The 57,671-nt window shown below is 64.5% G+C and carries 46 protein-coding genes and 1 pseudogene (1 of these 47 running past the window's edge); 21 read left to right on the top strand and 26 right to left on the bottom strand.

Features of this window, described 5'->3' with window-relative positions:
* The 3 genes from PH586_RS07270 to PH586_RS07260 form a co-directional block, all read right to left on the bottom strand.
* Positions 1-1,655 carry the start of a translocation/assembly module TamB domain-containing protein gene (locus tag PH586_RS07270; RefSeq protein WP_271347106.1) on the bottom strand. 2,014 nt of this gene lie to the left of the window's left edge, so the window shows 1,655 of its 3,669 coding nt (coding positions 1-1,655); it begins with the start codon at positions 1,653-1,655; the stop codon falls past the left edge of the window.
* A complete protein-coding gene (locus PH586_RS07265; RefSeq protein ID WP_271347105.1) occupies positions 1,652-3,379 on the bottom strand; it encodes an autotransporter assembly complex protein TamA in 1,728 nt (575 codons plus the stop codon). Before PH586_RS07265 ends, PH586_RS07270 begins: the two co-directional genes overlap by 4 nt.
* A 158-nt stretch (positions 3,380-3,537) precedes the next feature.
* Entirely contained in the window at positions 3,538-4,179 is a 642-nt protein-coding gene (locus tag PH586_RS07260; protein WP_271347104.1) for a GNAT family N-acetyltransferase, read from the bottom strand.
* 144 nt (positions 4,180-4,323) lie between these two features.
* Here PH586_RS07260 and xthA point away from each other — a divergent pair, with 144 nt between their 5' ends.
* The 4 genes from xthA to PH586_RS07240 all read left to right on the top strand — a co-directional run bounded on the left by xthA (position 4,324) and on the right by PH586_RS07240 (position 8,155).
* Positions 4,324-5,136 carry an exodeoxyribonuclease III gene (xthA, locus tag PH586_RS07255; RefSeq protein WP_271347103.1) on the top strand — a complete coding sequence of 271 codons (813 nt, stop codon included), beginning with the start codon at positions 4,324-4,326 and terminating at the stop codon, positions 5,134-5,136.
* Positions 5,137-5,424: 288 nt separating this feature from the next.
* On the top strand, positions 5,425-6,807 hold the full coding sequence (locus tag PH586_RS07250; RefSeq protein ID WP_271347102.1) for a phosphate ABC transporter substrate-binding/OmpA family protein: 1,383 nt from the start codon (positions 5,425-5,427) through the stop codon (positions 6,805-6,807).
* Between the two features lie 171 nt (positions 6,808-6,978).
* Positions 6,979-7,959 (top strand): TerC family protein, encoded by a 981-nt coding sequence (locus tag PH586_RS07245; protein ID WP_271347101.1) that lies wholly within the window; start codon positions 6,979-6,981, stop codon positions 7,957-7,959.
* A 10-nt stretch (positions 7,960-7,969) separates the two neighbouring features.
* Positions 7,970-8,155, top strand: a complete 186-nt coding sequence (locus PH586_RS07240; protein ID WP_271347100.1) for a hypothetical protein — start codon at positions 7,970-7,972, stop codon at positions 8,153-8,155.
* 49 nt (positions 8,156-8,204) lie between these two features.
* On the opposite strand, the gene PH586_RS07235 is transcribed toward PH586_RS07240, so the two are convergent.
* Both PH586_RS07235 and PH586_RS07230 read right to left on the bottom strand, forming a co-directional pair.
* Positions 8,205-11,438: a DUF1631 family protein gene (locus PH586_RS07235; protein ID WP_271347099.1), complete on the bottom strand. Its 3,234-nt coding sequence runs from the start codon at positions 11,436-11,438 to the stop codon at positions 8,205-8,207.
* A 245-nt stretch (positions 11,439-11,683) separates the two neighbouring features.
* On the bottom strand, positions 11,684-12,892 hold the full coding sequence (locus PH586_RS07230) for an acyl-CoA dehydrogenase (RefSeq protein WP_271347098.1): 1,209 nt from the start codon (positions 12,890-12,892) through the stop codon (positions 11,684-11,686).
* A 160-nt stretch (positions 12,893-13,052) separates the two neighbouring features.
* Here PH586_RS07230 and PH586_RS07225 point away from each other — a divergent pair, with 160 nt between their 5' ends.
* Positions 13,053-13,985 (top strand): LysR family transcriptional regulator, encoded by a 933-nt coding sequence (locus PH586_RS07225; protein ID WP_271347097.1) that lies wholly within the window; start codon positions 13,053-13,055, stop codon positions 13,983-13,985.
* Between the two features lie 61 nt (positions 13,986-14,046).
* Here the strand turns inward: PH586_RS07225 and gntR are convergent, their stop codons facing one another.
* The 4 genes from gntR to PH586_RS07205 form a co-directional block, all read right to left on the bottom strand.
* A complete protein-coding gene (gene gntR, locus PH586_RS07220; protein ID WP_271347096.1) occupies positions 14,047-15,066 on the bottom strand; it encodes an HTH-type transcriptional regulator GntR in 1,020 nt (339 codons plus the stop codon).
* 101 nt (positions 15,067-15,167) lie between these two features.
* Entirely contained in the window at positions 15,168-16,181 is a 1,014-nt protein-coding gene (locus PH586_RS07215; protein WP_271347095.1) for a TRAP transporter substrate-binding protein, read from the bottom strand.
* A 102-nt stretch (positions 16,182-16,283) separates the two neighbouring features.
* Positions 16,284-17,561, bottom strand: coding sequence for a TRAP transporter large permease (locus PH586_RS07210; RefSeq protein ID WP_271347094.1), 1,278 nt, complete (start codon positions 17,559-17,561; stop codon positions 16,284-16,286).
* A gap of 63 nt (positions 17,562-17,624) precedes the next feature.
* On the bottom strand, positions 17,625-18,704 hold the full coding sequence (locus tag PH586_RS07205; RefSeq protein ID WP_271347523.1) for a gluconokinase, GntK/IdnK-type: 1,080 nt from the start codon (positions 18,702-18,704) through the stop codon (positions 17,625-17,627).
* Between the two features lie 331 nt (positions 18,705-19,035).
* On the opposite strand from PH586_RS07205, the gene PH586_RS07200 reads away from it, so the two are divergent.
* From PH586_RS07200 to PH586_RS07190, 3 genes are all read left to right on the top strand, one after another.
* Positions 19,036-19,440, top strand: a complete 405-nt coding sequence (locus PH586_RS07200) for an MbcA/ParS/Xre antitoxin family protein (protein ID WP_271347093.1) — start codon at positions 19,036-19,038, stop codon at positions 19,438-19,440.
* Entirely contained in the window at positions 19,437-20,111 is a 675-nt protein-coding gene (locus PH586_RS07195; protein ID WP_271347092.1) for an RES family NAD+ phosphorylase, read from the top strand. The genes PH586_RS07200 and PH586_RS07195 overlap by 4 nt, the downstream gene beginning before the upstream one ends.
* A 67-nt stretch (positions 20,112-20,178) precedes the next feature.
* Entirely contained in the window at positions 20,179-20,826 is a 648-nt protein-coding gene (locus PH586_RS07190; RefSeq protein WP_271347091.1) for a DUF502 domain-containing protein, read from the top strand.
* Positions 20,827-20,872: 46 nt separating this feature from the next.
* Here the strand turns inward: PH586_RS07190 and PH586_RS07185 are convergent, their stop codons facing one another.
* From PH586_RS07185 to PH586_RS07155, 7 genes are all read right to left on the bottom strand, one after another.
* Entirely contained in the window at positions 20,873-22,000 is a 1,128-nt protein-coding gene (locus tag PH586_RS07185) for an acyl-CoA dehydrogenase family protein (protein WP_271347090.1), read from the bottom strand.
* A gap of 14 nt (positions 22,001-22,014) precedes the next feature.
* Positions 22,015-23,202: an acetyl-CoA C-acyltransferase gene (locus tag PH586_RS07180; RefSeq protein ID WP_271347522.1), complete on the bottom strand. Its 1,188-nt coding sequence runs from the start codon at positions 23,200-23,202 to the stop codon at positions 22,015-22,017.
* Between the two features lie 172 nt (positions 23,203-23,374).
* On the bottom strand, positions 23,375-24,142 hold the full coding sequence (locus PH586_RS07175; protein WP_271347089.1) for a 3-hydroxyacyl-CoA dehydrogenase: 768 nt from the start codon (positions 24,140-24,142) through the stop codon (positions 23,375-23,377).
* Between the two features lie 16 nt (positions 24,143-24,158).
* Positions 24,159-25,808: an acyl-CoA synthetase gene (locus PH586_RS07170; protein WP_271347088.1), complete on the bottom strand. Its 1,650-nt coding sequence runs from the start codon at positions 25,806-25,808 to the stop codon at positions 24,159-24,161.
* Positions 25,809-26,093: 285 nt separating this feature from the next.
* Positions 26,094-27,131, bottom strand: coding sequence for an AraC family transcriptional regulator (locus PH586_RS07165; protein ID WP_271347087.1), 1,038 nt, complete (start codon positions 27,129-27,131; stop codon positions 26,094-26,096).
* A gap of 22 nt (positions 27,132-27,153) precedes the next feature.
* Positions 27,154-28,833, bottom strand: coding sequence for an AMP-binding protein (locus tag PH586_RS07160; RefSeq protein ID WP_271347086.1), 1,680 nt, complete (start codon positions 28,831-28,833; stop codon positions 27,154-27,156).
* 236 nt (positions 28,834-29,069) lie between these two features.
* A complete protein-coding gene (locus tag PH586_RS07155; protein WP_271347521.1) occupies positions 29,070-30,020 on the bottom strand; it encodes a LysR family transcriptional regulator in 951 nt (316 codons plus the stop codon).
* A 249-nt stretch (positions 30,021-30,269) separates the two neighbouring features.
* Between PH586_RS07155 and PH586_RS07150 the strand changes: the two genes are divergently transcribed.
* From PH586_RS07150 to PH586_RS07115, 8 genes are all read left to right on the top strand, one after another.
* The gene (locus PH586_RS07150; protein ID WP_271347085.1) at positions 30,270-31,973 is read left to right on the top strand and encodes an AMP-binding protein; all 1,704 of its coding nucleotides are present in this window, start codon (positions 30,270-30,272) and stop codon (positions 31,971-31,973) included.
* Positions 31,974-32,074: 101 nt separating this feature from the next.
* Entirely contained in the window at positions 32,075-33,583 is a 1,509-nt protein-coding gene (locus tag PH586_RS07145) for a CoA-acylating methylmalonate-semialdehyde dehydrogenase (protein WP_271347084.1), read from the top strand.
* Between the two features lie 44 nt (positions 33,584-33,627).
* The gene (locus tag PH586_RS07140; protein ID WP_238043139.1) at positions 33,628-34,401 is read left to right on the top strand and encodes an enoyl-CoA hydratase; all 774 of its coding nucleotides are present in this window, start codon (positions 33,628-33,630) and stop codon (positions 34,399-34,401) included.
* Between the two features lie 9 nt (positions 34,402-34,410).
* Positions 34,411-35,325 (top strand): 3-hydroxyisobutyrate dehydrogenase, encoded by a 915-nt coding sequence (gene mmsB, locus PH586_RS07135; protein WP_271347520.1) that lies wholly within the window; start codon positions 34,411-34,413, stop codon positions 35,323-35,325.
* Entirely contained in the window at positions 35,322-36,410 is a 1,089-nt protein-coding gene (locus PH586_RS07130; RefSeq protein ID WP_271347083.1) for an enoyl-CoA hydratase/isomerase family protein, read from the top strand. Before mmsB ends, PH586_RS07130 begins: the two co-directional genes overlap by 4 nt.
* Positions 36,411-36,442: 32 nt before the next feature.
* Positions 36,443-37,594, top strand: a complete 1,152-nt coding sequence (locus PH586_RS07125) for an acyl-CoA dehydrogenase family protein (protein WP_271347082.1) — start codon at positions 36,443-36,445, stop codon at positions 37,592-37,594.
* Between the two features lie 64 nt (positions 37,595-37,658).
* A complete protein-coding gene (locus PH586_RS07120; protein WP_271347081.1) occupies positions 37,659-39,287 on the top strand; it encodes a methyl-accepting chemotaxis protein in 1,629 nt (542 codons plus the stop codon).
* Positions 39,288-39,513: 226 nt separating this feature from the next.
* Positions 39,514-40,212 (top strand): TetR/AcrR family transcriptional regulator, encoded by a 699-nt coding sequence (locus PH586_RS07115; protein ID WP_271347080.1) that lies wholly within the window; start codon positions 39,514-39,516, stop codon positions 40,210-40,212.
* Here PH586_RS07115 and PH586_RS07110 read toward each other — a convergent pair.
* From PH586_RS07110 to PH586_RS07070, 9 genes are all read right to left on the bottom strand, one after another.
* Complete coding sequence (locus tag PH586_RS07110) at positions 40,186-40,575, bottom strand: MerR family transcriptional regulator (protein WP_271347079.1); 390 nt, start codon at positions 40,573-40,575, stop codon at positions 40,186-40,188. The two genes, PH586_RS07115 and PH586_RS07110, sit on opposite strands and share 27 nt — an antisense overlap.
* A 414-nt stretch (positions 40,576-40,989) precedes the next feature.
* On the bottom strand, positions 40,990-42,330 hold the full coding sequence (locus tag PH586_RS07105) for a DcaP family trimeric outer membrane transporter (protein WP_271347078.1): 1,341 nt from the start codon (positions 42,328-42,330) through the stop codon (positions 40,990-40,992).
* A gap of 213 nt (positions 42,331-42,543) precedes the next feature.
* Positions 42,544-43,548 (bottom strand): branched-chain amino acid ABC transporter permease, encoded by a 1,005-nt coding sequence (locus tag PH586_RS07100; RefSeq protein ID WP_271347077.1) that lies wholly within the window; start codon positions 43,546-43,548, stop codon positions 42,544-42,546.
* 2 nt (positions 43,549-43,550) lie between these two features.
* Positions 43,551-44,438: a branched-chain amino acid ABC transporter permease gene (locus tag PH586_RS07095; protein ID WP_271347076.1), complete on the bottom strand. Its 888-nt coding sequence runs from the start codon at positions 44,436-44,438 to the stop codon at positions 43,551-43,553.
* A gap of 73 nt (positions 44,439-44,511) precedes the next feature.
* The gene (locus PH586_RS07090) at positions 44,512-45,726 is read right to left on the bottom strand and encodes an ABC transporter substrate-binding protein (RefSeq protein ID WP_271347075.1); all 1,215 of its coding nucleotides are present in this window, start codon (positions 45,724-45,726) and stop codon (positions 44,512-44,514) included.
* 103 nt (positions 45,727-45,829) lie between these two features.
* Complete coding sequence (locus PH586_RS07085; protein ID WP_271347074.1) at positions 45,830-46,552, bottom strand: ABC transporter ATP-binding protein; 723 nt, start codon at positions 46,550-46,552, stop codon at positions 45,830-45,832.
* Complete coding sequence (locus PH586_RS07080; RefSeq protein WP_271347073.1) at positions 46,549-47,325, bottom strand: ABC transporter ATP-binding protein; 777 nt, start codon at positions 47,323-47,325, stop codon at positions 46,549-46,551. The genes PH586_RS07085 and PH586_RS07080 overlap by 4 nt, the downstream gene beginning before the upstream one ends.
* A 388-nt stretch (positions 47,326-47,713) precedes the next feature.
* Positions 47,714-48,304, bottom strand: a complete 591-nt coding sequence (locus PH586_RS07075) for a peroxidase-related enzyme (protein WP_271347072.1) — start codon at positions 48,302-48,304, stop codon at positions 47,714-47,716.
* A gap of 58 nt (positions 48,305-48,362) precedes the next feature.
* Positions 48,363-50,045 (bottom strand): AMP-binding protein, encoded by a 1,683-nt coding sequence (locus PH586_RS07070; protein ID WP_271347071.1) that lies wholly within the window; start codon positions 50,043-50,045, stop codon positions 48,363-48,365.
* Positions 50,046-50,197: 152 nt separating this feature from the next.
* Here PH586_RS07070 and PH586_RS07065 point away from each other — a divergent pair, with 152 nt between their 5' ends.
* From PH586_RS07065 to PH586_RS07045, 5 genes are all read left to right on the top strand, one after another.
* Positions 50,198-51,361, top strand: coding sequence for an isovaleryl-CoA dehydrogenase (locus tag PH586_RS07065; protein ID WP_271347070.1), 1,164 nt, complete (start codon positions 50,198-50,200; stop codon positions 51,359-51,361).
* Positions 51,362-51,476: 115 nt separating this feature from the next.
* On the top strand, positions 51,477-53,084 hold the full coding sequence (locus tag PH586_RS07060) for a carboxyl transferase domain-containing protein (protein ID WP_271347069.1): 1,608 nt from the start codon (positions 51,477-51,479) through the stop codon (positions 53,082-53,084).
* Positions 53,085-53,165: 81 nt separating this feature from the next.
* Positions 53,166-53,963 carry a gamma-carboxygeranoyl-CoA hydratase gene (locus PH586_RS07055; RefSeq protein ID WP_271347068.1) on the top strand — a complete coding sequence of 266 codons (798 nt, stop codon included), beginning with the start codon at positions 53,166-53,168 and terminating at the stop codon, positions 53,961-53,963.
* Between the two features lie 85 nt (positions 53,964-54,048).
* Complete coding sequence (locus PH586_RS07050) at positions 54,049-56,013, top strand: acetyl/propionyl/methylcrotonyl-CoA carboxylase subunit alpha (RefSeq protein WP_271347067.1); 1,965 nt, start codon at positions 54,049-54,051, stop codon at positions 56,011-56,013.
* A gap of 136 nt (positions 56,014-56,149) precedes the next feature.
* Entirely contained in the window at positions 56,150-57,052 is a 903-nt protein-coding gene (locus PH586_RS07045; protein ID WP_271347066.1) for a hydroxymethylglutaryl-CoA lyase, read from the top strand.
* A 222-nt stretch (positions 57,053-57,274) separates the two neighbouring features.
* On the opposite strand, the pseudogene PH586_RS07040 reads toward PH586_RS07045, so the two are convergent.
* Positions 57,275-57,671, bottom strand: a pseudogene (locus tag PH586_RS07040) (acetyl-CoA C-acetyltransferase); the annotation flags it as partial.

Genomic DNA, 57,671 nt, shown 5'->3' with positions numbered 1-57,671 from the left:
CTGCCGGCCAGGTCGAGTTGACCCTCGATCTGCCCCTGCAACTGCGGCCATAGCTGGCCCAGGCGCGGTAGCTTCAGGCGCAATTGCCCGCTCAAGCGCTGATCCAGCTCAGCACTGCCGTCGATGCGGTTGTCGCCCAGGCGCAGCGCCAATCGCTGCAGCCCCCAGCGCTGGCCGGCCCCGGTGACCTGAGCCTGCAACTGCGCCGGCTGGCCACGCAAGCGACCGTTGAGGTCGACCTGCGCATTCAGGCTCAGATGTTGATCCTTCAGCTCACCCTGGCTATGCAGCGGCCCGCCCAGAGTGCCAGGCAGTTCCGCCAACCAGTAGGCCGGATCCAACTCATGTAGCTGCAAGCGCGCATCCCAGCGCAGGCCATCGGCAAAACCCAGGGTCAGCTGGCCATCGGCCCGGCCCTGACCCGCGCGCAGCTGCAGATCTGGCAGGTGCAGCTGCTGCAAATCGCCACTGAGCGGACTCGCCAGGGTGAATGCCCCGGCCGGGCCATCCAACTCGGCAGCGAAGTGACCCAGGTAGCTGCCGTCGCGATAGCTCAGCTCACCGCTGAGTCGGTGCAAAGCCGCCGGGGGTTGTTCAATATCGGAATACAGCCGCCGCCAGGGGAAGTCCTGCCAATCGAAACGACTGTCCAGGGCGAGCCCCTCGCGCCAGTCCAACTGACCACTGAGGCGCACTTGCTGCTCGGCGCTGGCGCCTAGCGTCAAGCTGGCAATCTCGGCACCATCGGCCTTGAGCAGGCCCTGCAGGGTCAGCGCCAGTGGCCCGCCCTCGCCCGGCAACTCGGCGTTGCCGCTGATGTGGTAGCCGGCGGCCAGATCGCCGCCGGCCTTCAGCACTATCTTGTTCAGGCGCAGGGTATCCGCCAGTTCGCTGCTGGCCTTGAAACCGTCGGCGTGCAGCTGCAGGCTGGCCGGGAGGTTATCGGCCAGCGGCTGCACCTCGCCGCGCAAACGCCCATTCAGGTAGCCCGTGCTATCGGCGCTGACCTGCAGGCTTTGTTGCAGATCACCGACAATCTGTACGGCAAGCTGCCAGTCTTGTTGCTCGGGCGCCGGTAGTTTCACCTCGCCACCGAGAGTCAATGGCCAGTCACCGCTGGGCTGCAGTTGACCGCTCAGGTCCAGGACAAAGTCGCCGCGCTGTAGGCGCAGGCTGTCGAGTTGTACACCTGCGCTGGTCCAGCGTGCCACCAGGTCCAGGCCTTGCAGCTGTTCATCGCCATTGAGTTGCACGCTGCCGATGTGCACCTCGCCCAATTCCAGCGCCAGTGGCAGCTGCACCTGCGGCAAACGCACTGGCGTATCGCCCTGCTCCTCGCCAGGCGGCAAGAGCAGCTCGATGCGCTCGATCTGCAGCCGCTCGATGCACAGGCTCAGGTGCAGCAGGCAGCGCGGCGACCACGCCACCTCGGCCAGGCGGATGTCCACCAGACGCTCACCTTGCTGCCAGCGTAACTGTTCGGCGCGCCATTGCCCGCCCAACTGGCCACTGAAATTGCTCACCTGCAGACCCGCGACCCTGGCCAGCGCCCAGCGGCTGCCGGCATTGCTGGCGAGGATCCAGCTCAGCAACAACACCAGCATCAACAAGACGCCGAGCAGAGCATAGAGGCTGTATTTCAGCCCGCGCCTCACAGCTCCGGCCCCATGGAGAAATGCACCCGCACCCCGCCCGGATCATCCAGCGGATGCGCCAGGTCGAGACGCAAGGGGCCGACCGGCGAGACCCAACGCAGGCCAATGCCGACGGCGCTTTTCAAGGAAGGAAAATTCAGCGAGTTGAAGCTGTTGCCCTGGTCGACAAAGGTCGCCACGCGCCAACGCTCGGCCAGGCTGTATTGGTACTCCGCGCTAGCGGCGAACAGGTAGCGGCCACCAATTTTATCGCCCTGGGCGTTTTCCGGTGACAGGCTCTGGTAGTCGTAACCGCGCACGCTCTGATCGCCGCCAGCGAAGAACCGCAGCGACGGCGGCACTGCGGAGAACCCGCCGGATTCGGTTCCACCGAACTGCACCCGTCCGAGCAAACGATGCTTTTGCGCCAGGGTGGTCAAGCCTTTGAGCAGAACATTGCCGTGCAGCACGTCGGCATCAGAGAGTAGGCCGCGTTTGGCCGCCGACAGATCGAATTGCAGGCGATAGCCATGATGCGGATCGACCTGATTGTCGCTGTGCTGGTACGCATAGCTGATGCCGGGCATCAGCAAGGTGCTCAGCCCGGCATCATCGCCGAGCTGGTATTGCTCATGCTGCCACTTCAGCGAGATGACCCGCTGCCAGCCACTGTCCAGCGTGCTGTGCCACTCCGGCCCCAGGGTCAGCAGGCGGCTGAGACTGTCGTTGTCGGCCAGTTCCTGAGACTGATAGCCACCGGCGTAACGCAGCTTGTCAGTCAGCGGCGGGTCGCCGGGTACGTCGTACCACAGCCCGACGTTCTGCCGCGGCGCCGACAACTCCATCTCGGCGCCGTAGCTGTGGCCCTGCGGGTTGACCCAATGGCGGGTCCAGGTGGCCCGACCACGCGGGCCGACATCGGTCGAAAACCCCAGCCCCAACCCCATGCTGCGGGGCTTGCGTGTTTGCAACTGAACAATCACCGGAATCCGCTGTTGCTCGGCGGCACTCGGATTGGCATCGACGCTCACCGACTCGAAATAACCACTGGAACGCAGCGCCTGATAGAGCTCGGCGATCAGCTCGGAGTCATAGGGCGCGCCGACGGCAAACGGCACCATGCGTTTGAGTAGTTGCTCTTCGAACGGCGCGTCACCCTCGAAACTCACGGGTCCCAACTGGTAGCGCGGGCCACTGTCGTAGACCAGTTCGATGTCGGCAACCCCGGCACGCGGGTCGATAGCCAGGCGATGACGGCTGAAGTGCCCCGCGAAAAAACCATAGCGCGAGGCCTGGTTCTGGATCTGCCGCTTGGCGGCGTCGTAACGGCCATGATTGAGGACTGCGCCGGCTTTGAGGCCTTGGCCACTGGGCTGGCGAAATTCGCGCAGCTGCTTGGCCGGCCCGTCGATACGCAGGGTCACCTCACGCAACCTTACCGGTTCGCCGGGGGTGATGCGGATGGTCAGGCGCAACGGCTCGCCTTCACTGACCTCGCTGCTGATCTGCGCCTGATAGTACCCCAGGGCCTGCGCCGCCTTCTGCGCCTGCGCCTCGGCCACCCGGCGAAAACGCTGCAAGGCGTCGAGATCACGCTCGCCCAGGCTGCCGATATAGCCTTCCACGTTCGCCTTGAGTGCGGCATTGGCCGGTTGCACCCTGACCAGCAGACGCGCCTCGGCCAGCACCGACGAACTCAGCAGAAGTAGCGCCAATCCGGCAAAAAATCTAGGAACCGTTCTCATGTATGCGATGCTAGCACGTGCCAAGCGGCATGCCAGAGCGCACGGCGGTATTCGCGCCGAGTAGGCCGTTACTGGTTATTTCTGCCATTGAACAGCGCAGAGAGGCGCGGATTGCGATCCGTTTCCGGCAACGCGAGCCTCTGCTGAACTGCGCGCCGTCAAGCGCTGGCTTTGACGGCCTGCTGCGGGTTGGGATGGAAGAATACGTGCTCGATGATGGGGCCTACCGCCACTTCACCGATTTGTTCGTAACCATTGCGCTTGTAGAAGTCCAGGTAGTGCGGGTTGCCAGTATCGATCACCACCCCGAGCGAACCTGCATCCTCGGCACACCAGCTGTGCAGCGCTTCGAGCAACTGCTCGCCGAGGTGCTTGCCCTGGAACTCGGGGTGCACGCCGAGCAATGGCAACACATGGTATGGCCCTGGCGGCAGGCAGGCCAGAATGGCATCGTGGTAGGCCAGATAGCGTTTGGTACAGCGAAAACCGGTGGTCAGCAGCATGCGCATGCGCCAGTTCCAGCTCTCGGTGATATCCAGGCGGCGCTGCGGGGGTGCGATCAACGCCATGCCAATAAGGCGGTCGTCGATCAGCAAGCCAATTGCCGGCAGGTCCTCGCTGAAATGCTGCTGCACCAACTCGCGGACAGTGGCGCGCACGCGCTGGTCATATCCGGGGCGTTCGGCTTCGAACAGGTAGGAAAAGGTCGGCTCATGGCGATAGGCGTGGTACAGCAGCGAGCGCGCTTCACGGGCATAACCGCTATCGAGCATACGGACTTCGGCAGGGCTGTTCGGCATAGGATGCGACCTCTGACTTTTCTTGATCTACTTGGCCTGTAGCCACCCTAGCACTGCAACCCAGCGACAGCCAGAACTGGCCGCACGGTTGCCGGATCGGCTAGCATCGCAACTTTGCTACACCGACCCCAGGATTTGCCGCCCATGAAGATCGTCTCCTTCAATATCAATGGCCTGCGTGCGCGCCCACATCAATTGGCAGCCTTGATCGAGAAACACCAGCCGGACGTGATCGGCTTGCAGGAAACCAAAGTCTCTGATGAGCAATTCCCCGAGGCGGACATTCGCCAACTCGGCTATCACGTGCACTACCACGGCCAGAAAGGCCATTACGGGGTCGCCCTCCTTTCGCGCCAGGAGCCCCTGGCGCTACACAAGGGCTTCCCCGACGATGGCGAGGACAGCCAGCGGCGCTTTATCTATGGCACCTTCGCCGACGCCCAGGGCAACCCGATCACCGTAATGAACGGCTATTTCCCGCAAGGCGAAAACCGCGCCCACCCGACCAAGTTTCCCGCCAAACAACGCTTTTACGCCGACCTGCAGCAGCTCCTGCTCAGCCAGTTCCAGCCAGAGCAAGCCCTGGTGGTAATGGGCGATATCAATATCTCGCCTGAAGATTGCGACATCGGCATTGGCGAAGAAAACCGCAAGCGCTGGCTCAGAACCGGTAAATGCAGCTTTCTGCCGGAAGAACGCGAGTGGCTGGCCGGCCTGAAGAACTGGGGACTGGTCGACAGTTTCCGCCACCTCAACCCTACGGTGAACGATCGATTCAGCTGGTTCGACTATCGCAGTCGCGGTTTCGAAGATGAGCCCAAACGCGGCCTGCGCATTGATGTCATCCTGGCCTCGCAGTCCTTGCAAGCGCGTATCAAGGACGCCGGAATCGATTACGAACTGCGCGGCATGGAGAAACCCTCGGACCATGCCCCGATCTGGCTGGAGCTGAGCTGAGCTGAGCTGCTCGCCAGCTGCGCCGCCTCCATGGCCATGGCGTCCTGAGCTCTGCCCCATTGCCTGAGCAATCCGCGATCCACACACTCGTCGCAGGCAGGGCGCCGGCGATCAGCGCGGCCCCACACACTACGACTGGCGGCCCCTTCGTTGCGAACGAATCGCCGCCCGGATCGCCATACGCACCCGCGCTAGAGCGGCCAGGCCAACACCCCGCTGTCATCTTACGGTCATCTTTTTGTCTTATCGTCGCGACACCTTCAATTGCCTTTATAAGGTGTCTACCGCATGCCGCGCGCCCTGCCTGCTTGTGAACAGCCAACCTGGAGCAGTACCTGCGCCTTCCTGCTGCTCGGTTTTATCTGCTATGCCCTGCCCTTGGCTGCATTCGCCGCCCTGCCGAGTCCTGCTGACAACAGCAGCGTCCTGCATATCCAGGGTTCCAACACCATCGGCGCGAACCTTGGCCCGGCGCTGGCCAGGGGCCTGCTCGAAGCACAAGGGCTGAAAGCGATACACATCGAAGCCGGCACCGTCGACAACGAACAGACGATCATCGGCACCCGCAGCGACGGTCGCCGCGTGACCATCGAAGTCGCCGCCCATGGCTCCAGCACCGGTTTCGCCGCCTTGCAAGACGCAAGCGCCGACCTGGCCGCCTCCTCCCGCCCGATCAAGGACAGCGAGGTCAGCGCCCTGGCGGCGTTGGGCGACCTGCAAAGCCGCGATGCCGAACAGATCATCGCCATCGACGGTCTGGCAATCATTCTCCATCCGAGCAACCCGCTCGGGGCATTGCGCATCGAACAGCTGGCGCAGATATTCTCTGGCGAGTTGCAAGACTGGGCACAGCTTGGCAGTCACAGTGGGCCGATCAAGCTGTATGCGCGCGATGACAACTCGGGCACCTATGACACCTTCAAGGAACTGGTACTCAGTGCCAATGGCACGATCCTGGCGCCCAGCGCGCTGCGCTTCGAGTCCAGCGATGCACTCTCCGACGCGGTCAGCCAAGACCCCGACGGCATCGGTTTTATCGGCCTGCCTTATATTCGCCAGGCCAAGGCCGTGGCCATCGCCGCCGGCGAGTCGCAAGCCATGCTGCCCAGCGCGACCCTGATCGCCACCGAGGACTATCCATTATCGCGGCGGCTGTTTCTCTACAACCTGCCGGACGTAGCCAATCCCTGGGCCAAGGCGCTGATCGGTTTTGCCCAGAGCCCGCGCGGTCAGGCCATCGTCGCGCAAAACGGGTTTATCGCGCAGACCGTGCAAGCGATTCAGGTCGCCCCTGACAGCGCCATGCCCGAGGCCTATCAGACCCTGGCCCGTGAGGCGCAACGCCTGTCGGTGAACTTCCGCTTCCAGCAAGGCAGCGCCACGCTGGACAACAAGGCCCTGCGCGACCTGGAACGACTAATCGCCTACCTGAGCACCGAGGACAAACTGAAGCACAAGGTGGTGCTGGTAGGCTTTGGCGACCCCAAGGCCGACCCGGCCAGGGCCGAGTTGCTGTCAAAACTACGGGCCATGGCGGTGCGCCGCGAACTGGCCAGGCGCGGGGTGATATTCCGCGAGATTGTCGGGCTGGGCGCCGAGCTGCCGGTGGCCGCCAACAACGCCGATGAGGGACGGATCAAGAACCGCCGCGTCGAAGTCTGGGTGTACTGAAGCCTGGGTAGCGAGCGGTAGCGTCGCCCTGCCCAACAGCCACACCCTGGAGTTGCCCCGCAGACATTTCGGCCCTAGCCTTACTAGCGGGTCCTTCTGACGCTGAGTCTCTCAGCGTGATGTCGAGGTCACTGAGTGAGTTTGAACTCGGGCGGATAGCAGGGTCGACTGATGAACGCTCTGCAGGCTTTGTTTACCGACCCCTTTCTTGGCACCCCCACCTGGTTCTGGCTGGCTTTTATTGCCTGCGTGCTGGCGCTGCTGGTCTTCGACCTCGGTGTACTCCACCGCGATCAGCACGAGATTGAAATGCGCGAGAGTCTTCTGCTGTACAGCGGCTATTTCAGCGCGGGCCTGCTGTTCGGCGGCTGGATCTGGGGAGAACTCGGGGCGAGCAAGGCACTGGAGTTCTACACCGGCTTTCTGGTCGAGCAATCGCTGTCGATGGACAACGTGTTCGTCATGGCGATGATTCTCGGGTTCTTCGGCATTCCGCGGCGCTACCAGCACCGGGTGTTGTTCTGGGGCATCCTCGGCGTCATCGCGCTGCGCGCGATCATGATTGGCCTGGGTACGGTTCTGGTGCAGCGGTTCGACTGGGTTCTCTATGTATTCGCCGCCTTTCTGCTGCTGACCGGGATAAAGATGCTGTTCGGCCGTAAAGTGGAGCGCCCGGACCTGGCGCAAAACCCAGGGCTCACATTCTTGCGCCGGCACATCCGGGTCACCGATGAACTGCATGGTGGGCGCTTTTTCGTGCGCCTGCGTGACCCGGCCAGCGGCCAACTGCAGCGCTATGCCACCCCACTGCTGCTGGCACTGGTGCTGATCGAACTGGCTGACCTGGTCTTCGCAGTGGACAGCGTGCCTGCGGTATTCGCCATCACCCAGGATCCGTTTATCGTCTACACCTCAAACATCTTTGCGATCCTCGGCTTGCGCGCCCTGTACTTCGCCCTGGCCGCACTGATGCACCGCTTTATCTACCTGAAATATGCGTTGGCATTGGTGCTGATCTTCATCGGCGGGAAGATTTTCCTGCACGGGTTCATGGGTAAGATTCCCGCTGCGGTCTCACTTGGCGTAACCTTCTGCCTACTGGCAAGCGGGGTGTTGCTTTCCCTATTGAAGACTCGCAACAAGTTGCTATGAGGCACGCTGGATGGATGTACGAATCGAGAACCTGCAACGCCAGGGCCGCACGCTCTGGCAAGTACGCGTGGGTCCGCGCGGTGTAACCTTTCATGAAGAACTGGCGGCGCGCACCTTCGCCGCCCAACTGCATCAGCGCCTGCTCTGGTTGCGTGAACTCGCCGAGTGCGAATCCGGCGATCGTCAGCCGCATTGAACGCGGTAATGGCATCTGCGCATGAACGGCCCACTCATGCACCAAGGGCTCACTGCCTACCCTTGAGGCACTCGCTCAAGGGGCGCGGGTACTCGACGCCGTAGCCTTGAACGTAATCAACGCCCAACTCAGCCAGACACTCTCGGATACTGACGGTTTCGACGTACTCGGCAATCGTTTTACGGCCCAGTAAATGAGCAATTTCATTGATCGACTTGACCATCGCCAGATCACTTGGCGAGCGCTCGATCTCCCTGACGAAACTGCCATCGATCTTGACGAAATCCACGGGCAGCCGCTTGAGATATTCGTAAGAGGAAAAACCGGTGCCAAAATCGTCGATGGCAAATGTGCAGCCCAGGCGTTGCAGGTAACGCACCAGGTCGGCCGTCTTGGTCAGGTTGGCCACGGCGGCGGTCTCGGTGATTTCGAAGCGGATGCGCTCCGGCGGCACATCGTAATCCTCGAATAGGGTTTCAATGAAGTGCAGCAGCTTGTCATCATTCAGGCTGCTGCCGGATAAATTGATCGATACCCCGCTGGAACTTGTCCAGAAGTTCGGATGTTGTGCCAGCTCAGTGAACACCCGCTTGAGTACCCAGCGGTCGACCTTGGTCATGCGGTTATAGCGCTCGGAAGCCGTAATGAAATCGAGCAGAGTGACTTCATTCTCCATGACCAGCAGCACTTCATAATGTGGCAACTGGTCGTGCAAACCTCCCGCAGGGGCAATTTGCTGCACGCGCAGGCTGAGTTCGCCGCGCTCGATAATGTCGTCCACCCGCCCGGCGATGGCCATCAGCCCGGTGTGCACGCCATCGATCTCCTCGGTATAGGTGTGCACGCAGTTGCGCCCCAAGTCCTTCGCGGTAGCGCATGCCGTTTGCAGATCACGAAACAGATTGATCACATCGTGACGCTCGCTCATCAGCACGATCCCGACACTCATGGTGGCCGTGTGCGAACGCCCTTCCCATTCGAATACATTGGCCTCGGTAGCTGCGCGCAGGCGTTCGGCCAACTGACCGGCCAGGGAATCATCTGGCTGAGTCAGGGCCACGGCGAAGTCCGCCCCGCCGATACGCGCCAATTTCGCCGTCTCGGGCAACTGGGTAACCAGCAATTCGGCAATCTGCTTGAGGTAGGCGTCGCCCGCCACATGGCCTAAGCGGGAGTTCAGCAGGCCGAACTGGTCGATGTGCCCATAGATAAAGGCATTCGTCTCCCGGGATGCCAGGGCCTGGGCGATCGCGGTCTCGAAACTGCGGCGATTGAGCAAGCCGGTGAGCTCGTCGTGGCTGCGGGCATGGGCGATGTCGCGGTACAAATTGCCAACGATATCCTCTAGGTGTTTCTGAATCACGCCAACGCCATGCGGTTCGGGCTCCGATGTCCCGAGCCAGCCGGAGGCGAACCTGGCAATCAGTTCGTCGCTGCTGAGGCTGCCGGCTTCGCGCCCCTGGCGGTCGACCAGGATGTAGTGATCGGTAATCGAGTTGGCCCAGACCAACTGCAGGCACTTGCCACTTTGCGTCACCAGCCAGTCGCCGGCCGTGAGCTGCTGCACGCGCTCGCGCCAGCGTTGCTGGGCAGGCGAGTAACGCGGCGCGGGCGGCGCTGTCACGGGGGACGGCAAGTTGACCAGAGCGATCGGTTGATCGCCAACCAACTGCTCCTGCAATTGCTTGAGCACAGGGGTGTGACGGAACTGTCCGGGCAGGAAGCTCTCCATGCGCTTGCGCAGCAATTCCAACACCGGCCCGGTCTCGAACGCCCGCTCGACTCGGCTGGCGCTGTAACCCCAGGCATTGGCGTCGGCCTGCAACCAACCGTTGAGTTGACGCAACACGGCCAGGTCATCGAGCCATTCAAAGCTCTCCTGGCCCTGACGAATCAGCTCGTGCACCAGCAATTCGCGCCAGCCGATGTCCAGCCAGTCGAGCAGTACCTGTGGTGCCCGCAGGCCAAACAGTTTCGACAGTTCACGACCGACATGCTGCCTGGCTTGATCAAGCACATCCCGCCCACGGATGTACTGGCGCACGCGATCGGCGTTATTGCTGTAGGCGCGCTGTTGCACCGCCAACAATTGCTCGAGCTCCTGGTCACAACGCATGAACACACTGCTGTCGCCGCTGTAGTCGGCGACGATGCTGTCGATCAACTGCTGCACGCGGTCTTCGAGAATCTTGTTGGGTGGCTCGGAAAAATCACAGAGCCGCATTACCTTGTCCAGTGTGGCGCGCACGGGATGGGTCGAGTCGGCAAAGGCGGCGGGATCGAGCATGGAGGCTTGCACGACCGGTACCATGAGCCGGCGCAGGGCTGGTTTGATATTGCTGGCAATCGTCGTTTCCAGCTCGATGTGCTGGAACAGCTCGGCCACCACCCCGGCATCAGCGCTCTGACGCGGCGACAGCACGGCGCCGGCCGCACTCAACTCCTGCAGCAAGGTATCCGGCGACCAGCCGTGTTCAGGCGGAGTAAGCCGCTGCATCTGGGCTAAGGCCGCCTGCAGCAGGGACGCATCGGCTACCGCTTCGACAGCGGCATTCTCGTCCTCGGCCGCCTCCGCGCCTACCGCGCGTAAATGCTCGATGGCCCGATAAGGCGCATCCGGCGGCGCGCTGGGCGGCGCGCGCCGTCGTTCCTGAACGGGCAGCACCACCGGATCGATCAGCGGCTCTATCTTGAGGCGGTCGAAAACCTTGTCCACCTGCTCAAGGTAGACTTTCAGGTCAATGGCGAGTACCTGCGCCGCCGCCGCGTAGAAAAGTTCGCGGACCAGGGGCAATTGCTCGCGCAGCTGCAATTGAACCTGCAGCGTGCGCACCATGAACTCGAGTGACAGCGGGCTTTCCCGGTCTTTCGCTTGCGCACCGGTGGCTGTATTCAACTTGGCACAAATGCGCCATTCCAAGACGCCCAAGGGCTCGCGCAACTGGCGCACCAGGCGGCGCGCCTCAAGCATCTCTTCCACTTCGCCATCATCGACCAGTTGCCACTGGCTGGCATCTGTCGGCGCCTGCGCCTGGGCGATGATGCCGGCTGGCAGCAAGGCACGGATGGTCTTGACCGTTTCGACGATGGTCCGCTGGCGCAGCGAGACGCACAGACGCAAGAAATCCTCGCAGCCCTGGGCCTCCTTGTTGCTGCGCGCCAGCAGGCGCTGTTCATTCAGGGAATGAATGGTGGCGTCGATCAGCCCCTCCAGGCAGTGGGGCAGATAAGTGCCCACAGCCTGCCCCAGGGCATCCATCACTGGCGACTGCTGCGTCTGCATCCCTCCTCCCTCGCGCCCGATCTTGTCCGAAGTGCGACCAGCTCGCGCTGCCGCAGATCAACTATAGACCCCTGGATCGAGTTCGGCCGGCGGCGCACGGCATTTCAGGCATTTTTCAGGCGTTCCTCGTGTGGGGAAGACGTGCAGGCTGCAGAGCCGATACTGCCGCAGCAACGACAAGGCCCGCCTAAGAGGCGGGCCTTGTCGTGATGTTACGGGCAACCGGCGGACTGGCTGCGGCGGGGTTATTTCGCCATGTACTTGCCGATCTCGAACTTGCCAATCGCCGCGCGGTGCACTTCATCCGGGCCGTCGGCCAGGCGCAGGGTGCGCTGCATGGCGTACCAGTAGGCCAGCGGGAAGTCGTTGGAGACCCCGGCACCACCATGGATCTGGATGGCACGGTCGATCACCTTGAGCGCGACGTTCGGCGCCACCACCTTGATCTGGGCGATTTCGCTGGCGGCGATCTTGTTGCCGACGGTGTCCATCATGTAGGCCGCATTCAGGGTCAACAGGCGCGCCATGTTGATTTCCATGCGCGAGTCGGCGATGTGGTCGATGTTGCCGCCCAGGCGAGCCAGCGGCCGGCCAAACGCGGTGCGGTTGATCGAACGTTCGCACATCAGTTTCAGCGCGCGCTCGGCCATGCCGATCGAACGCATGCAGTGGTGGATACGGCCTGGGCCGAGGCGACCCTGGGCGATCTCGAAGCCGCGGCCTTCACCGAGCAGCACGTTCTCGTAGGGCACCCGTACGTTCTCGAACAACACTTCAGCGTGACCATGGGGCGCATCGTCATAGCCGAATACCGGCAGCGGACGCACGACTTTGACCCCAGGGGCGTCCATTGGCACCAGGATCATCGAATGCTGCTGGTGACGCGGCGCATCCGGGTTGCTCAGGCCCATGAAAATCATGATCTTGCAGCGTGGATCGCAGGCGCCGGAAGTCCACCACTTGCGACCGTTGATTACCCACTCGTCACCCACGCGTACCGCGCTGGCTTCCATATTGGTGGCATCCGATGAAGCGACGCCCGGCTCGGTCATGGCGAAGGCGGAGCGGATGTCGCCACTGAGCAGCGGCTTCAGCCATTGCTCTTTCTGTGCCTCGTTGGCATAGCGCACCAGCACTTCCATGTTGCCGGTGTCCGGCGCGGCGCAGTTGAACGGCTCGGCACCGATCAGTGAGCTGCCCATGATTTCGGCCAACGGCGCGTATTCGGTGTTGGTCAGGCCGGCACCCAGTGCCGACTCCGGCAGGAACAGGTTCCACAAGCCTTCGGCTTTGGCCTTGGTTTTCAGCTCTTCCATGATGGCGGTCGGCTGCCAGCGGTCGCCCTGATTGACCTGCTGTTCGAAAACGGCCTCGGCCGGATAGACGTGGGTCTCCATGAACGCGGTGACGCGCTCACGCAGGTCCTGAACCTTGGGGGAGTAGGCGAAATCCATGGGGGCTACCTTCTGCGGGGTTGTTTGGTGAGGTGTCTTGCACTGTGGAAATGATGCTAGAACAGGGACTAAAATTTATCTAACCTATTCTCACCGTGTATAAACATTCATCACCGATATATGATCCACGAATACCGACAACTCTCGGAGCGAGCGCGGAATGAATCTGAACAAGGTAGACCTCAACCTTTTTATCGTCTTCGATGCCATCTACACGGAGGCCAATCTGACCCGTGCCGGGCAGATCGTTGGCATCACCCAGCCGGCCGTGTCCAATGCCCTCGCCCGTCTGCGCGAGACCTTCAACGATCCCCTGTTCGTGCGTACCGCCCAAGGCATGGTGCCCACGCCGATGGCGCAGAACATCATTGGTCCGGTGCGCAGCGCCTTGCAGCAGCTGCGCATCTCGGTGCAGGAAAGCCGCATCTTCAATCCGGCCGAGGCCAACAAGACCTACCGCATCAGCATGACCGACCTCACCGAGGCTGTGGTGCTGCCCTCCTTGTTCCAGCGCCTGCGCCGCCTGGCGCCGAATGTCAGCCTCGAGTGCATGCTCGCCCGTCGCCGTGACACCACCAAGGAACTGGCCGCGGGCCGCCTCGACTTTGCCGTCGATGCGCCGCTCAACACCGATCCCCAGGTACGTCACGTCAAGATGATGGAAGACCGCTACGTCTGCGCCATGCGCAGGGGCCACCCCCTGGCCAAGGACAAGATCAGCCTGGACGAATACCTGTCGCTGACCCACATCCAGATTTCCAGCCGCCGCAGCGGCCTCGGCTATATCGACCTGTCGCTGGGCAAGATCGGCCTGAAACGGCGGGTCGCCCTGCGCTCGCAGCATTACCTGATGGCCTCCACCGTGCTGCAGAACACCGACATGGTCATCACCGTACCGGAACGCTTCGCCCGGCGTAACGACCTGCATTACATGGAGCTGCCGGTCAATGATGTGCCGGCCCTGGAAACCCACCTGTACTGGCACGAGAGCACCGACCAGGATCCGGCCAACCGCTGGATGCGCGAGCAGATCATCGAAATCTGCCAGCATGTCATCGCCCAGGAAAAGAAACTCGAGAAAGCTTCAAGTTAACGCTGCAAATCATTGATAAAAAAGCCCCAACCAGGGGGCTTTTTTATCAGCAGCACTACTCTCAGGCGCTGTCGCGCAGCACCAGTTCGAAACCCACATCGATGCAGTGCGCAGCCGGCTGCTCGCCGCGCATCAGGGTCAGCAACATCTCCCCGGCCAACTGGCCGATACGGCCACGGATGGTACGCACGGTGGTCAGCGCCGGATGCACCCAGGCCGCGGCCGGCAAGTCGTTGAAGCCGGCGATGGCCAGGCGCTGCGGCACCGCCAGGTCGAGTTGGCGCGCGCGAAACAATGCACCCAGGGCCAGGTCATCGTTGTTGAAGAACACCGCGTCTATCTCCGGGTGTTGAGCCAGCAGACGGTCCAACAGATTGGCGCCCAGGCCGATCGAGGACAGTTCCGGGGTGAGCAATTCCAGGCTCGGGTTATACCGCCCGTGCGCCTGCATGCACTGTCGATAGCCCTCGGCTCGCTGCAGGGTACGCGGGTCGAGTTGGGCGGCGGCGAAGGCGATATGCCGGTAGCCACGCTCGACCAATGCGTTGGTCATGGCCGCGCCGGCATCCAGTTGCGAGAAACCGACGCAGTATTCGTCCTCGGCATCGCTCAACTCCATCATGGTGACGATGGGGCCGCGGCATCCGCCTAGAATCTCCCGCGCCGTGTCGCTGCGCTCGAAACCGGTGAGCAGCAGACCTGCCGGTTGATGCGCCAGATAGGAACGCAGCAACCGCTCGTCTTCCTCGGGCCGATAGTGGCTGACCCCGATCATCATCTCGAAGCCGGCCGGCATCAGCACCCGCTGGATCGCCTCGACGGTGTCGACGAATACCGAGTTGGACAGTGACGGAATCAGCACCGCCACCAGATTCGATTTGGAACTGGCCAACGCCCGCGCGGCTGGATTCGCCACATAGCCGAGTTCCTTGGCCGCCTGCATGACCTGTGCGCGCAGCGCATCGGACACCCGCTCCGGTTGCGACAAGGCGCGCGAGGCGGACATCAGCGAGCAGTCAGCGGCCTTGGCCACATCGGACAGGGTGACGCGTTCGGCGGAGCGACGACGACGTGGGCTCATGGATACTTCCCTGGAAAAGGCAGGCGAGTCTAGCAGCGACTGGCAACTGCCGGGAACGCAGTGCGCACCCGGCAGAACATGCCGGGTGCGCGCCACAGGGTTTAGTTCGAGGTCTTGGCCAACTCGGCCTGCACCTGGTCGAACAGCGGCTGGCCAACCGTATCGACCACCTGCTGGATCGCCGGCTGGGCCCGTTCGCGCATGCGCTGCACCTCCTCGTCGCTGATCTGGTTAACCTGCATGCCGTTGTCCTTGAGTTGCGCCAGGGCCTTGGCCGCTTCGGCGCGGGTGTCCAGACGCTCGAAGTCGCGGGCCTTGAGCGCCGCGTCCATGATGATGCCCTGCTCGGTCTGCGACAGACCATCCCACCAGCGCTTGGAGGCGGTGACGATCCACGGGCTGTAGACGTGGTTGGTCACGGTCAGGTACTTCTGCACCTCGAAGAACTTCGACGAGAGGATGGTGTTGAAGGGGTTTTCCTGACCATCCACCGCCTTGGTCTCCAGCGCGGTGAACAGTTCGGAGAACGGCAACGGCACGGCGTTGGCGCCCATCAGGTTGAAGGTCTCGAGGAACACCGGATTAGGCATCACACGCAGCTTGATCCCGGAGAAATCCTCCAGCCGGGTGATCGGCCGGATGTTGTTGGTCATGTTGCGAAAGCCGTTTTCCCAGTAGACCAGGCCGACCAGGCCCTTCTCTTCCAGCTTGTCCATCACCTGACGCCCGACCGGACCGTCCAGCACCGCATCGGCCTGCTGCTCGTGGGTGAACAGGAACGGCGTGTCCCACACCGCCATTTCCTTGGTGATGCCGACCAGGGTGGCGGTGGAGCCGACCATCATTTCCTGGGCGCCGCCAATCAGCGCGCTCTGCATCTGGTCGTCCGAACCCAGGCTGGCCGCGGCGTAGGTGCGCAACTTCAATTTGCCGTCGGAGGCCTTGGCGATTTCCTCGGCGAACAGCTTGGCTGCCCGCCCCTGGTTGCTTTGTTCGTTGAGGCCGTAGCCAAAGCGAATCATCCGCGAGCGGACTTCATCGGCCTGTGCGGTCAGTGTGGCCAGCGGGCTCAACAGCATGGCCGCAGCCAGAACGGTGATCAGTGGACGTTTCATCAGCAAGTGCCTCTTATTGTTGTGAGAAGTAAAACGGCTATTTCTGTGCAACCTACAACGGGATACCCGGCAGCGTGCCACCGGGCGTGGAAAATTACGGCCTCAGCGCAACCATGCCAGCGGCACCGTGACGATGGTCGGGAAGGCAATCAGCAGCGCGACTATGCCTAGGTAAATCAGGAAGAATGGCATCACCCCGCGCACCAGGATTTCCATGCGCAGCCTGCCGATGCCTCCGACCACATTGAGCACGGTGCCCACTGGCGGGGTGATCAGGCCGATGGAGCCGATCAGCACGAACATCACGCCGAAGTACACCGGATCGATGCCGGCCTTGACCGCGATGGGGGCCAGCACCGGTGCCAGGATCAGGATGGTCGGGGTCAGGTCGAGGACCATGCCGACCGCGACCATCAGCAGCATGATCGCCAGCATCAGCAGATGCGGATGGTTGAGCAACGGCCCGAGCATGGCGCCGATCTCCTCGGGCAACTGGGCGAGGGTGACCATATAGGCCGACACCGTGGCTGCCGCGCAGAGGAACATCACTGAGGCGGTGGTGCGACTGGCACGGGTCATGGTTTCGCTCAGCGCCGCCCAGTTCAGCTCGCGATAGAGCAGGGTCGATACCGCCAGGGCGTAGACCGCCGCCACCACCGCCGCTTCAGTCGGGGTGAAGATGCCGAAGCGCAAGCCGCCGACAATGATCACCGGTAGCATCAGCGCGGCAGCGCCGTCCACCAGCGCGTGGCGACGTTCGGCCTTGCTCGCCTTGGCCGGAGTCGGTTCGCTGAAGCCACGGGCGATCAGGGTCCAGGCGAAGATCAGACCACCGCCCATGATCAGGCCCGGCACCAGGCCGGCCATGAATAGCTGACTGATCGAGGTATTGGTCACCACGCCGTAGATCACGAAGGGCATCGACGGCGGGATGATCGGCGCGATGATGCCGCCGGCGGCGACCAACCCGGCCGAGGAATGAAGCGGATAACCACGCTGGCGCATCATCGGCAGCAGCAAGGTGGCCAGCGCCGCGGTATCGGCCAGGGCCGAGCCGGACATGCTGGCCAGCAGTACGGAGGCGGCAATCGCCACATAACCCAGGCCGCCGCGCAGGTGGCCGAAGTAGGCCTGGGCCATGGCGATGATGCGCCGAGAAATACCGCCGGCATTCATCAGCTCGCCGGCCAGAATGAAGAAGGGCACGGCCAGCAGCGGGAAACTGTCGGCCCCGGCAAGCAGGTTCTGCGCCAGCAATTGCACGTCCCAGAACTGCAAGTACCACATCAGTACCGCGCCGGTAAGAATCAAGGCGAAGGCAATGGGCATGCCGAAGGACATGAAGCCCAGCAGTGAAGCAAGGAAGACAGCGACGGTCATCAGCGGGTCCTCGGTGGGCAGTGCCCGATCTTGTTATCTAATGAATGCAACACGAAAAACCGCTCAATCAGCCGTGACATTGGCCAGCGCCGCCGCCTGCTCGCGCGGGCGGCGCCAGACGTTGATCAATTGCACCAGCGCCAACAGTGCCAGCACCGCCATGCTGGCCAGAACCGGCACCATCGCCAGCACCACCGGGTAGCCGACCACCGTGCTGTGATTGCCCCAGCCGTACTGCACCTGACTCCAGGCGCCCATGGCCGAGAGCAGGCTGGCGCCGATCACCAGCAGCCAGCTGAGCGAGTCGACCAGGCGGCGAATGGCGTTGGGGAAGCGGTCGCGGATCATGCGAAAGGTCATCAGTTCGCCGCGGCGCATGCTCGAGGCCACACCGACGAACACCAGCCAGACGAAAGCCAAACGCGACAGTTCCTCGACACCGGCCCAGCCAGTACCGAAGGCATAGCGCAGCACTACGTTGATGAATACGGCGGCCACCATGAAGGCCATCAGGGCAGCCATCAGGCCGTCGGTGAGGCGGTCGAACAGCTGCGCCACTCCACCGCTGTAGATGGGTTCGGCCGTCAGTTGCGCCGCATGGTTAGCGCTATCAAGCGGCTGCGAAGAAAGATCCACTTGTGCCTCGATCTCCTCACCCGTGGCGTCGCGGCGTACCCAGGCACAGATCTGCGCGACCACTGCCTCGCGACTCTGGGCGGCGCTGACGCTGAGCACATGGGGTTCGTCGCGGGGCGATTCGAGGGTGGTGAACTGGCTGTCGACCAGCGAGATCGGCATGAAGTGTCCGGGGCGAGCCCCCACCCGTTGCAAGGCGGTGGCCCGATCGATCTCCAGATGGGCGAACTGCAAACCCGGCACGGCGGCGCGCAGACGTTCGCGGTAGCCACGCTTGAGCGCCGAACAGGCGAGCACAAAACCCTCACCTTCAGCCTGGGCGGCCTGCATCTCGCCACTCAACGCATCCAGCCAGTGGATCCGGTCGTCATCGGTGAGGGCAGTGCCGGCGCGCATCAGCTCGACGTTTGCCGCGGGATGGAACTGATCGGCTTCGATATGCCGCCAGTTCAGTTCGCTGGCCACGGCCTGGCTGATCTCGCTCTTGCCGGAGCCACTCACCCCCATGACTACCAGGGTGCGGCGCGCCGGCTTGAGCCAGGTCGCAGGATTGACTGTCTGCATGGGTTCTCCAGGGCGCCATCGGTGTGGGGCCGCTCATTGTTTGAATCGATGTTAGCGCTAACCAAGTTGTTCGACAAGCCTTGCACAAGACAATTATCGAAATGCTGCCGAGCGGCACCTGGCCACCTTTCAGGCTGATCGAACCCCGGTGCGGGTTAGCGCTCAGGACCCGGCCTGAGTGGACCCGGCTGTGCGGCGAGCATTTCACCAGGCGTTGCCATGCATCCATATGAAGACTAGTATTGCAATTAAGTCTACAAGTGGAGAAGCCGGCATGACTGCTACCGCACAACGCAACGCACCAGCCCTCGACATCGAGTCGCCCAAGGCCGGTCAGGTCGCGCTGAAGTTCTTCTTCAACCTGATGGACAAGTGGCAGTGCTCGGTCGAGGAACAGATGGTGCTGCTCGGTTCGATTGGCCGCAGCACCCTGTACAAATACCGACAGTTGCCGGAAGTGCGCCTGCCCCGCGACACCATGGAGCGCGTCTCCTACCTGATGGGTATTCACAAGTCGCTGCGCATCCTGTTCGGCGACAAACCCTCCACCTATGAGTGGGTGAAAAAGGCCAACAGCGAGGCACCGTTCAACGGCAGCAGTGCACTCGAGCTGATGCTCGCCGGTGGCGTGGTCGACCTCGCCGACGTGCGCCGTTATCTCGACGGAGTCCGGGGTTGAGGCAGACCCTGCCCGCCTGGCCGCGGGCCTACCGCCTGGTGTCCAGTGCCTTTCCACCGATCTCGCTGTTCGAGGATGTGCTGGATGCCGCCGACCTCGAGCAGGCGTACCTGATCGAGGGCCTGACCAACGACCGCCTGCGCGAAGAAGCCGGCCTGCTCGCTCACGTGGCGCCAGCAGACCGGGTCAGCGGCCCCGGCTCGTCGCCGCTGATGGCCGCCTTCACCCATGTCGGCGCGATCAGCCGCTTCACCGCCGGCCAGTATGGCGTCTACTACTGTGGCGACAGCCTGCACACCGCGGTGGCGGAAACCCGCTACCACCGCGAGCGTTTCCTGCGCGCGACCCATGAGCCGAGCCTGGAACTGACCCTGCGGGCCTACGTCTGCCGGGTGGTCAAGGCGCTGGACGACATTCGCCAGGATCACCAGCACCTGCACGCCCCGGATCCGGCCGCCTACCCGATCGCCCAGCGTTTCGCCGCCGAACGGCGCCAGCAGGGTTCCTGGGGCCTGCTCTACCGCAGCGTGCGCCACCCCACAGGCGAATGCGCCGCCCTGTTCCGCCCGCCGGCGGCGAGCATCCCGCACCAGGGCGTGCACTTGCGCTACGTCTGGGATGGCAAGTCGCAGCGGATCACCGACGTCTTCACCCTTAAAACCATCGCCTGAAGCAGCCGTCCACCCACAGAACCCGGGCAGCTGTCTGCCGGCCACCACCACCTACCGGATCTCATCCATGTTCAAGAAAAGCGTCAACGCCCTCCTCGCCACCTGGCTAACCGGCTTGATCGTCTTGCTGCCGTTGGCCTTGAGCCTGACGCTGCTGTCCTGGGTGGTCGGTCTGTTGAACCGGGTAATTGGGCCGTCCAGCTATATCGGCCAGGTGTTTTCCAGCATGGGCCAGCCATACGCCAGCAATGCCTACCTGGCGTACACCCTGGGTACTGCGGCGCTGCTGCTGGGCATCTATGTCCTGGGCCTGGGTGTGCAGCTCGGGCTGCGCCGCCCGCTGCAATGGCTGACCGACCTGACCCTGCGGCGCATTCCGCTGTTCGGCAAGCTGTACAACCTGGCGGATCGCTTTGTCGCCCTGCTGGAGAAAAAGGAAGGGGCCGACATCAACGCCATGAGCCCCGTGTGGTGCCTGTTCGGCGGCGATGGTGTGGCCGTGCTGGCGCTGATGCCCAACCCCATAGCAATTGATATCGATGGCCGCAGCTATTACGCGGTACTGGTACCCACCGCGCCCATCCCCATCGGCGGCGGGCTGCTGTATGTACCGGTGGAATGGGTCAAGCCAGCCAATATCGGCGTCGACGCCTTTACCAGCATTTATCTGTCCATGGGCATCAACCCGCCGCCGCAGAGCCCGCGCACAGTCTAGCCAGTCGCCCCGTACGGCGCCTTTGCGCGCACGAGGCGACCGGGATCTAGAAACTGCGCGCAATCACCAAGCGCTGCACGTCGCTGGTGCCTTCGTAGATCTGGCACACGCGCACGTCGCGGTAGATGCGCTCCAGCGGGAAGTCCTTGAGGTAGCCATAGCCGCCAAGGGTCTGCAACGCCGCCGAGCAGACCCGCTCGGCCATCTCCGAGGCGAACAGCTTGGCCATCGAGGCCTCGGTCAGGCACGGCAACCCGGCCTCGCGCAAGCTAGCAGCGTGATGGACCATCTGCCGCGCCACGGCGATCTGCGTTGCCATGTCGGCCAGGCGGAAGGCCACCGCCTGGTGTTCGATGATCGGCTTGCCGAAGGTCTGCCGTTCATGGGCGTAGTCGCGCGCCGCCTCGAAGGCCGCGCGGGCCATGCCCACCGCCTGGGCGGCGATGCCGATGCGCCCGCCTTCCAGATTGCCCAGGGCGATACGGTAGCCCTGGCCCTCCTCGCCCAGGCGCAGGCTGGCCGGCAGGCGCAGGTCGTCGAACTGGATCTGGCAGGTGTCCGAGGCGTGCTGGCCGAGCTTGTCCTCGATGCGCACCACCGAATAGCCGGGGCTGTCGGTGGGCACGATAAAGGCGCTGATGCCCTTCTTGCCGGCCGCCGGATCGGTCACGGCGAACACGATGACCATGCCGGCGTGGCTGCCGGATGTGATGAACTGCTTGCTGCCATTGAGCACATAGTGCTCGCCGTCGCGCCGCGCGCGGCTGCGCAGGTCACTGGCATCGGAACCGGCCTGGGGCTCGGTGAGGGCGAAGGCGCCGAGCATCTTGCCTTCGGCCAACGGCTGGAGGAAGCGCTGCTTCTGTTCCTCGCTGCCGTATTTGAGGATTGGCATGCAGCCCACCGAGTTGTGCACGCTCATGATGGTCGAGCAGGCGCCATCGCCGGCGGCGATCTCCTCCAGGGCCATGGCGTAGGCCAGGTGGCCGGTGTCCGCGCCGCCCCAGTCTTCCGGTACCAGCATGCCCATGAAGCCCAGTTCGCCCATCTCGGCGATGGCCTCGGCGGGGAAACGGTGCTCGCGGTCCCAGTCGGCAGCAAAGGGCTTGAGCCGCTCCTGGGCGAACTGGCGGGCCATGTCACGGATCTGCAGGTCTTGTTCGGATGGAATCATGGGGCTCTCCCGGTTCAGTTGAGCAACTCGATGGCCATGGCCGTGGCCTCGCCGCCGCCGATGCACAGCGAGGCGACGCCGCGCTTGAGGTCGTACTGGCGCAGGGCACTGAGCAGGGTCACCAGCACCCGCGCGCCGGACGCACCAATCGGGTGGCCGAGGGCGCAGGCGCCGCCATGCACATTGAGCTTGTCGTGGGGGATGTCGAGGTCGCGCATGGCCGCCATCGGCACCACGGCGAAGGCCTCGTTGACCTCGAACAGGTCGACCTCGCCGATTGTCCAGCCGGTGCGCGTCATCAGCCGCTGCAGGGCGCCGACCGGCGCGGTGGCGAACAGGTTCGGCGCCTGGGCGAAGGTGGCGTGGCCGCGGATCGCCGCCAGCGGGGTCAGGCCGCGTTTCTCGGCTTCGGACAGGCGCATCAGCAGCAGCGCGGCGGCGCCGTCGGAGATCGAACTGGCATTGGCCGCGGTCACCGTGCCGCCCTCGCGGAACGCCGGCTTGAGGGTGGGAATCTTGTCCGGGCGGGCCTTGGGCGGCTGCTCGTCGCTGTCGATCAGGCGCAGTTCGCGGCCGGCCTTGGCCTCCACCGCGACTATCTCGCTGGCAAAGCGGCCCTCGTTCATGGCCTGCTGGGCGCGGCTCAGCGAGGCGATGGCGAAGGCATCCTGCTGCTCGCGGCTGAAGCCGTAAGCCTCGGCGCAGTCCTCGGCGAAGGTGCCCATCAGCCGGCCCTTGTCGTAGGCGTCCTCGAGGCCGTCGAGGAACATGTGGTCGAGCACCCGGCCATGGCCCATGCGGTAGCCGCTGCGTGCGCGCTCCAGCAGATAGGGCGCGTTGGACATGCTCTCCATGCCGCCGGCGATCACCACCTCGGCGCTGCCGGCGAGCAGCAGGTCATGGCCGAACATCGCCGCCTTCATCCCCGAGCCGCACATCTTGTTGATCGTCGAACACACCGTGCCCTGGCTCAGGCCCGCGCCCAGCGCCGCCTGGCGCGCCGGCGCCTGGCCCTGGCCAGCCTGCAGCACGCAGCCCATGATTGCCTCGTCCACCGCGTCGCTGGCCAGACCCGCACGCTCGAGGGTGGCGCGGATCGCCGCGGCGCCCAGTTGCGCGGCCGTGACCGCCTTGAAGTCGCCGAGGAAGCCGCCCATGGGCGTGCGGGCGGCGCTGACGATGACGACCGGATCTGTATTCATGCTCATGTCACTCTCTCCTCGCCCGGATGCACTCCGGGGAAAACTGGCCGGGTGTAAAGAGGCCGGTGGCTAGCCGCAGGAACGGATTTGTCCGCGATACTCGCAGCTGAAGCCGCTCCCACAAAAGCATGCCTGGCCCATCTTTCGCCCGCTCTTTAAAGGTTTGACAACGTTATTTCGCCGCCATGCGCAGGGCGCCATCCAGACGGATGACTTCGCCATTGAGCATGGGGTTCTCGATGATGTGGCGCACCAGCGCGGCGTATTCGTCCGGGCGCCCCAGGCGCGGCGGGAATGGCACGTTGGCCGCCAGCGAATCGCGCACCTCCTGCGGCATGCCGGCCATCATCGGCGTCTCGAAGATGCCCGGGGCGATGCACATTACGCGGATCCCCGAACGCGCCAGGTCGCGCGCCGCCGGCAGGGTCAGGGCGGCCACGCCGCCCTTGGAGGCGGCATAGGCGGCCTGGCCCATCTGCCCGTCGAAGGCGGCAACCGAGGCGGTGTTGACGATCACCCCGCGCTCGCCCTGGTCGTTCGGCTCGCCCCGGGCCATGGCCTCGGCGGCCAGGCGCAGCATGTTGAAGCTGCCGACCAGGTTGATCTGGATCACCCGGCTGAAGCTGTCCAGGCCATGGGCGCCGTTGCGCCCCAGGATCTTCTCGGCTGGCGCCACGCCGGCGCAGTTGATCAGCCCGTGCAGGCCGCCGAAGGCCTCCAGCGCCGCAGCCACCGCGCGGCAGCCGTCCTCCTCGCGAGTGATGTCGGTCTGCACGAAACGGGCCTGGGTGCCCAGCTCTTCGGCCCGCGCCGCGCCGGCCTCGACGTTGATGTCGGCCAGCAGCACCTTGGCGCCCTGCTCGATCAGCGTCCGGGCGGTGGCCAGGCCCAGGCCGGAACTACCACCCGTGATCAGAAATACCCGGTCTTGGATACGCATGCTTGTGGTTCCTTGTTCAGTTAACGGCCGCCTGGGCCTTGGCGATTTCCTGATTGCGCAGGAGAAAGCGCTGGATCTTGCCGCTGGGGGTCTTCGGCAACTCGTCGACGAACTCCACCTCGCGCGGGTAGGCATGCGCCGACAGGCGTTTGCGCACATGCTGCTTGAGTTCTTCGGCCAGTGCGGCGTCGGCGCGGAACTGCGGTTGCAGGACGACGAAGGCCTTGACCAGCTCGGTGCGCTCCGGATCGGGCTTGCCGATCACCGCCGCCTCGATCACCGCCGGGTGCTCGATCAACGCGCTCTCCACGTCGAACGGACCGACCCGGTAGCCGGAGGTGGTGATCACGTCGTCGCTGCGGCCGACGAAGCTGATGCTGCCGTCCTCGTTCAGCTCGACGGTGTCGCCGCTGAGGTAGTAGTCGCCGACGAAGGCCTTGGTCGGCATGGCCTGATAACCGGGAAACCAGAACAGCGGCGAGTTCGGCCGATCCAGCGCGAGGATGCCCGGTTGGCCGGGCGGCAGTTCGCGGTTTTGTTCGTCCAGCACCACCACGCGGTGCCCGGGAACGGCGAAACCGGCGGCGCCGAGGCGTACCGGATGGGCCAGTGCATGATGGTTGCACAGCACCATGCCCAGTTCGGTCTGGCCATAGTGGTCGTGGATAGTGGTGGCCAGGCCGCCTTCGAACCAGCGAATCACCTCCGGGCTCAGCGGCTCGCCGGCGCTGCTGACCGCGCGCAGGCGCCCGCGCAGCAGCGGCTCGGCCTGCGCCTTGGCGGCCAGCAGCAGGCGGTAGGCAGTGGGCGAACCGGCCAGGTTGCTGATGGCGTACTTGCGGATGATCCGGCAGGTACTCTCCACCGTGAACGGCCCTTCGTAGAAGGTGGTCGGATGGCCCATGGCCAAAGGACCGGTCACCGCATAGTAGAGGCCATAGGCCCAGCCGGGATCGGCCAGGTTCCAGAAGGCGTCCTCGGGACGCAGGTCGACTGCCTCGCGCATATAGCCGACAAAGGCCAGGATCGCCTTGAGCGGCACCGACAGCGGCTTGGCCAGCCCGGTGGTGCCCGAGGTGAACATCATCAGGAAGGGGTCGTCGGCCGAGCGCATCACCGGCTCGAACTCGGCCGAGTGGCGCTCCAGCTCGGCCCAGAAGCTGAAATCGCCACGCTGGATGCCCTGGCCCTTGGCGCCGGCGACGTTGACCAGCAGCGGCGCGTCCTCGACCTCATCGAATTTGCCGCGGTTGACCGCGTCGGTCACCACCAGCTTGGCGCCGGAGGTCTGCAACCGGTGCTCGATGGCCTTGGGGCCGAACGCGGTGAACAGCGGCTGGTACACCGCGCCCAGGCGCCAGGTGCCGAGGATGGTGATCAGCAGCTCGACGTTGCGCGGCAGCATGCCCGCCACACAGTCACCTGGACCCACGCCCTGGGCCTGGAGGAAGTTGGCGAAACGCGCCGCCTGCTCCTGCAGCTCGCAGAAGGTGTAGCTGGCACTGCTGCCGTCGCGACCTTCCCAGAACAGCGCGATGCGCCCGGGCAAGGCATGCCGGTCGCAGCATTCGACACAGGCGTTGAGGGCGTCGAGGGAGCCCGCCAGGGTGGTGGCGGCCGTGCTGGGCAGATCGAAGTCGCGGGCAGCGCTGAGGTAATCCTGCATGTAGGAGACTCTCGGTTTGTTGTTGTCCCTGAATAGTCGCGGCGGCGGCCTGCGGCGGCAATGTCGACAGGCGTCTATCGGCCTGAGCGATTTGGACAACTGGACTCAGAGGTTGTAAAAATATCGAGCGCCGTAGCGAGAGCGTCTCCAGGCGTTCGCGGCAAGGCGCGCGGGGTGAAAAGCAAGGGAGTTTAGTGAGCTAAATGACCCTGCTTTTCGCCTAGAGCAACGCCGCAACGGGCGTTTGGAGGCGGTCGCAGTAGGCGGGAGTTTTTTCACAACCTCTCAGAGTGGGGGCTGCTGCTCGGGATGCATCAGCGCGCGGTACTGCCCCGGCGTGGTACCGGTCCACTTCTTGAACGCCTTGTAGAAGGCGCTGCTGTCGGCGAAGCCCAGATCGAAGGCCAGCTCGGTGAAGTTGCCCGCGCCGCTGTCCAGCCGGGCGATGGCCTGGTCGCGCCGCACCTGGTCCTTGAGCCCCTGGTAGGACTGGCCCTCCAGGGCCAGCTTGCGCCGCAGGGTCGAGGGCGCCATGAAGAAGTGGCTGGCGAGCGCCTCGTAATCCGGCCAGCGCTCGGCCTTGAGGCTGCGCAGGTAGACCTTGATCCGCGCTGCATGGCTGCGCGGATCGCGGTAACGCACCAGGATGTTGGCCGGCGCGCCGGCGAGGAAGCGCTTGAGCTCGCGCTCGCTGCGCCGTAGCGGCTGCTCCAGGCATTCGGCATTGAACAGCAGGCGACTGCGCGGCCGGGCGAAGCGCAGGTTGCTGCTGAACATCACCCGGTAATCCTCGAGATAGTCCGGCGCCTGGCAGTGCAGCTCGACCGCCAGGATCGGGATACGTCTTCCGGCCAGCCAGCAGGCCAGGCCATGCACGATCATCCACAGGGTGAAACAGCCGAAGGCGCGGCAGGCTTGCCCCGCGGGCTCGTCGATGACGATCGCCGCCATGCCGCCCTGGCGCTCCAGACGCGGCGTCAGGCCATCGAACACCAGGCCGAGAAACGCCAGCGCAGTATCCAGGGCCGCACCCAGGGTCGGCTCGCGCGACGCGGCGCGGGCCATGAAGGCGTAGCTGCCGGACTTCATCCGCCGCGGGTTCATGCCGAAGAACTCGTCGTCCATCGCCTTGGCCAGGGCCAGCCACAGGCGTGCATAGGCCTGCGCGGAGACCCGCGCATAAGGCTTGTTGAGCAATTGCGGAGCGATCCCGGCCTGGGTCAGCAGCGCGGTGCAGTCCTGACCCTGGGCGCGCCATTGCTGCAGGGCTTCGCCGACCAGGCGCACCGAGATAGTGCCCTTCTCGACCGCCGTCGCCGTCATGCCCACGCCAGGTCCGCCGCCATCAGCTGGCGCCCTGCTCCAGCTCCGCCAGCATCAGTTCGCGCATGCGGAACTTCTGCACCTTGCCGGTCACGGTCATGGGGAACCCATCGACGAACCTGAAGTAGCGCGGCACCTTGTAGTGGGCGATGCGGGCCTTGCAGTAGCCGCGCAGGGTCTCGGCATCGCAGGCGTGGCCTGGGTGCAATTGCACCCAGGCGGCGATCTCCTCGCCGTACTTGGTATCGGGCACGCCGATTACCTGCACATCGGCCACCGCCGGGTGGCCGAACAGGAACTCCTCGATCTCCCGTGGATAGACGTTCTCGCCGCCGCGGATGATCATGTCCTTGTTGCGCCCGACGATACTCAGGTAACCCTGCTCGTCCATCACCGCCAGGTCGCCGGTGTGCATCCAGCGCGCCGGGTCGAGGGCCTCGGCGGTGGCCTGGGGGTTGTTCCAGTAACCGAGCATGACGCTGTAGCCACGGGTGCACAGCTCGCCGACCTGGCCGCGCGGGACGATGCGTCCCTGCTCGTCGATCACCTTGCTTTCCAGGTGCGGCTGGGTGCGGCCGACGCTGCTGACCCGACACTGCAGGTCGTCATCGGCGGCCGTCTGGGTCGACACCGGGCTGGTCTCGGTCATGCCGTAGGCGATCTGTACCTCGGCCATGTGCATTTCGCCGATCACCCGCTTCATCACCTCGATCGGGCAGGTGGAACCGGCCATGATCCCGCTACGCAGGCTGGACAGGTCCAGGCCGGCACGTTCCGGCAGATCCAGCTCGGCGATGAACATGGTCGGCACGCCGTAGAGCACCGTGGCCCGTTCCTCGGCCACCGCCTGCAGGGTGGCCAGCGGTTCGAAGGCGGCCCCCGGATAGATCATGGTGCTGCCATGGGTCAGGCAGCCGAGGTTGCCCATGACCATGCCGAAGCAGTGGTACAGCGGCACCGGGATCACCAGGCGATCATGTTCGGTCAGGCCCAGGCTCTCGCCGACCATATAGCCGTTGTTGAGGATGTTGTAGTGACTGAGGGTCGCGCCCTTGGGCGAGCCGGTGGTGCCGGAGGTGTACTGGATATTGATCGGGTCGTCGAATTGCAGCAACGCCTGGCGCGCGATCAGCTGCTCGGCGCTGACCGACCTGGCCAGGCCCGCCAGCTCATGCCAGCAGAGGAAACCGGCTGGCGCCTGCGTGGCCAGGCTGATCACCCCGCGCAGCTCCGGCAGCAGCCTGCTGTGCAACTGGCCCGGCTGACTGGCGGCCAGCTCCGGCAACAGTTCGGCGAGCATGGCGTGGTAGTCGGAGCTCTTGAAGGCATCGGCGCTGACCAGCCAGCGGCAGCCGGAGTGCTTCAGCGCGTATTCCAGCTCGCTACCGCGGTAGGCCGGATTGATATTGACCAGAATCGCGCCAATCTTGGCGCTGGCGAACTGGGTGATGCACCACTCGGCGCAGTTAGGCGCCCAGATGCCGACCCGTTCGCCCACCTCGACGCCCAGCGCCAGCAGCGCACGGGCGCAACTGTCGACCTGCTCGGCCAGCTCGGCCCATGAGTAGCGCAGGCCCTGGTGGCGCACCACCAGGGCCTCGCGCCCGGCGAAGCGCGCCACCGTCCGATCGAACGCCTGGCCGATGGTCATGGCCAGCAGCGCCTTGTCCTGCGGGCCGCGGGTATAGCTGGGGTGATTCATGGCTTGCCCTCTTGTGCTTGTAATGGGGTGGCCTACAGCGCGTGGAAGCCCAGGCGAGCATCCAGCCTTATCCTTACGTTAACGGCAAGCTATATCAAGAGCGAGCCGACCGTCCAGTCACCCATTGGTCGCATGGATCCCCCCCCGCAGCGACGCCGGACACTGGCAGCGGCGGCCTTGGCGCAGGGCATAGCGCCGCCTGAATCGTAGTGCTTGCGCGGCCGCAACCCGCCGGTTCAGTCCATCGCCAGGTAGTGCATGTCGGTCGACTCGCCCATCAGCAGCGGGCGATTGAGGTCGGCACAGGCGCGCAGGTATTCGGCGGCCAGGGTCACGCGCTTGAGCTTGCGCAGGTCCTCACTGTAGGACAGCCAGAACTGGCGAATGATGTCGACCTGATCCGGCAACACTTCGCACAGGCGCGGATCCGGCCCGGCCAGGAAACTCGGCAGAATGGCCATGGCCCGTCCCTGCAGGGTGGCGTGGTACTGGGCAATCACACTGGTGCTGCGCAGGTGGCTGATAGCGCCGGGTAGCAGGTCGTTGAGGTAGAGCAACTTGGAGCTGAAGGCCAGGTCATCGACGTAGGTGACGAAGGGATGACCGATCAGGTCCTCACGATCAAGGATCGGCGCATGGCTGGCCAGGTAGCCGGGCGTGGCGTAAATGCGCAGGCGATAGTCGCACAGCTTGGAGCAGACGTAGGGTCCGCGCTCCGGGCGCTCCAGGGTGATGGCGATATCCGCCTCGCGCCGCGACAGGCTGACGAAGTGTGGCACCGGCAGGATGTCCAGGGAGATGTGCGGGTAGCGCTCGAGGAAGCCACTCATCTGCGCGCTGACAAACCAGCAGCCGAACGCTTCGGTGCTGGCGATGCGCAGGTGTCCGGAAAGCCCCAGGCGGGAGCCCGACACCTGCTCGCAAGCAGCCAGCAAGGTGCTTTCCAGGGTTTCCGCGTAGCCCAGCAGGCGCTGGCCCTCCACGGTCAGGACAAAGCCGGTGGAACGCGATTTCTCGAACAACAGGGCCCCGAGGCTCTGCTCCAGGGTGCGGATACGGCGCGATACCGTGGTGTAGTCCACTCCCAGGCGCCGGGCCGCCGCACTGGCAGTGCGGGTCCGCGCCACTTCGAGAAAGAAACGCAGGTCGTCCCAATTGAGCTTGTCGCTTACCGCGTTTTTTTGCATATGCACCCAGCCTCTTTCAAGAGTGGTGGTCGTAAATATGCACACATATACCCTGAGCCAGCCGTCCTGGCGAGACCAATTTAGCGATATAGCGGGCCGGTTGAGCTGCGCTGGTTATTATATTTATGCACATCTATCCGGTTTATTTACGCCTTCTTACTGCGCAAACGCCTATCTATACTCGATGCACAAGCCTGATCGAGCTGGGCATCAGGCCAGTCCCTACAACAACAAAACAGGGCCAGAACCATGAACAGCAACTGCCACCCCTTTCTTGCCGCCCGCGACTTGCTGCTGGCCCATCGCAGCGACTACGCCACCGCCGTACGCGAGTTCCGCTGGCCGCAACTCGACCAATTCAACTGGGCACTGGACTACTTCGACGCCATGGCCGCCGGCAATCAAGCGCCAGCATTGTGGATTGTCGAGGAGGACGGCAGCGAGCAGTGCTACAGCTTCGCCGAGCTGGCCGAGCGTTCCAATCGCGTGGCCAACCACCTGCGCGAACTGGGCGTGCGCCGCGGCGAGCGCATCCTGCTGATGCTGGGCAACCATATCGCCCTGTGGGAAACCATGCTCGCGGCCTTCAAGCTCGGCGCCGTGGTGATCCCGGCCACCGCCCTGCTCACCGCCGATGATCTGCGCGACCGTATCGAGCGCGGTGGCGTGCGCCACCTGGTGGTGGGCAGCAGCCATACCGACAAGTTCGCTGACCAAGCCCTGGGCTGCACCCGCATCTGTGTCGGCGAGGCCGTCAGCGGCTGGATCAATCACGCCAGGGCCGCCGACTATGCCGGCCAGTTCCAAGCCGACGACGTGACCAAGGCCAGCGACCCGTTGCTGCTGTATTTCACCTCCGGCACCACCAGCAAGCCGAAGATGGTGCTGCATAGCCACCAGAGCTACCCGGTCGGTCACCTGTCCACCATGTACTGGATCGGCCTGCAGCCGGGCGACCTGCACCTGAACATTTCCTCGCCGGGCTGGGCCAAGCATGCCTGGAGCTGCCTGTTCGCCCCGTGGAACGCCGGTGCCTGCGTGTTCATCCATAACACGGCGCGCTTCAGTGCCCCGGCGCTGCTCGCGGTGCTGGAGCGCTACGGCATCACCAGCCTGTGCGCGCCGCCCACGGTGTGGCGCATGCTGATCCAGGAAGACCTGGCCGGCTGCCGCGAGCGCCTGCGCCTTCGCGAACTGGTCGGTGCCGGCGAGCCACTCAACCCGGAGATCATCGAGCAAATCCAGCAAGCCTGGGGCCTGCCGCTGCGCGACGGCTTCGGTCAGTCGGAAACCACCGCGCTGGTTGGCAACACCCCCGGCCAGCCGCTCAAGCCCGGTTCCATGGGCCGTCCATTGCCCGGCTACAGCGTATGCATGCTCGACCCGGATGGCCAGCCCGCCAGCGAAGGCGAAGTCGCCCTGCCGCTCGATCCCCATCCGCTGGGCCTGATGCTCGGCTACGAAGACAGCCCGGAGCAGACCGCCGAGGTGATGCGTAACGGTTTCTACCGCACCGGCGACACCGCGGCCATCGACGCCGACGGCTACATCACCTTCGTCGGCCGCGCCGATGACGTGTTCAAGGCCTCCGACTACCGCATCAGCCCCTTCGAGCTGGAGAGCGCCCTGATCGAGCACCCGGCGGTGATGGAAGTGGCCGTGGTGCCCAGCCCCGACCCGCTGCGCCTGGCGGTGCCCAAGGCCTTCCTGATCCTGGCCCACGACCAGCCGGGCAGTGCCGAACTGGCCGAGGACATCCTCGCCTTCGCCCGCGAACACCTGGCGCCTTACAAGCGGGTGCGGCGCATCGAGTTCGTCAGCGAATTGCCCAAGACCATCTCCGGCAAGATCCGCCGGGTAGAACTGCGGCAGATGGAACTGCAGCGCCGGCAAGGCGACAGCCGCGGGCCGCAGGAACACTTCGAAGACGACTTCCCGCAGCTCAAGGGCTGAAACCAGGCCGGCGCGCCGGCCCAGATCACCACTCCCCCGCCCACTCGGCCAACGGCGCCGAGGGGGCGCACTCGACCTCCGACAGTAGACAGGACTAGAAAATGACCGCTTCCACAGTTCCCAGCGTCAAACTGCTCATCGACGGCGAATTCGTCGAATCCAAGACCACCGAGTGGCGCGACGTGGTCAACCCGGCCACCCAGGAGGTACTGGCCCGCGTGCCCTTCGCCACTGCCGAGGAAATGAACGCCGCCGTGGCCAGCGCCGCCGAGGCCTTCAAGACCTGGCGCAAGACCCCGATCGGCGCGCGTGCGCGGATCTTCCTCAAGTACCAGCAACTGATTCGCGAGAACATCAAGGAGCTGGCCGCACTGCTCACCGCCGAGCAGGGCAAGACCCTGCCGGACGCCGAGGGCGACGTATTCCGCGGCCTGGAAGTGGTCGAGCACGCGGCCAGCATCGGCAACCTGCAGATGGGTGAACTGGCCAACAACGTCGCCAGTGGCGTCGACACCTACACCCTGATGCAGCCACTGGGCGTGTGCGCCGGCATCACCCCGTTCAACTTCCCGGCGATGATCCCGCTGTGGATGTTCCCGATGGCCATCGCCACCGGCAACACCTTCGTCCTCAAGCCCTCCGAGCAGGATCCGCTGGTAACCATGCGCCTGGTCGAGCTGGCGCTGCAGGCCGGCGTACCCAAGGGCGTGCTCAACGTCATCCACGGCGGCGTCGACGCGGTGAACCTGATCTGTGACCACCCGGACATCAAGGCCGTGTCCTTCGTCGGTTCGACCAAGGTCGGCACCCATGTCTACAACCGTGCCACCCAGAACGGCAAGCGCGCGCAGTGCATGATGGGCGCAAAAAACCACGCCATCGTCCTGCCCGATGCCAACAAGCAGCAGACCTTGAACAACCTGCTGGGCGCCTCCTTCGGCGCCGCCGGTCAGCGCTGCATGGCCCTGCCGGTGGTGATCCTGGTGGGCGAGGCGCAGAGCTGGTTGCCGGACCTGATCGAGCGGACCAAGACCCTCAAGATCAATGGCGGCACCGAGCCTGGCACCGACATCGGTCCGGTGATCTCCTGCGCGGCCCTGGAGCGGGTCAACGGCCTGATCGCCAGCGGCATCGAAGAAGGCGCCAAACTGGAACTGGATGGCCGCAACCCGAGCGTGCCCGGCTACCAGGACGGCAACTTCGTCGGCCCAACGATCTTCTCCGGCGTCACCGCGCACATGTCGGTGTACCGCGAAGAAATCTTCGGTCCGGTGCTGTGCATCATGCACGCCGCCAACCTCAACGAGGCGATCGAGATCATCAACGCCAACCCGAACGGTAACGGCACCGCCCTGTTCACCCGTTCCGGCGCTGCTGCCCGTCACTTCCAGGAAGAAATCGACGTCGGTCAAGTGGGTATCAACGTGCCAATCCCGGTACCGGTTCCGCTGTTCTCCTTCTCCGGATCGCGCGGCTCCAAGCTCGGCGACCTGGGTCCCTACGGCAAACAAGTGGTGACCTTCTACACCCAGACCAAGACGGTCACCCAGCGCTGGTTCGACGAGGACGACAGCAGCGCCGTGGTCAACACCACCATCACCCTTAAATAAGGCTGACGGGCCGGCCTGGCGCCGGCCCCCTGGGAGATATCGCCATGGACTACCAAACCCTGCTGGTCGAGGTGCGCGAACGGGTCGGCCTGATCACCCTCAACCGACCGCAAGCGCTCAATGCGCTGAACAGCCAGCTGATCAGCGAACTCAACCTGGTCCTCGACCGCCTGGAAGCCGACCCTGAAGTCGGCTGCATGGTCATCACCGGCTCGGCCAAGGCGTTCGCCGCTGGCGCCGACATCAAGGAGATGGTCGACAAGGACTACCCGTCGATCTACCTCGACGACTTCTTCGCCGCCGCCGATCGCATCGGCAACCGGCGCAAACCGCTGATTGCCGCGGTCGCCGGCTACGCCCTGGGCGGTGGTTGCGAGCTGGCGCTGATGTGCGACTTCATCTACGCCGCGGACAACGCCCGCTTCGGCTTGCCTGAGCTGAGCCTGGGGGTAACCCCGGGCATCGGCGGCACCCAACGCCTGACCCATGCCCTGGGCAAGGCCAAGGCCATGGAGCTGTGCCTCACCGGCCGTCATCTGCTCGCCGCAGAAGCCGAGCGCGCCGGCCTGGTGGCCCAGGTCTTCCCCGCCGCCGAACTGCTGGAGCAGACCCTGAAGGTGGCCCAGGGTATCGCCGCCAAATCGCTGCCGGCCAGCATGCTGGTCAAGGAATGCGTCAACCGCGCCTTCGAACTCGGTCTCAGCGAGGGCGTGCGCTTCGAGCGCCGGGTGTTCCATTCGCTGTTCGCCAGTCACGACCAGAAGGAAGGCATGCGCGCCTTCGTGGAAAAACGCCAACCGCAGTTTCAGCACCGCTGAGCCCCCCTAATTACAGAGGTATCCACCATGCATATCGGTTTTCTTGGTCTCGGCAACATGGGTGGCCCAATGGCCTGCAACCTGCTCAAGGCCGGCCATCGCGTCACCGTCTTCGACCCCAGCGCCCAAGCTGTCGCCGCCCTTGTCGAGGCGGGCGCCACCAGTGCCAGCTCCCCTGCGGCGGTGGCCCAGGCCGACGTCGAGGCGATCGTCACCATGCTGCCGGCAGCGGCTCAGGTGAAACAGGTTTACCAGGGCAACGATGGCCTGCTGGCGCATATCGGCCAAGGCGTGCTGCTGATCGACTGTTCGACCATCGACCCGCTCAGTGCCCGCGAAGTGGCCACCCTGGCCCTCGCCCAAGGCAATCCCATGCTCGATGCGCCGGTTTCCGGCGGCACCGGTGGCGCCGCGGCTGGCACCCTGACCTTTATGGTCGGCGGTCCGGCCAGTGCCTTCGACCAGGCCGGGCCAATTCTCTCGGCCATGGGCAAGAACCTGGTCCACTGCGGTGACAGCGGCAACGGCCAGGTGGCCAAGATTGCCAACAACATGCTGCTCGGCATCTCCATGATTGGTGTCGCCGAAGCCATGGCCCTGGGCGTATCCCTGGGCATGGATGCCAAGGTGCTGGCCGGGGTCATCAACACCTCGAGCGGCCGTTGCTGGAGCTCGGAGATCAACAACCCGTTCCCCGGCGTGCTGGCAAACGCCCCGGCCTCGCGGGGCTACAGCGGCGGTTTCGGCACCGACCTGATGCTCAAGGACCTCGGCCTGGCGACCGAAGCGGCCAAGCACGTGCGCCAGCCAGTGCTGCTCGGCGCCGCCGCCCAGCAGCTGTACCAGAGTTTCAGCCAGCAGGGTAATGGCGGCCTGGATTTCTCCGCCATCATCAAGCTGTACCGTCGGGACGCCGAGGCATGAACGACGCTGAAGCTGCGGTCCTGGCCGAGGTGCGCAACCGCATCGGCCACCTGACCCTCAACCGCCCGAGCGCCCTCAACACCCTGACCCTGCCCATGGTGCGCCTGCTCATGCAGCAGCTGCATGCCTGGGAGCAGGATCCCGAGGTGCTCGCCGTGGTCCTGCGTGGCAGCGGCGAGAAGGCCTTCTGCGCCGGTGGCGATATTCGCATGCTGTACGACAGCTACACCGGTGGCAGCAACCAGCACGAGCTGTTTCTCGAGGAGGAATACGCCCTCGATCAGTACCTGCATGCTTATCCCAAGCCGGTACTGGCGCTGCTCGACGGCTTCGTCTTGGGCGGCGGCATGGGCCTGGCCCAGGCGGCGGCCCTGCGGCTGGTCAGCGAACGGGTGAAAATGGGCATGCCGGAAGTCAGCATCGGCTTCTTTCCGGATGTCGGCGGCAGTTACTTCCTGCCCCGGCTGCCCGGCCAACTGGGCTTCTACCTGGGCCTCACCGGCCTCTCGGTCGGCGCCGCTGACGCACTCTACGCTGGGCTGGCCGACCATTGCCTGGCCAGCGAACGGCTGGCCGAGTTCGACCAGGCGCTGGACAACCTGAGCTGGTCGGCAGCGCCGCTGCAGAACCTGCAGCAGTTGCTCGACGGCATGACCTGCAGCGAACTGCCCGGAGGCAAGCTCAAGGACCTGCGCCAGGCCATCGACGACTACTTCGCCCTGCCTGACCTGGCGGCAATCCGCACCGCCCTGCTCGACGAGAGCCGCCCAGAGTTGCAGGCCTGGGCGCAAGACACCGTACGGGTGCTCGACAGTCGCTCACCGCTGGCCATGGCGGTGACCCTGGAGCTGCTGCAGCGCGGTCAGCACTTACCGCTGGCCGACTGCTTCGCCCAGGAACTGCACCTGGACTACCAATGGTTCGAGCGCGGCGACCTGATCGAAGGCATCCGCGCACTGATCATCGACAAGGACAAGAACCCGCGCTGGCACCCAGCGACCCTGGCAGAGCTGGACCCGCAGCGGGTACAGGCCTTCTTCAGCGGCTTGCGCCCCGCTGCCAGCAACCCCCTGCACCACGCCTGAAGGGTGCGGCCAGAACCGAGGAGAGCACTGCAATGCACGACAGCCAATTGACCGAAGACCAACGCATGATCCGCGACATGGCCCGCGACTTCGCCCGCAGCGAAGTCGCCCCACATGCCCAGGCCTGGGAGAAAGCCGGCTGGATCGACGACGCCGTGGTGGCGCAGATGGGTGAACTGGGCCTGCTCGGCATGGTAGTACCGGACACCTGGGGGGGCAGCTACACCGACTACGTGGCTTACGCCCTGGCCGTGGAAGAAATCTCGGCCGGCGACGGCGCCCTCGGTGCGCTGATGAGCATTCACAATTCAGTCGGCTGCGGCCCTCTCCTGAAATACGGCAGCCAGACGCAACAAGACGACTGGCTGCCGCTTCTGGCCAGCGGCCAGGCGATCGGCTGCTTCTGCCTGACCGAGCCACAGGCCGGCTCCGAAGCACACAACTTGCGCACCCGCGCCGAACTGCGCGACGGCCAGTGGGTACTCAATGGTGCCAAACAGTTCGTCAGCAACGGCAAGCGCGCCCGGCTTGCCATCGTCTTCGCCGTCACCGACCCGGAACTGGGCAAGAAAGGCCTGTCGGCCTTCCTGGTGCCGACCGACAACCCCGGATTCGTCGTCGACCGCAGCGAACACAAGATGGGCATCAAGGCCTCCGATACCTGCGCGGTCAGCCTGAATGACTGCACGATCCCCGCGGCCAGCTTGCTGGGCGAACGCGGCAAGGGTCTGGCCATTGCCCTGTCCAACCTGGAAGGCGGCCGTATCGGCATCGCCGCCCAGGCCCTGGGCATCGCCCGCGCCGCCTTCGAGGCCGCCCTGGGCTATGCCCGTGAGCGCATCCAGTTCGGCAAGCCGATCGCCGAGCACCAGAGCATCGCCAATATGCTGGCCGACATGCACACCCAGCTCAACGCCGCACGCCTGCTGATCCTGCATGCGGCGCGCCTGAAGAGCGCCGGGCATGCCTGCCTGTCGGAGGCCTCGCAGGCCAAGCTGTTCGCCTCGGAGATGGCCGAGCGGGTGTGCTCCAAGGCCCTGCAGATCCATGGCGGCTACGGCTACCTGGAGGATTACCCGGTGGAGCGCTACTACCGCGACGCGCGCATCACCCAGATCTACGAAGGCTCCAGCGAGATCCAGCGCCTGCTGATCGCCCGTGAACTGACGCACTACCCGCTTTGAATCAACTGCCTGGCTGCCGGGTACGCCCGGCGGCCCCAAGCTTGAATTACTGGAAGTCTCACACATGCTAGGCCTGCGCAATGTTCCCATCAGTCAGCGTCTATGGCTGATTCTGCTGACCTCCATCCTGACCTTGCTGGTCCTCACCGGGCTGATGCTCAAACAAAACTACGACGATCTGCATGCCGCCAAGGCGCTGAAGACCCAGCATGTGGTGGAGACTGCCGCCGGCATTCTGCGCCACTACCACGGCCTGGAGGACGCAGGGATGAGCCGCGAGCAGGCCCAGAGCGAGGCCAGCGCGGTCATACGCGAGCTGCGCTACAACCAGGACGACTACTTCTGGATCGAGGATCTCGACACTCGTATGGTCATGCACCCCAGCGCCAAGTTACTGGGCAAGGTCATGTCCGGCACCCGCGACCCGGACGGCAAACCCCTGTTCGACGAGATGGTCAGCGTGGCCAAGCGTGACGGCGCCGGCGTGGTGCACTACCGCTGGCCCAAGCCGGGCTCTGATGACCCGGTGGCGAAGGTCTCCTATATCCAGCTGTTTCAACCCTGGGGCTGGATAGTCGGCTCGGGGATCTATATCGACGACGTGATGGCCGAGTTCCGCGGCCAGGTACTGCGCACCTTCAGCTTTCTGGTGGTAGTGGCCCTGCTGCTCGCTGCGCTGATCCTGCTGATTGCCCGCAGCATCGCCTCTCCCCTGGAGCGGGCAGTGGATGCGATGAAGAACATCGCCAGCGGCGAAGCCGACCTGACCCGCAGCCTGGATCACCAGGGCCGCGACGAGCTGACCGCGCTGGGCGGCCATTTCAACGCCTTCACCGGCAAACTGCGCGAGGTCATCGGCCAGTCGCTGCAGGCCGCCACCCGTCTGGAGCAGGCCTCGCAATCGCTCGGCGAGATCGCCGGCGACACCCAGCAGCACAGCCAGCAACAGTCGCAACAGATGGAGATGGTGGCCACGGCCATCAACGAAGTGGCCTATGCCGTGCAGGAAGTGGCGCGCAACGCCGAGCATGCCGCCAATGAAGTGCGCCAGGCCGAGGAGCAGGCACGCCAGGGCCAGCAGAACATCGACAGCAGCCTGCGCCAGATCGACCTGCTGTCGAACACCATCGGCCAGGCTGTCGAGGTGATCGACAGCCTGGCCCAGGAAAGCACGCAGATCGGCAGCGTACTGGAAGTGATTCGGGCGATCGCCGAGCAAACCAACTTGCTCGCCTTGAACGCCGCCATCGAGGCCGCGCGCGCCGGCGAGCAAGGCCGCGGCTTTGCCGTAGTGGCCGATGAGGTGCGCCTGCTGGCCCAACGCACCCAGCAGTCCACTGCCGAGATCCAGGGCATGATCGAGCGTCTGCAGGGCAATTCGGCAGCGGCGGTCAAGGTCATAGGCGCCAGCAGCGAAACCTCGCAGCTGACGGTCATGCAGGCGCGCAAAGCCGGCGAGAGCCTGAACCAGATCGCCGCGGCACTGCACAACCTGAGCGACCTCAATGCATCCATTGCCAGCGCCACCCTGGAGCAATCCCAGGTGGTCGAGGACATAAATCAGAACGTGACCCTCACCGCTTCCCTGGCGCAGCAGGGCGTGCAGGCGGCCGACCGCTCGCATCAAGCCAGCCAGGACGTCGGCACCCATGCAGCACAACTGAATCGGCTCCTAGGCCAATTCCGGGTGTGAGCTGCGAATACAGGGCTTGTCGCGTGCAGTGATAGATCCTGACGGGTAAAGCCTTACGGGTTGCTCCGGGGCCCTTGCTTAGGTTCCCTCCCAGCGCAGCAATGGCATGGCCAAAACGCTCAGTCATTCTGAGCGCCGATGACCTTGGTTTTGCACCGGCGACAGGTCAATGTCAGCGCTCCGACTCGTCGCCCAGTGCAACGCAAACAATGGAGGCCATCACGCCATGAGCGACGCCCAACGACTCTCAGCCCTCTTCGCCACGCCAGCCGTTCCGCGGCGCGCACCGATCAACGTCGGCGCCAACACGCGCTACCAGGACACCCGCCTCAAGGCGTTGAGTCTGTTTGCCAGCCGCGGTTTCAGCGCTGTCAGCATGCGCGACCTGGCCAAGCACCTGGGCATCCGGTCAGGCTCGCTCTACAACCACATCGAGAGCAAGGAAGCGCTGCTGTTCGAGCTGATCGAGGAGCTCTACGAACAGCTGCTGCACGGCGCCCGCCAGGTGCAACGGCGCGCTGCCACGCCCGCCGAACGGCTGCACGGCCTGTTCGACGCGCACCTGCGGTTGCACGCCAGCATGGGTGCGCATTTTCGTCTGGCCGAGTACGACAGTCACTGCCTGGCCGGCGAGCAGCAGGTGCAACTCCGCGAGCTTCGCGCGCGCTACGCACAGCAGCTGGTGGAAAGCGTGGAGTGTGTCACCGGCCAGCCGGTCGGCAGCAGCCGCCGCGCTGCGTTGAGCGGCATCCTGGCCCTGCTCAATCAGTTGCCGGCCTGGGTCGAGGCGCCCGAGCTGAGTCCTACGGCACGCCACGCGTTGCTGCGCGACATGGTGCTGAGCGCACTGCGCGCCGCGTTGCGGGCCACCCAGGACGCTGCGGTGCTGGCCGACGCCTCAATGGGTCTCGGGAACTTCCAATAAGGCGGCGCGGCAACGCTCCTCGGCCGTGTCCAGCTCCAGCTGCATCTGCTCGATGTCCAGCAACTGCTGCTCCAGCTGCAGACGTCGCTCGGCGATCTTGCCCAGCATGATCTCGAGCTGATTACGGTTGTCGCCCTGTGGGTCGTACAGCTCGATCAGGGTCTTGCATTCGGCCAGGGAGAAACCGATGCGCTTGCCCCGCAGAATCAGCTTGAGCGCGACCCTGTCCTTGGCCGTATAGATTCGCTCCTGGCCACGGCGGGTCGGCAGCAGCATGCCCTGCTCTTCATAGAAACGAATGGTCCGGGTGGTCACATCCAGCTCGCGCGCCAGTTCGGAAATGCTGTAGGTCTTGGCGGTCATGCTTGATCCTTGGTCGATTATCCACGAGCCATGTCGCACAGGGGTTCCCGCGACATGGCTGCATGGCCATATGCCGTGGAACGCTAACAACTCATTACGTTAACGTCAACGCAGCCACTCACCAGCATCAGCCGCAGGCAGGCGCTGGCGATGATCTGTCGGTATGCGCCCGGACCAACTCAGGGCTGGATCGAGAACAAAAAAAGCCGGGCCACCAGGGCCCGGCAAACTTCACACCAAGGAGTAATCGGATTGAGCGGTTAGCCCGGGCTTAGCAAAAGCTGTAGCTGACGATAAGGCTCTTCTCGTCCAGCTTGCTGCCGACATTGCTGGGCGATACTGCCGCCGTGCCACAACGCACAAGAAGCAATCATGCCCGGCCCCCACTGCAGCGCCGTCATACGGCGCGAACGATCAGAAGTTGTACTGCGCCGAGGTCTGCACGCGGTTCAAATCGCCATTGCGGCCATCTTCCGTTTCACGCCGCGCGTGAATCAGCTCGAGGCCGAAAGTCGTGCTGGCAACCGGGCTCCACAGCAGGTTCAGGTGAGCGGTGTCGGAGCTTTGGTTCATGTTCGCAGTGGTCGCACCACTCGGGTTGCTTGCACGGGCGGTCGACAGCGCCAGCGTGGAACGCAGGTTGTCCATCCAGAAGTGGCGGTAGGCGAGAATCGCGCCCCATTGGTTGTTCAGCGTGAGATCACCGGAGGTATCGACGCTGCCATCGGAGAATACGGCCTGGCCCATGTAGCGGCCGAGTGCGTTACCGGCGGTGAGCGAGAACTGGAAGGTGTCCTTGCCGATGGTCGGCACCACGCCGTAAGCGGCGAGCGCCCCACCCCACTGGTCGTCGGCACCCATGGCCGTATCCACGCGAATGTTGCGCGCCATCGCGGCCAGGGCGAAGCGGCCAGCGGAGGTGTTGAAGTCCAGTCGCGCAACCAGATCGGGCACCTTGTCGTCATCGGTCTGCCCATTGCTACCGCCGCCGGCATTGGCCGTGGTCAGGAAGGACTCGGGGCTTTCCGCCGCAATCGACCAGGAGCCGCCGTCGAAGCCCTCGGTCCAGCGCACCTGGGTCTGGCGGACGAAGAGTTCGCCGACCGGGCCGCCGAAGTCCAGGGTCTCGGGCAGGGAGCCCGCGTCCATGAAGGTAGACCAGGTCTGGCCGGCGAGCAGGCCGCCGAGGCTGCCGAAGGCATGGCGGGTGCGCAGGCCATTGGAGTTGCTGACGACCTCGTTGCCATTCGCGCCGAAGAAGTCGGCCTCGACGAAGGTCTTGAGGTCGCCCCAAGCGGTCGGGGTGCTGGTGGCGAAGTTCAAACGGGTCTGGCGCGCGTGGAGGGTAATCTGGCCGTCTTCAGTATTAGTGTCGCTGTCCAGGGGAATCGAACCCGGAACCAGCAACTGGTCAAGGGTGCTGCCCGCGCCCGCACTGGTGTCGCTGTACAGCAGGTCGGCCTTGACGTAGCCGCCAAACTTGACCGAGGTATTGGAGCCGGGCAGCTTGAACGAACCTGGGGTGGTGCCGGCGGTCACGCTGTTGGCGGGCGCGACGGCCTTGGCGGTTTCGGCCTGTTTCTGCTCGAGCGCGGCAATGCTGTTCTGCAGCGCTGCGATCTGCGCCTTCAACGCCTCCAGGTCGGACGCGGTGTCGGCGCTGGCGGGCGCGATGAAGCCAGCCAGGCTGGCGGTGATCGCCACACAGAGGACTTTGGCCTTGAAGGGCCTGGTGATCGACTTTTCAACGTTCATAGATCTCTCTTCTTATTGGTGAGTAGTGCAGCAACGCCAGGCAGCCAACTGCCAGGCAATACCCGCGACGGCCGATGCAACCGACCTGTTATCCACGGGGCTTCCCGTGGGATCCAGACACCCTGCCGACGACCCGGCAGGGCATATTTCAGGCAAACAGCCCCCCCGGCGCGGATCAGGGTCCGCACCTTGAGCAAACAGCAGGAGGCTTGTTTAGAAGTTGCGCTTCGCCAGTTTCAGCACCCAACCGACGATGCCGACCCGGAACAGCAGCACGCAGGTGACGAATATCGCCCCGAGGATCACGTGCACCCACTCGCCCAGTGGACCGTTGGACAGGTAGCTCTGCAGGGTGATCACCACGCTGGCGCCGACCACCGGCCCGAGCACGGTGCCGACGCCGCCGAGCAGGGTCATCAGGATCACCTCGCCGGACATGTGCCAGTGCGCGTCGGTCAGCGAGGCCAACTGGAACACCACGGTCTTGGTCGAGCCCGCCAGGCCGGTCAAGGTGGCGGAAATCACGAAGGCCAGCAGCTTGTGCGCGTCGACGTTGTAGCCCAGGGAAATGGCCCGCGGCTCGTTCTCGCGGATCGCCCTGAGCACCTGGCCGTAGGGCGAGTGGATGGTGCGCTGGATGATGGCGAAGCCGACGATGAACACCGCCAGGACGAAGTAGTACAGGGTCATGTTGTTGTTCAGGTCGAACAGCCCGAACAGCTGCCCTCGCGGTACGCCCTGCAGGCCGTTCTCGCCGCCGGTGAAGGGCGCCTGGACAAAGATGAAGAACACCAGTTGCGCCAGCGCCAGGGTGATCATGGCGAAGTAGATGCCCTGGCGCCGAATCGCCAGCAGGCCGAACAGCAAGCCGAGCGCCGCAGACGCCAGGGTGCCGGCGAGGATTCCCAGTTCCGTGCCCAGGCCGCTGTACTCGCTGAGCAGGTAGCCGGTGATATAGCCGCCGGTGGCGAAAAAAGCGGCATGGCCGAAGGACAACAAGCCGGCATAGCCGAGCAACAGGTTGAAGGCGCAGGCGAACAAGGCGAAACACAGCAGCTTCATCAGAAAGATCGGGTACACCGCCAGGGGCGCGACCAGCGCGACGCCGAACAGTGCCAGGTAGAACCACAGCTTGCGCCGTTGCGCCGCCTGCTGGCGCTCGCGTACCACTTGCGGCGGCAGAACCAGGCTGTCCTGTTTGATGTGCATATTGGTCATGCTTATGTCTCCTTGCCGAACAGTCCCGCCGGACGAACCAGCAGCACCAGTACCATCACCAGGAACACGATGGTGTTGGCCGCTTCTGGATAGATCACCTTGGTCAGCCCCTCGATCACGCCCATGGCCAGACCCGTGACGATCGCGCCCATGATCGAACCCATGCCGCCGATCACCACCACAGCAAACACCACGATCAGTAGATTGGCGCCCATGGTCGGGGTGACCGAATAGATCGGAGCAGCCAGCACTCCGGCCAACCCCGCCAGCGCCGCGCCATAGCCATAGGTCAGGGTGATCAGCAGCGGTACGTTGATGCCGAAGGCCTGCATCAGCTTGGGGTTTTCGGTACCGGCACGCAGGTAGGAACCCAGGCGGGTGCGCTCGATCATGTACCAGGTGAGCACGCACACCACCACTGCAGCCACAACAACCCAGGCGCGGTAGGTGGGCAGGAACATGAAGCCGAGGTTGTAACCGCCCTTGAGCAGCTCGGGCATCGGGTAGGACGCGCCGGAAACACCGAACAGCTTGACGAAGCAGCCCTCGACGATCAACGCCAGGCCGAAGGTCAACAGCAAGCCGTAGAGGTGATCCTCACCGGCGATCCGGCGTAACAGGCCACGCTCGATCAGCATGCCCAGGGCGCCGACTAGCAGTGGCGCCACAATCAGCGCCACCCAATAATTGATGCCCAGGTACTTGAGGCCAAGCACGGCGGCGAAGGCCCCAAGCATGTACTGGGCGCCATGGGCGAAGTTGATGATCCGCAGCAGACCGAAGATTATCGCCAGGCCCAGGCTGAGCAAGGCATAGAAAGCGCCGTTGATCAGCCCGAGCAGCAGCTGGCCGAGCAGTACGCCCAGCGGTATGCCGAATACCATAGTCATGAGTTACCACCCGCTGAAAGTCAGTGACACCCGGCTGCTGGCAGCCGGGTGACGAGCTGGGGTTAATTGCCGATCAGTTCTGCGACAGCAGCTTGCATTGGCTCGCGGCCAGCGGGCGGAAGGCCTCGTCGCCCGGAATGGTGCGCACGATCTTGTACAGGTCCCAGTCGCCCTTCGACTCGGCCGGGGTCTTTACCTGGGCCAGATACATGTCGTGGACCATGCGGCCATCGGCGCGGATCTTGCCGTTCTTGGCGAACATGTCGTTGACCGGGGTCGCCATCATCTGCGCCCGCACCGCCTGCGCCTCGTCGCTGCCGGCAGCCTTGACTGCGTTCAGGTAATGCATGGTCGCCGAGTAGATACCCGCCGGCACCATGCCCGGCTTGCTGCCGAAGCGGTCTTCGTAGCGCTTGGACCAGGTGCGGGTTTCCTCGTTGAGGTCCCAGTACCAGCCGGTGGTCAGCATCAGACCCTGGGTCACGTCCAGGCCCATGGCATGGATGTCGTTGAGGAAGACCACCATGCCGGCCAGACTCTGCCCGGACTGGGTAACGCCGAACTGGCTGGCGGTCATCAGCGAATTGACCGTGTCGGCACCGGCGTTAGCCAGGGCGATCACATCGGCGCCAGAGCCCTGGGCCTGGAGGATGTAGGAGGAAAAGTCGCTGCTCGGGAATGGATGGCGCACCGTGCCCAGCACTGAGCCGCCATCGGCCTCGACCACCTTGGTGATATCGGCTTCCATGGCATGGCCGAAGGCATAGTCGGCGGTCAGGATGAACCAGCTCTTGCCGCCATTGGCCAACACTGCCTTGGCCGTACCATTGGCCAAGGCGTAGGAGTCGTAGGTCCAGTGGATATGGTTGGGCGAGCAGTATTCGTTGGTAATGCTGGAGGCCGCGGCGCCGGAAATCAGCGCCAGCTTGCCGGCTTGCTCCACCACCTGGCTGGCCGCCAGCACCACCGAGGAGGCGACCAGGCCGGTGACCATGTCGACGTTGCGCTCATCGACCCACTTGCGCACGGTACTGGCACCGACATCCGGCTTGTTCAGGTCATCGGCACTGAAGATCACGATCTTCTTGCCATCGATCTGGCCGCCGAAGTCCTCGACCGCCATCTTCAGCGCTTCCAGGCCACCCGGTCCGGAGAGATCACGGTAGGTGCCGGACATATCGGCCAGGTAGCCGATACGGATTTCGTCATCGCTGAGCTGCGCCTGGGCGGCGCTGGCAATCAGGCTGGTGGCGAGGATGGTGCTTGCAGTCTTCTGGAACAGATTCATCTCGTTACCTTCCACAGTTATTGTTGTTGTACCGGGCAAAGCAACCCCGACCCGGCGGGCCTGGGCCACGCCGTACTGCATGTTTCGAGGGGTGAAACTGGGTTTAGACGCCTAGACAGCGGTGCAGCAGTTCTTGTTTTGACGACAGCTCGCTCGCGCCGATTTCCTCGACAATCTGGCCGTGATCCATCAGGTAATGCCGATCGGCCAAGGGAGCGGCGAAGCGGAAGTTCTGCTCCACCAGCACGATGGTCAGGCCCTTGTTCTTGAGCTTGATCAGCACCTCGGCGAGTTTCTGCACAATCACCGGGGCCAGGCCCTCGGTGATCTCGTCGAGCAGCAACAGGTTGGCGCCGGTGCGCAGGATGCGTGCCATGGCCAGCATCTGCTGCTCGCCGCCGGACAGCCGGGTACCTTGGCTGAAACGCCGCTCGTAGAGGTTGGGGAACATCTCGTAGATGTCATCGAGGCTCATGCCGCCACTGCGCACCATGGGCGGCAGCAGCAGGTTCTCCTCGACGTTGAGGCTGGCGAAGATGCCGCGTTCTTCCGGGCAGAAGCCAACGCCCAGGCGCGGGATCAGGTGCGCGGCGAGGCCCAGGGTCTCGTTGCCGTTGACCACGATCGAGCCGGTGCGCCGACCCACCATGTTCATGATCGCGCGCAGGGTGGTGGAGCGTCCCGAGCCGTTGCGCCCGAGCAAGGTCACCAGTTCGCCGCGGCGCACCAGCAGGTCGATGCCATGCAGGATGTGCGACTCGCCGTAGAAGGCATGCAGGTCGCTGACCCGCAGCTGCTCGTAATCCTGAGTATGCAGGTTGCTCATGCGCCGGCCTCCTCGCTGACTGTCGCTTCGCTGCCCAGGTAGGCCTCGCGCACCAGCGGGTTGGCGGACACGCTGGCGTAGTCGCCTTCGGCGAGGATCGCACCGCGGGCCAGCACGGTGATGCAGTCGCACAACTGACTGACCACGCTGAGGTTGTGCTCGACCATCAGCACCGTGCGCCCCACTGCGGCGCGGCGTACCAGGCCGATGACCATTTCCACGTCCTCGCCGCCCATGCCCTGGGTCGGCTCGTCGAGCAACAGCACGGCCGGGTCCAGCGCCAGGGTGGTGGCCAGCTCCAGCGCGCGCTTGCGGCCATAGGGCAGTTCGATGGTCATGGTGTCGGCGAATTCGAGCAGGCCCACATCATCGAGCATCTGCAGGGCGCGCTCATTGAGGGCCTCGAGGCTGCGCTCGGACTTCCAGAAGTGGAAGGAGTTGCCCAGCTTGCGCTGCAGGGCCACGCGGACGTTTTCCATCACGCTCATGTGACCGAATACCGCGGAAATCTGGAAGGAGCGCACCAGGCCGAGACGGGCGATCTGGTTCGGCTGCAGGCCGGTGATGGGCTTGCCCTGATAGATGATCTCGCCGCTAGTGGGCGCGAGGAACTTGCTGAGCAGGTTGAATACGGTGGTCTTGCCGGCCCCGTTGGGTCCGATCAAGGCATGGATATGTCCCTTCTGCACACGCAGATCGACCGAGTCCACCGCGGTGAAGCCGCGAAATTCCTTGGTCAAGCCGCGCGTTTCCAGTACGAATTCGGGTGACATGTGGAGCCCTCTAACCTGCTTGTTTTTATTGGTTATGGCGCTGCTGACAATACTACCTTTACGTAAACGTAAACACTATACCAAAGTCTACTTTCGACTGACTGGTTACTATTCGACTGACACCGCAGTTTTCGTCTGGAGGATGCCAGGCCCTGCTGGCCTGCTGCCCTCGGTCAATCCGTTGAAATCGAGTATAGGCAGGCATTTATTAAATAATAATGAGTAAATTATCAGGTGCGTTATGCATAAATATCGTACCCACTGCAGCCGGCACACCCACTGCGCACAGCCCTGCCCCGCCCCTGAACGCGCAATGGAAAGAAGCAGAAGTCATGCTCGCCCCCCCGGCATGGCCGGGGAAGCTTGCACTGTCGCTAGAGAGGCCGTTTCAACTTGGCGCCCTGGGCACGCGGCCCATCAGGTAGAACTCGGCGTTGGGCGGGGTGCCCGCCAGCGACACCAGCCGGTTGGACAGGCTGAAGAAGGCGGTGATGGCGCCGATGTCCCAGATGTCGTCGAGGCTGAAGCCGACGGCCTGCAGGCGTGCCTGCCAGTCGCCATCCAGGCCGCCACGTTCGAGGCCGACGTGAAAGGCGAAATCCAGCATCAGGCGCTGGCGCTCGCCGATCGGCGCCGTGCGGTGGTTGACCGTCAGCTGGTCGGCGAGCAGCGGATCCTTGCTGTAGATACGCAACACCGCGCCATGCGCCACCACGCAGTACAGACAGCCGTGGCGGGCACTGGTGGCGACCACGATCATCTCCTTTTCCGCCGGCGTCAGGCTGTCGGACTCGCGCTCCATCAGGGCGTCGTGGTAGGCGAAAAAGGCGCGGAACTCGTCCGGGCGGTGGGCCAGCATGAGGAACACATGGGGCACGAAGCCGGCCTTCTCCTGCACCGCGAGTATCCGCTGGTGCAGGTCTTGCGGTAATTGTTCGAGGTTTTCGGGCAGTGCAAAGCGACTGATCTGCGGGGACATCGGATTACTCCATGATCTGCAGCGGCGCCCGACTGACGGACGCCGCAAGGGCCAACGCCTAGGATTTAGCGGTGAGTGCCAGTTGTTCGATGCTGAGCTCGCGCATGCGGAATTTCTGCACCTTGCCGGTCACCGTCATGGGGAACTCGTCGACCAGGAGGAAGTGGCGCGGCACCTTGAAATGGGCGATGCGACCCTTGCAGAACTCGCTCAGCTCCGCCGCTGCCACTGCGTGGCCCGGATGGCACTTGACCCAGGCGACGATCTCCTCGCCGTACTTGTCGTCGGGAATGCCCACCACCTGCACATCGGCCACCGCCGGATGATTGAACAGGAACTCCTCGATCTCCCGTGGATAGACGTTCTCGCCGCCGCGGATGATCATGTCCTTGTTGCGCCCGACGATGCTCAGGTAGCCCTGCTCGTCCATCACCGCCAGGTCGCCGGTGTGCATCCAGCGCGCCGGGTCGAGGGCCTCGGCGGTGGCCTGCGGGTTGTTCCAGTAGCCGAGCATGACGCTGTAGCCACGGGTGCACAGCTCGCCAACCTGGCCGCGCGGGACGATGCGTCCCTGCTCGTCGATCACCTTGCTCTCCAGGTGCGGCTGGGTGCGGCCGACACTGCTGACCCGACACTGCAGGTCGTCATCCGCGGCCGTCTGGGTCGACACCGGGCTGGTCTCGGTCATGCCGTAGGCGATCTGTACCTCGGCCATGTGCATTTCGCCGATCACCCGCTTCATCACCTCGATCGGGCAGGTGGCGCCGGCCATGATCCCGCTGCGCAGGCTGGACAGGTCCAGGCCGGCACGTTCCGGCAGATCCAGCTCGGCGATGAACATGGTCGGCACGCCGTAGAGCACCGTGGCCCGCTCCTCGGCCACCGCCTGCAAGGTGGCCAGCGGTTCGAAGGCGGCCCCCGGGTAGATCATGGTGCTGCCATGGGTCAGGCAGCCGAGGTTGCCCATGACCATGCCGAAGCAGTGGTACAGCGGCACCGGGATCACCAGGCGATCGTGTTCGGTCAGGCCCAGGCTCTCGCCGACCATATAGCCGTTGTTGAGGATGTTGTAGTGACTGAGGGTCGCGCCCTTGGGGAAACCGGTGGTGCCCGAGGTGTACTGGATGTTGATCGGGTCGTCGAACTGCAGCTGGGCGCTGCAGGCGCGCAACTGCTCCGGGCCGACCTCATCACCCCGGTCGAGGAACGCCGACCAACCGAACATGCCCACGGCCGGTTGCTGGCCGAGGCTGATCACCCCACGCAACTCGGGCAGTAGACGGCTTTGCAGTGCACCGACGGCGCATCCGGCGAGCTCCGGCAACAGCTCACCGAGCATCGCGTGGTAGTCGCTGCTCTTGAACGCATCGGCGCAGATCAGCCAGCGGCAGCCGGAGTGCTTGAGCGCATACTCGAGTTCGCTGAGGCGGTAGGCCGGGTTGATATTGACCAGCACCACGCCAACCTTGGCGCTGGCGAACTGGGCGATGCACCACTGGGCACAGTTCGGCGCCCAGATACCGAGGCGCTCACCGGGCTGCATGCCGATGGCCAACAAGGCGCGGGCACAGCGATCCACCGCCTCACCCAGCTCGCCCCAGCTATAACGTAGCTGTTGATGGCGAACGACGAGCGCCTCGCGCTCGGCGAAACGCGCCACCGTCTGATCGAACGCCGCGCCTATGGTCATGGCCAACAGGGGCTTGTCCTGTAATCCGCATGTATAACTGGGTGAAGTCATGAGTTCCTCGATTCTTTTGCTTGTTCTGAGGTCTGGCGTCCGGGCGGCGCCCACTATCGGAGACTTGACAGCGCGCGAAGCCAGCTTTACGTTAACGTAAAGGTATACGGGCTGACAAGCCTCCCCCCCGACAACGACAACAAGGTGCCCCCATGAGCTATCCGTCCCTCAACTTTGCCCTCGGCGAAACCATCGACATGCTCCGCGACCAGGTCCAGGCCTTCGTCGCCGCGGAACTGGCGCCGCGCGCCGCCGCCATCGACAGCGATAACCTGTTCCCCGCCGACATGTGGAAGAAGTTCGGCGACATGGGCCTGCTCGGGGTCACCGTGTCCGAGGAATACGGCGGCGCCGGCCTCGGCTACCTGGCCCACGTGGTCGCGATCGAGGAAATCAGCCGCGCCTCGGCGTCGGTCGGCCTGTCCTACGGTGCCCACTCCAACCTGTGCGTCAACCAGATCAACCGCAACGGCACGCCTGAGCAGAAGGCCAAGTACCTGCCCAAGCTGATCAGCGGCGAGCACGTCGGCGCCCTGGCCATGAGCGAGCCGAACGCCGGCTCCGACGTGGTCTCGATGAAGCTGCGCGCCGAGCGTCGCGGCGATCACTTCGTGCTCAACGGCAGCAAGACCTGGATCACCAACGGCCCGGATGCCAACACCTATGTGATCTATGCCAAGACCGACCTGGACAAGGGCGCCCATGGCATCACCGCCTTTATCGTCGAGCGCGACTGGAAGGGATTTTCCCGCGGCAGCAAGTTCGACAAGCTGGGCATGCGCGGTTCCAACACCTGCGAGCTGTTCTTCGATGACGTCGAGGTGCCGGAAGAGAACATCCTCGGCAAGGAAAACGGCGGCGTGAAGGTGCTGATGAGCGGCCTCGACTACGAGCGCGTGGTCCTCGCCGGCGGCCCGATCGGCATCATGCAGGCCTGCATGGACGTGGTGGTGCCCTATATCCACGACCGCAAGCAGTTCGGCCAGAGCATCGGCGAGTTCCAGATGATCCAGGGCAAGGTGGCCGACATGTACACCCAGCTCAACGCCAGCCGCGCCTACCTGTACACCGTGGCCCAGGCCTGCGACCGCGGCGAGACCAACCGCAAGGACGCCGCCGGGGTGATCCTCTACAGCGCCGAACGTGCGACCCAGATGGCCTTGGAGGCGATCCAGATCCTCGGCGGCAACGGCTACATCAATGAATTTCCCACCGGCCGCCTGCTGCGCGACGCCAAGCTCTACGAAATCGGCGCCGGCACCAGCGAGATCAGGCGCATGCTGATCGGCCGCGAGCTGTTCAACGAAACCAAATAAGCCAGAGCCGGAGGATGGGTTGAGCAACGCGATACCCATCGAACCCGAAACCGCGTGGATATCGCTTCGCTCAACCCACCCTACGCGTTGTCAGCCAGTAGACCCGGAGCGCCAGATGGCCATCCTGCATACCCAGATCAACAACCGCTCCCCGGAGTTCGCCACCAACAGTGCGGCGATGCTCGCCCAGGTCAACGACCTGCGCGCCCTGCTCGCCCGTGTCCATGAAGGCGGCGGCGAGAAGGCCCAGCATCGGCACACCTCGCGCGGCAAGTTGCTGCCGCGCGAGCGGATCAACCGCTTGCTCGACCTCGGCTCGCCCTTCCTCGAGATCGGCCAGCTGGCTGCCCACGGCGTCTATGGCGAAGAGGTGCCCGCCGCCGGGGTGATCGCCGGCATCGGCCGGGTCGAAGGCGTCGAATGCATGATCGTGGCCAACGACGCCACGGTGAAAGGCGGCAGCTACTACCCGCTGACCGTGAAAAAGCACCTGCGCGCCCAGGCCATCGCCCAGCAGAACCGCCTGCCGTGCATCTACCTGGTGGACTCCGGCGGCGCCAACCTGCCGCGCCAGGACGAGGTGTTCCCCGACCGCGAGCACTTCGGGCGGATCTTCTTCAACCAGGCCAACATGAGCGCCATGGGCATCCCGCAGATCGCCGTGGTCATGGGCTCCTGCACCGCCGGCGGCGCCTATGTGCCGGCCATGGCCGACGAGGCGATCATGGTGCGCAACCAGGCCACCATCTTCCTCGCCGGCCCGCCGCTGGTGAAGGCCGCCACCGGTGAGGTGGTCAGCGCCGAGGACCTGGGCGGCGCCGACGTGCACTGCAAGACCTCGGGGGTGGCCGACCACTACGCCGACAACGATGAGCACGCCCTGGCCCTGGCCCGGCGCAGCATCGCCAACTTGAACTGGCGCAAGCTCGGCGTGCTGAACAACCGCGAGCCGATCGCTCCGCTGTACGACGCCGAAGAACTCTATGGGGTGATCCCGGCCGACGCCAAGCAACCCTTCGATGTGCGCGAAGTGATCGCGCGCACCGTCGACGGCTCGCTGTTCGACGAGTTCAAGGCGCTGTTCGGTGCCACCCTGGTCTGCGGCTTCGCGCATATCCAGGGTTATCCGGTGGCGATCCTCGCCAATAACGGGATTCTTTTCGCCGAATCGGCGCAGAAAGGCGCGCATTTCATCGAACTGGCCTGCCAGCGCGGCATCCCCCTGCTGTTCCTGCAAAACATCACCGGCTTCATGGTCGGGCAGAAGTACGAGGCCGGCGGCATCGCCAAGCACGGCGCCAAGCTGGTCAACGCCGTGGCCTGCGCCAAGGTGCCGAAGTTCACTGTGATCATCGGCGGCAGCTTCGGCGCCGGCAACTACGGCATGTGCGGCCGCGCCTACGACCCGCGTTTCCTGTGGATGTGGCCGAACGCGCGGATCGGCGTGATGGGCGCCGAACAGGCCGCCGGCGTGCTGGTCCAGGTCAAGCACGAGCAGGCGGCCCGCGCCGGCCACGACTTCTCCGCCGAGGAGGAAGCCAAGCTCAAGCAGCCGATCCTCGAGCAGTACGAGCGCCAGGGCCATCCCTACTATTCCAGCGCGCGGCTATGGGACGACGGCGTGATCGACCCGGCACAGACCCGCGAGGTGCTCGGTCTGGCGCTGTCGGCCAGTCTCAATGCGCCGATCGAGCCGACCACCTTTGGTGTGTTCCGCATGTAATCGATAACCGTAGGGCGGGTGAAACCCGCCAGAACACACGCGGGTTGCACCCGCCCTACATGGTTAGCAGTTGGAGTTCAGATGACCGATTTCAGCACCATCCAGCTCGAAACAGACCCGCGCGGTTTCGCCACCCTCTGGCTCAATCGCGCCGACAAGCACAACGCCTTCAACGCCGAGATGATCCGCGAGCTGATCCTCGCCCTCGATGAGGTGCAGGCCGACAAGAGCCTGCGTTTCCTGCTGCTGCGCGGCCGCGGCAAGCACTTCTCCGCCGGTGCCGACCTGGCCTGGATGCAGCACGCCGCGACCCTCGACTACAGCGCCAACCTGGCCGATTCACGGGAACTGGCCGAGCTGATGCACAACCTCTACCAGCTGAAGATTCCGACCCTGGCCGTGGTCCAGGGTGCGGCCTTCGGCGGCGCCCTGGGCCTGATCGCCTGCTGCGACATGGCCATCGGCGCCGACGACGCGCAACTGTGCCTGTCGGAGGTGCGTATCGGCCTGGCCCCGGCGGTGATCAGCCCCTTCGTCGTGCAGGCCATCGGCGAACGCGCGGCGCGCCGCTATGCCCTGACCGCCGAACGTTTCAGCGGCGAGCGGGCCCGTGAACTGGGCCTGTTGGCCGAGAGCTACCCGGCCGAGGCGCTGGACGACGCGGTCAACGACTGGGTCGCCAACCTGCTGCTCAACAGCCCGCAGGCGATGCAGGCGAGCAAGGACCTGCTCAAGGAAGTCGCCAGCGGCGTGCTCACCCCGGCCCTGCGCCGTTACACCGAAAACGCCATCGCCCGCATCCGCGTCAGCGCCGAAGGCCAGGAAGGCCTGCGTGCGTTCCTCGATAAACGCAAGCCCAGCTGGCAGGAGCAACAATGACTATGCCTCGCGACCCAGTGCTGCATACCGTCCAGTGCGACAGCTGGCTCGATAAACGCCAATCCCTCCGGCAGGAGCCACAAGCATGAGCAAGCACATCGACACCCTGCTGATCGCCAACCGCGGCGAAATCGCCTGCCGGGTGATGCGTACGGCCAAGGCCATGGGCATCACCACCGTGGCGGTACACAGCGCCGTCGACCGTAGCGCCCGCCACGTGCGCGAGGCGGACATCGCCATCGACCTGGGCGGTGCCAAGCCGGCCGACAGCTACCTGCGCATCGACGCACTGATTGCCGCGGCCCAGGCCAGCGGCGCCCAGGCCATCCACCCGGGCTACGGCTTCCTCTCCGAGAACGCCGGCTTTGCCCGCGCCATCGAAGCGGCCGGCCTGCTGTTCCTCGGCCCGCCGGCCAGTGCCATCGACGCCATGGGCAGCAAGTCCGCGGCCAAGGCGCTGATGGACGCCGCCGGCGTGCCGCTGGTGCCTGGCTATCACGGCGAGGCCCAGGATCTGGAAACCTTCCGCGCCGCCTCGGAAGTCATCGGCTACCCGGTATTGCTCAAGGCCACCGCTGGTGGCGGCGGCAAGGGCATGAAGGTGGTCGAGCGCGAGAGCGAACTGGGCGAAGCCCTGGCTTCCGCCCAGCGCGAGGCGCAGTCGTCGTTCGGCGATTCGCGCATGCTGGTGGAAAAATACGTACTCAAGCCGCGGCATGTGGAGATTCAGGTGTTCGCCGACCAGCACGGCCACTGCCTGTACCTGAATGAGCGCGACTGCTCGATCCAGCGCCGCCACCAGAAGGTGGTCGAGGAGGCGCCGGCGCCGGGTCTCAGCCCGGAACTGCGCCGCGCCATGGGCGAGGCCGCGGTCAAGGCCGCCCAGGCCATCGGCTATGTCGGCGCCGGTACCGTCGAGTTTTTGCTGGACGAGCGCGGCGACTTCTTCTTCATGGAGATGAACACCCGCCTGCAGGTCGAGCATCCGGTCACCGAGGCCATCACCGGCCTGGACCTGGTCGCCTGGCAGATCCGCGTCGCCCGTGGCGAGCCGCTGCCGCTGACCCAGGCGCAGGTGCCGTTGATCGGCCATGCCATCGAGGTGCGCCTGTATGCCGAAGACCCGGAGCACGACTTCCTGCCCTCCACCGGGCGCTTGAGCCTGTACCGCGAACCCGCGGCCGGCCCGGGCCGGCGAGTCGATACCGGTGTGGCCGAAGGCGACGAGGTCTCGCCCTTCTATGACCCGATGCTCGGCAAGCTGATCGCCTGGGGCGACAACCGCGAGGAAGCGCGCCTGCGCCTGCTGGCGATGCTCAATGAGACCTGCATCGGCGGGGTCAAGACCAACCTGGCGTTCCTGCGTCGCGTGCTGGCCCACCCGGCCTTCGCCGACGCCGAGCTGGATACCGGCTTTATTCCGCGCTACGAAGCGCAACTGCTGCCGCCGCCAAGCGAGCTGCCCGCCGAGTTCTGGCAACTGGCTGGCGACGCCTTTGCCCAGAGCGAGCCGCTACGCCGCAAGCACGAAGACGTCCATTCGCCATGGGCCGGCACCAGTGGCTGGCGCGCCGGTCTGCCGAGCGAAATCGACCTGCATTTGGCCTGTGACGGCGTCACGCAAAAGGTGCGCGCCTGCGGCGTCGCCCGGCTGCAGGGCGAAACGCTGTTGTGCAGCAGCCCGCGAGATGCCGAGGTTCAGCCAGACGCACTGCAACGGCGCCTGCATGCCATCCGCCAGGGCGACACCCTCTACCTGGAATGGCAGGGCGACCTGCACGCCATCAGCCAGCTCGACCCGATTGCCGAAGTCGAAGCCAGCCACAGCCATCACGGTGGCCTGACGGCGCCGATGAATGGCAGCATCGTCCGCGTACTGGTCGAAGCCGGCCAGCAGGTCGAGGCCGGCACCGCGCTGGTGGTGCTGGAAGCGATGAAGATGGAGCACAGCATCCGCGCGCCCCATGCCGGCACGGTCAAGGCGCTGTATTGCAGCGAAGGCGAGATGGTCAGCGAAGGCAGCGTGCTGGTGGAGCTGGACGAAGCCTGATGGCTCGCTGCTGTCGAATGCACTATTGACTGCGTAGGATGGGGTGAACGAAGTCTTACCCATCCTAGCGTCCAAGCTTCTTCGTCAGGTGCTGCCTGGATACGAAGCCCAAGATCCCGATTCAAGAGATGACGCAATGACAATTCCCAGCAAGGTACGCCTGGTCGAAGTCGGTCCGCGCGACGGCCTGCAGAATGAAAAACAGCCGATCCGCGTGGCCGACAAGGTGCGCCTGGTCGATGACCTGACCGCCGCCGGCTTGAGCTATATCGAGGTCGGCAGCTTCGTCGCGCCCAAGTGGGTGCCGCAGATGGCCGGCAGTGTCGAGGTGTTCGCCCAGATCAAGCAGGCACCCGGCGTGACCTACGCCGCCCTGACCCCCAACCTCAAGGGCTTCGAGGCGGCACTGCAGGCCGGAGTCAAGGAAGTGGCCGTCTTCGCCGCCGCCTCCGAGGCCTTCTCGCAGAAGAACATCAACTGCTCGATCAGCGAAAGCCTCGAGCGTTTCCTGCCCTTGATGGACGCCGCCAAGCAGCAGGGCATTCGCGTGCGCGGCTACGTGTCCTGCGTGCTCGGCTGCCCTTACGAGGGCAGCATCGCCCCCACCAAAGTGGCGGAGGTGGCCCGCGAGCTGTACCACATGGGCTGCTACGAGATTTCCCTCGGCGACACCATCGGTGCCGGCACCGCTGGAGAAACCCGGCGCTTGATCGAAGTCGTCGGCAGCAAGGTACCGCGCAACAAACTGGCTGGGCATTTCCACGACACCTACGGCCAGGCCCTGGCCAATATCTACGCCAGCCTGCTGGAAGGCATCGAGGTGTTCGACAGCTCGGTCGCCGGGCTCGGCGGCTGCCCCTATGCCAAGGGCGCCACCGGCAATGTCGCGACCGAGGATGTGCTCTACCTGCTCAATGGCCTGGGCATCAGCAGCGGTATCGATATGGATCTGCTGATCGAGGCCGGTGCGCGCATCTGCGCGGTGCTGGACAAGCCCAACGGCTCGCGGGTGGCCCGCGCCCGCCTGGCGCAGGCCTGAACACTGCCACACCTTTCCCTGGCCGCGGTCACCCTGTGCCGCGGTTTTTTTTGTTCGCCAACCAGCGGTTCTCGCACAACAACGAAAACGCCGGCGCCCTCGATCGAGGTGCGGCCGGCGCTTGGCTGTTAGGACTGCTTATCCGCTGCCCCTAGCCTTGTAGGGCGGGTGATTTATCCGCCGATGGCGGCGGGTTGTATCCGCCCTACAAGGGGAGCCTGGTTATCCGCGTTCGATCGCCAGGGCCACACCCTGACCGCCGCCGATACACAGGGTGGCCAGGCCCTTCTTCGCGTCGCGCTTGATCATCTCGTGCAGCAGGGTCACCAGAATCCGGCAGCCGGAACCGCCGATCGGGTGGCCGATGGCGATGGCGCCACCGTTGACGTTGACCTTGCTCGCGTCCCACTGCAGTTCCTTGCCGACGGCCAGGGCCTGGGCGGCGAAGGCTTCGTTGGCCTCGATCAGGTCCAGCTGCTCCAGGCTCCAGCCGGCCTTGGCCAGGCAGCGCTGGGTGGCGGAGACCGGGCCGATGCCCATGATCGCCGGGTCGACGCCGGCGTTGGCATAGCCGGCAATCCGCGCCAGCACCGGCAGACCGAGGGCCTCGGCCTTGGCG

The sequence above is a fragment of the Pseudomonas aestuarii genome, from assembly GCF_027988105.1.
GTDB lineage: Bacteria > Pseudomonadota > Gammaproteobacteria > Pseudomonadales > Pseudomonadaceae > Aquipseudomonas > Aquipseudomonas aestuarii.
Note: the sequence above shows the minus strand (reverse complement) of the source record. Positions and strands in the feature narration are given on the sequence as shown.

Coding starts and splice junctions, on each gene's coding strand:
- PH586_RS07265 (WP_271347105.1), bottom strand. CDS start 3,379: ATGAGAACGGTTCCTAGATTTTTTGCCGGATTGGCGCTACTTCTGCTG.
- PH586_RS07260 (WP_271347104.1), bottom strand. CDS start 4,179: ATGCCGAACAGCCCTGCCGAAGTCCGTATGCTCGATAGCGGTTATGCC.
- xthA (WP_271347103.1), top strand. CDS start 4,324: ATGAAGATCGTCTCCTTCAATATCAATGGCCTGCGTGCGCGCCCACAT.
- PH586_RS07250 (WP_271347102.1), top strand. CDS start 5,425: ATGCCGCGCGCCCTGCCTGCTTGTGAACAGCCAACCTGGAGCAGTACC.
- PH586_RS07245 (WP_271347101.1), top strand. CDS start 6,979: ATGAACGCTCTGCAGGCTTTGTTTACCGACCCCTTTCTTGGCACCCCC.
- PH586_RS07240 (WP_271347100.1), top strand. CDS start 7,970: ATGGATGTACGAATCGAGAACCTGCAACGCCAGGGCCGCACGCTCTGG.
- PH586_RS07235 (WP_271347099.1), bottom strand. CDS start 11,438: ATGCAGACGCAGCAGTCGCCAGTGATGGATGCCCTGGGGCAGGCTGTG.
- PH586_RS07230 (WP_271347098.1), bottom strand. CDS start 12,892: ATGGATTTCGCCTACTCCCCCAAGGTTCAGGACCTGCGTGAGCGCGTC.
- PH586_RS07225 (WP_271347097.1), top strand. CDS start 13,053: ATGAATCTGAACAAGGTAGACCTCAACCTTTTTATCGTCTTCGATGCC.
- gntR (WP_271347096.1), bottom strand. CDS start 15,066: ATGAGCCCACGTCGTCGTCGCTCCGCCGAACGCGTCACCCTGTCCGAT.
- PH586_RS07215 (WP_271347095.1), bottom strand. CDS start 16,181: ATGAAACGTCCACTGATCACCGTTCTGGCTGCGGCCATGCTGTTGAGC.
- PH586_RS07210 (WP_271347094.1), bottom strand. CDS start 17,561: ATGACCGTCGCTGTCTTCCTTGCTTCACTGCTGGGCTTCATGTCCTTC.
- PH586_RS07205 (WP_271347523.1), bottom strand. CDS start 18,704: ATGGGGGTGAGTGGCTCCGGCAAGAGCGAGATCAGCCAGGCCGTGGCC.
- PH586_RS07200 (WP_271347093.1), top strand. CDS start 19,036: ATGACTGCTACCGCACAACGCAACGCACCAGCCCTCGACATCGAGTCG.
- PH586_RS07190 (WP_271347091.1), top strand. CDS start 20,179: ATGTTCAAGAAAAGCGTCAACGCCCTCCTCGCCACCTGGCTAACCGGC.
- PH586_RS07185 (WP_271347090.1), bottom strand. CDS start 22,000: ATGATTCCATCCGAACAAGACCTGCAGATCCGTGACATGGCCCGCCAG.
- PH586_RS07180 (WP_271347522.1), bottom strand. CDS start 23,202: ATGAATACAGATCCGGTCGTCATCGTCAGCGCCGCCCGCACGCCCATG.
- PH586_RS07175 (WP_271347089.1), bottom strand. CDS start 24,142: ATGCGTATCCAAGACCGGGTATTTCTGATCACGGGTGGTAGTTCCGGC.
- PH586_RS07170 (WP_271347088.1), bottom strand. CDS start 25,808: ATGCAGGATTACCTCAGCGCTGCCCGCGACTTCGATCTGCCCAGCACG.
- PH586_RS07165 (WP_271347087.1), bottom strand. CDS start 27,131: ATGACGGCGACGGCGGTCGAGAAGGGCACTATCTCGGTGCGCCTGGTC.
- PH586_RS07160 (WP_271347086.1), bottom strand. CDS start 28,833: ATGAATCACCCCAGCTATACCCGCGGCCCGCAGGACAAGGCGCTGCTG.
- PH586_RS07155 (WP_271347521.1), bottom strand. CDS start 30,020: ATGCAAAAAAACGCGGTAAGCGACAAGCTCAATTGGGACGACCTGCGT.
- PH586_RS07150 (WP_271347085.1), top strand. CDS start 30,270: ATGAACAGCAACTGCCACCCCTTTCTTGCCGCCCGCGACTTGCTGCTG.
- PH586_RS07145 (WP_271347084.1), top strand. CDS start 32,075: ATGACCGCTTCCACAGTTCCCAGCGTCAAACTGCTCATCGACGGCGAA.
- PH586_RS07140 (WP_238043139.1), top strand. CDS start 33,628: ATGGACTACCAAACCCTGCTGGTCGAGGTGCGCGAACGGGTCGGCCTG.
- PH586_RS07130 (WP_271347083.1), top strand. CDS start 35,322: ATGAACGACGCTGAAGCTGCGGTCCTGGCCGAGGTGCGCAACCGCATC.
- PH586_RS07125 (WP_271347082.1), top strand. CDS start 36,443: ATGCACGACAGCCAATTGACCGAAGACCAACGCATGATCCGCGACATG.
- PH586_RS07120 (WP_271347081.1), top strand. CDS start 37,659: ATGCTAGGCCTGCGCAATGTTCCCATCAGTCAGCGTCTATGGCTGATT.
- PH586_RS07115 (WP_271347080.1), top strand. CDS start 39,514: ATGAGCGACGCCCAACGACTCTCAGCCCTCTTCGCCACGCCAGCCGTT.
- PH586_RS07110 (WP_271347079.1), bottom strand. CDS start 40,575: ATGACCGCCAAGACCTACAGCATTTCCGAACTGGCGCGCGAGCTGGAT.
- PH586_RS07105 (WP_271347078.1), bottom strand. CDS start 42,330: ATGAACGTTGAAAAGTCGATCACCAGGCCCTTCAAGGCCAAAGTCCTC.
- PH586_RS07100 (WP_271347077.1), bottom strand. CDS start 43,548: ATGACCAATATGCACATCAAACAGGACAGCCTGGTTCTGCCGCCGCAA.
- PH586_RS07095 (WP_271347076.1), bottom strand. CDS start 44,438: ATGACTATGGTATTCGGCATACCGCTGGGCGTACTGCTCGGCCAGCTG.
- PH586_RS07090 (WP_271347075.1), bottom strand. CDS start 45,726: ATGAATCTGTTCCAGAAGACTGCAAGCACCATCCTCGCCACCAGCCTG.
- PH586_RS07085 (WP_271347074.1), bottom strand. CDS start 46,552: ATGAGCAACCTGCATACTCAGGATTACGAGCAGCTGCGGGTCAGCGAC.
- PH586_RS07080 (WP_271347073.1), bottom strand. CDS start 47,325: ATGTCACCCGAATTCGTACTGGAAACGCGCGGCTTGACCAAGGAATTT.
- PH586_RS07075 (WP_271347072.1), bottom strand. CDS start 48,304: ATGTCCCCGCAGATCAGTCGCTTTGCACTGCCCGAAAACCTCGAACAA.
- PH586_RS07070 (WP_271347071.1), bottom strand. CDS start 50,045: ATGACTTCACCCAGTTATACATGCGGATTACAGGACAAGCCCCTGTTG.
- PH586_RS07065 (WP_271347070.1), top strand. CDS start 50,198: ATGAGCTATCCGTCCCTCAACTTTGCCCTCGGCGAAACCATCGACATG.
- PH586_RS07060 (WP_271347069.1), top strand. CDS start 51,477: ATGGCCATCCTGCATACCCAGATCAACAACCGCTCCCCGGAGTTCGCC.
- PH586_RS07055 (WP_271347068.1), top strand. CDS start 53,166: ATGACCGATTTCAGCACCATCCAGCTCGAAACAGACCCGCGCGGTTTC.
- PH586_RS07050 (WP_271347067.1), top strand. CDS start 54,049: ATGAGCAAGCACATCGACACCCTGCTGATCGCCAACCGCGGCGAAATC.
- PH586_RS07045 (WP_271347066.1), top strand. CDS start 56,150: ATGACAATTCCCAGCAAGGTACGCCTGGTCGAAGTCGGTCCGCGCGAC.